Here is a 57,671-nt window from a genome sequence, read left to right as displayed (position 1 = left end):
GTGTAAACGCTTTTTTTCAATTAAGAATGTATCAAGAATCAAATTGGGCTTAACTACTATTCCTTGTACTTTAAAAGCGTGCTTTAAAAACCCCCAATCTAAACTCGCATTATGAAACACTAAAATAGCATCATCAAAATAAGTGCTAAGCTTGTTTAAGATAACTTGCAAGCTTTGCCCGTTCGCAATATCTTGCTGAGCAATACCGTGATAAACAGGACTTTGCGCTAACTGTTTCACATCTTTATTAATATAATGAGCCGCCTGACTCAATTTAATACACTGGCGCTCAATCAACACCCAAGCAATTGAAACAATTTCATGCTGCTTGGCATCAAGCCCTGTGAGCTCTAAATCAATAACAATATAACGCTGGGCAACAGCACTTTTAGCCAACTGTTTTTTTCTTGATAAATACTGACTCAACCAACGCTTAACCACGTTGCCACCTCAACCCTTTAGTCATTACAAACTGCCTCGAGCAAATTTAAATGCCGCAGCCTGTTGTGATTGCTTTATCAAGTAGAATGCTTCTTTGAGTTGATGACGCTCCAGCGAGTTTAGTTTATCTGGATTAATACAATTACTCGGTAGCCCCTCTTCATTAATTTGCGTTCGTAAGCGTAATTGAGTTAAAAACCGCCAACAATCTTTTAAATTATAAACATCCTGATTATTTAACAGCGGATATTTTAATAGTGCATCGAGACGCTCTTGGGTATTTGCTCGTCGTACTCCAGCCTTTAACGCGTATAAGCGTACTATATCGTTAATAATCACCACACCTCGTTTTTTTAAATCAATGTACTTATGCTGTGTTGCATTTTTTTCTAGCTTAAATTGATTAAACAAGCCGATAGGCACTGAATTACTTTTTATATCAGTGGCCATGGCGGCATAAAATAATTCATTACGCGAAATGCGTGTCAGCTGTTCACAAAAACTGGTGTAAAGAGAGTTGGAGCCTTCAATAAAGCGTAAATCAAAGAATATTTTACAATTAAGCATGGCCTCAGGCGTGGGACTTTTTATCCACTTAAAGAAACGTTCACACCAATCAGAAATGCTCATTCGACACAACTCACTGCTGGCCATAATATTCCCAGAACAGCGCCTAATACCACATTCTACTAGTTGCTCACAGACAAACACCCCCATGCGACGAAAGTAATCTTGCTGCTGCTCGCTTAAGTCATCCGGTAATAGCAAGCCGTTATCCTGATCTGAGTGTAGAGTTTGCTCTTCTCGTGCTTGAGAGCCAAAACAAATAAAACTAAAACTAGTGGGGGCTGCACCATTATCCTCTTGGAATAAATGAATGAGCCGGGAAGTTAGCGCATCAGTTAAGCCACTTAGCAGCTTTCCAATCAATGAAATATCATCGATATTATGAGAAAAGCCACGGAGCAATTCAGGTATTTCACTCGCGTAGCGTTTTAAATCACTAATACTATGGGCTTTATAAATACGGCCAATAAGTTGTACGGGGTCACTTTTTTGCTGTCGTAATAAGTCTGTACTAGTGATCATCCCCAGCGCTTTATGATGCTCATCAAGCACTGGTAAGTGGTGAATATTATGTTTAAGCATTAAATGCAGTGCCGAAAAAACCCGATTATTCTCAAATATATACTTAGGTTTTTTACTCATGATTATGCTTACAGCCTCTTTTGGCTCAACCTCATCTGCCAACACTCTGTTACGTAAATCGCGGTCAGTTACAACCCCAACCAGTTGTTCAAATTCGGTGATCATAATGGATGATACACCGTGTTTTTTCATTTTTTTTGCAGTTTGCCGAATACTGGCATCGGGAGGAAGAGTGACCGCCTTACGTGACATCAACTCAGAAATTTTTCGCTCTGACCAGCTTTCATTTTGGTTCTTATAATGTGATGAAAGTAACCTGTTAGCATGGGCACGAACAAAATATTGCTCAAACGATTTATATTCACGGCGCAAAAAATCAAAGCTTTGTTGATTGAGCATATAGACTATGCCCTCTTTTTGCGTCTCTAAACGGTTTTGTATTGCCTCACCTGTTAACAATGACGGAAAGCCAAAGTAATCGCCTTGCGCTAAACGGGTGATCACATCCCCTTTAGCATCGACGAGATCATACAGACCTGAACGAATGAGAAATAATTTAGGCGAGTCAGATTGCAACCACTGCGACTGATTTTCGCGGGTTAAATAAATACTATCTACATGACTTACAAAGTAATCAGTTGCACTACTATCAATTTGGCTAAACGGCGTTTGCATACTCACAAACTGGGCAACTTCCTGCTGCTCGTTATTCATAATTGTTCTCGCAAATAATCAGGCCTGAACATCTACATTACGCATATTTAGAAAAAATAAAAAGCCCGACAAAAGTCGGGCTTTGGCTGCAATAACAATCAAGTCATTATTAGTGAGCGTGCGCTTCACCAGAGCCTTTAGGATTACGAATACCTTCAACCATTTGCTGAATTTCAACAGGCGTCTCAGCAGTGAGTTTGAGGACAACTGCAGCTACTGCAAAGTTAATCACCATACCCACTAAACCAATACCTTCTGGTGAAATACCCAAGAACCAGTGTTCAGGGCTGTTAAGCTCAGGGCTGACAAATTTAAAGAAGATAATATACGCCGCAGTAAAGGTAATACCTGTCACCATACCTGCAATCGCCCCTTCTTTATTCATCTTCTTAGAGAAAATACCCATAATGATCGCCGGGAAGAAACTTGCTGCCGCTAAGCCAAATGCAAATGCCACCACCGACGCCACAAATCCAGGCGGGTTAATACCAAAGTAAGCAGAAATAACAATGGCAATCATAGCCGCTAACCTCGCTGCGAGTAGCTCTTGCTTATCGCTAATATCTGGCTTGAGGGTTCGCTTAAGTAAATCATGGGAGACCGATGTTGAAATAACCAATAATAAACCGGCCGTTGTTGAAAGCGCAGCAGCAATACCACCGGCTGCAACTAACGCAACAACCCATGCTGGTAAATTAGCAATTTCGGGGTTTGCCAATACCATGATATCGCGGTCTACGTTAACTTCATTTGCACTATTTGGATCATCAATCTTACCGGCAGTATAGAACATTTTGCCATCACCATTTTTATCATTAAAGGTGATAAGGCCTGTTCTTTCCCAGTTTTTAACCCAAGCTGGTGCTTGTGCGTATTCAGTACCACTGCCATCTTTACCATTAATTGTGTCAATCATATTAACCCGTGCAAACGATGCAACCGCAGGTGCTGTAGTATAAACAATCGCGATGAATACTAACGTCCATGCCGCAGAAATACGGGTATCTTTAACACGTGGTACCGTGAAGAAACGTACAATTACATGTGGTAAACCGGCAGTACCTACCATCAGTGCACCTGTAATTGCAAATACATCAATCATGCTCTTAGAGCCTTCGGTGTATTGCGCAAAACCTAATTCAGCGCTTAAGCCATCCAACTTATCAAGAACATACATACCCGAGCCATCACTGAGCGTGGCACCAAAGCCGGTTTGTGGGAAGAAATGACCTGTCATCATCATTGAGATAAAAATCGCCGGTACTAAATAAGCAAATACTAATACACAATATTGCGCTACTTGGGTGTAAGTAATGCCTTTCATACCACCAAGCACAGCGTAGAAGAATACGATAACCATACCAATATAAACACCGGTTTCGATTTCGACCTCTAAGAAGCGTGAGAAAACCACACCAACACCACGCATTTGCCCTGCGATATAGGTAAAGCAGATAAAGATAGCACACAAGATGGCCACAACACGGGCTGTTTGTGAGTAATAACGATCACCGATAAAGTCAGGTACTGTAAACTTGCCAAATTTACGTAAGTAAGGCGCTAAACACATGGCTAAAAGTACATAACCACCTGTCCACCCCATTAAGTAAACACCGCCATCATAACCTGCAAAAGAGATGATACCCGCCATTGAGATAAATGACGCAGCACTCATCCAATCAGCGGCCGTTGCCATACCATTAGCTAAAGGCGGAACCCCACCACCAGCCACATAAAATTCATTTGTTGACCCTGCGCGGGCCCATATTGCAATGCCGATATACAGCGCGAAGCTTAAACCAACAATTAAAAACGTGAGTGTTTGAACATCCATTACTTAAGCTCCTATTCGTCTACGCCGTATTTTTTATCTAACGTATTCATTTTGAAAACGTAAACAAAAATCAAAGCCACAAAGGTGTAAATCGCGCCTTGCTGGGAGAACCAGAAGCCAAGTTTAAACCCAAAGAAACGTACTTCATTGAGTACATCTACCAGTAAAATGCCAAAACCAAATGACACGACAAACCAAACTGCTAATAGTTTAAACAGCAGTGAAATGTTTTCCGCCCAATAAGCTTTTGCTTGTTCTTCATCTTTAAAAGCCATTTTTATTCCTCTTTAACACCGTAAAAAGTGATGTGTGTGTTTTATGTCCGTATATAAAATTAGCAATGCCTGAGCTAGATTGAATTGAGACCATAGTCGTAACACCAGATTAACGTTTACGTAAACTGCAGATTAAAACTTGTTAACCAGTAGTAATAAACGTTAAATATCATGCATTTAAATATTTCCACCAAGTGATTCGTAGTATTCATCTAAGCTATATTACTGATCTGCGACATTAGTCGAATACGTTCATAAAAAATAAAATTACAATTAAATATCAACAAGTTAAATAAAAACACGAAATTAGCTTAATAATTGACAGCTCAAATTATTTTTCAATTTCTGGTATGGTGTTAGCCATCATAATAAAAACTGAATGACGACATGACTGCTGCTTTAATCTTTGTTGCTTTAGCCTACATAGGTGTTTTATTCTGGCTTGCAAACTGGGGGGATAAAACCACTCCACTAGCCAAACGAATAAGCCACCACCCATTCGTTTATTCATTCTCTTTAGGGATTTATTGCACGTCGTGGACGTACTATGGTTCAGTGGGGACGGCTGCCACCAGCAGTTGGAGCTATTTACCCATTTTACTTGGCCCTGCACTGTTATTTTTTTTCGGCCAAGGCTTTTTACGTAAGCTCGTACTGGTAAGTAAAAAACAAAATATCACCACCATTGCTGATTTCATTTCTGCTCGGTATGGCAAGCGACAAACAACCGCCATTATGGTTACAGTAATCGCATTGCTTGCGACAATTCCGTACATCGCACTGCAATTGAAAGCCCTTAGCAGCAGCTTTTTACTGTTACAAAGCGACAATAAAATATCTGGCTCAATGGTTGCTCTTTCCGCCACATTGATCATGACCATGTTTGCTATTTTCTTTGGTACACGTAAAGTCGATGTGACTGAATACCGCTCAGGTTTAATGCTGGCGGTGGCATTTGAGTCTTTAATAAAATTACTCGCGCTAGTTGCCGTTGCAGGACTTGCTGTCTACACCCTACTAAACTTACCACCCGAACGGGAACTATTAACCACTGATTCGTTATGGCAACACTGGAGCAGTTTTAACTTTTTTAGTTTTAATTTTATTGGTCAGTCTTTAATGGCGGCGGCAGCCATTATTTGTTTGCCACGACAGTTTCATGTCACCGTGGTTGATAACCAAGACAAACGCCATTTATTTACTGCCCGTTGGGCCTTCCCACTGTACTTATTACTCACAGCAGCAATGATTTTACCCATAGCGACAGCCGCTATTCACCCGAATATTGGCAGTGGTTTTTCACCTGACAGCTTTGTACTCGCCCTGCCATTAATGCACGACAATGTACTACTCACTACCTTTGTCTTTATTGGTGGTATTTCAGCCGCAACCGCAATGATAGTAGTTGCAACACTCACACTCAGTACCATGATATCTAACGACGTTGTATTACCTTTAATGTTGCGTCGTAAATTTAAGCGTAACCTGATCACGACCAGCTATCGCTCACGTATTTTATTAGTAAGACGCTTTACCATCGCTGGAATATTAATTTTGTCGTATTTTTATCAGCAATGGTTTGGTCACGGTAAAGCCTTAGCGAGCATGGGCTTAGTGGCATTTTCACTGGTCACCCAATTATTACCAGCCATTATTGGCGGGCTATACTGGCGAAAAGGCCATGCTTATGGGGTTTACGCAGGCCTTTTAGCGGGCTTTATTTGCTGGGTTTTATTTTTAATGTTGCCGATTTTAGATGCCGGAAATACCCTTGATACCGAGTTACAGCAAACCTTAATAACCCGAGGCACCCTCATTGCCTTATTTGCCAATATAGGCTGTTATATCAGCTTCTCATTAGGTGCTGATGAACGGCTAATTGATAAAATTCAAGCTGCTGCATTTGTTAACCCTAAAGAGCAAGCGGTATTGGCAAGGCGTTTAAATAAAAATGTAAAAGCCACTGTGTATGACTTTAAAATACTGCTGCAAACCTTTTTAGGCGTACAACGCAGCCAGCAGGTGTTAGCACAATTCTCTCTCACTCATCAATTGGGTGACAATAACAATCATCCCGATCCAGAGTTTATTGCCTATTGCGAACGCGCTTTAACGGGGGTGTTAGGCGCATCATCTGCGCAAGCTCTTATTCATACAGTGGCTTCAGGTAAGCGCATGGCCTTTGAAGAAGTGGTTAACTTTTTTGATGAAACCACTCAAGCGCTGCAATTTAACCAAAATTTACTGTTCACTTCACTTGAGAACTTAAGCCACGGTATTTCGGTAGTCGATAAAGACCTCAAACTAGTTGCATGGAATAAGCGCTACGCAGAAATGTTTAACTACCCGGCAGACTTTCTAGAGGTAGGCCAACCGATTGAAGACATTATAAGATACAACGCAGAGCGTGGTGAGTGCGGCCCAGGTGAAATAGAGCGCCAAGTTGAAAAACGTGTGCAGCATTTAAAAAATGGTACTTCACATCACTTTATTCGTCACCGCCGAAATGGCCAAGTATATGAGATGACGGGTAACCCACTGCCTGATGGCGGCTTTGTTACCAGCTTTTCAGACATCACCACGCATATTGCCACGCAAAATGCGCTGGAAGAAGTTAATATGGATCTCGAAAACCGTATTGAAGCAAGAACTCAAGAAATACGGACAATTAATAAAGATCTTGAAGCACAAATAGAAAGCCGCGTACAAACTGAGCAAGCACTCACTTTGGCCAAGCGCGAAGCAGAGCAAGCTAATGACAGTAAAACACGGTTTTTAGCGCTTGCCAGTCACGATATTTTACAACCGCTAAATGCGGCCCGCTTATACTTAGCTGCCATTGATGAAAAATCATTAGCTGATAATAATATCAATAACTTTGAAAAGCTCGGCGCAAGTCTTGATTCAACCGTACACCTAATGTCTGCATTACTTGAAATCGCTAAGCTTGAACAAGGTGCTATGACCCCGACGCCGCGCCACTTCAGTATCGACGATATTTTAGCGCCACTGCGTAACGAATATGCCATTTTATCGAGCGAAAAAGGCTTACAATTACATGTACGTTCAGGGCAACAAATTGTCCATAGTGATATCACTTACTTACGCAGGATTATTCAAAACCTAGTCTCTAACGCCGTTAAATACACTGAAAAAGGCCGCGTTTTAGTCGCATGCCGTAAACGTAAACACCACCTTCGCATCGAAGTCTGGGACACAGGGCCTGGTATTAGCGAAGTGGAACAAGCAAAAATATTCAATGATTTTTACCGCATAGAAGCCGGTGACAACAAAGGTGTTGGATTAGGTTTAGGGGTAGTAAAGCGCATGGTTGATTTACTCAGTTTACGCCTAGAGGTGCATTCAACCGTCAATAAAGGCAGCCGTTTTAGTATCGAGGTGCCCTACGGTGATAGCCAATTTGTGCAACAAAAAAATGCTACAAACAGCCTATTTGAAAACCGCGCAGCAATGAATGTAATTGCCGTTGATGATGACCCTGAAAACTTAAATGCAATGGCAAGTTTATTACAGAAATGGCAAGCTGATTATCAACTATTTGACCAAGTTGAAACTGTGATGGAGTATGCCAAACAGCACAAAGCTCCTGATGTTATTTTAATGGACTACCAACTCGGCCATGACTGCGACGGTATTACGCTTATCAAAACGCTCCGTGAAATTTGGCAAAGTCCCGTACCTGCTATTTTAATTACCGCTGTGCGCGATAATGAATTAAAGCAAGCGACTAAAGCCGATAATATTCATTACTTATCCAAACCAATAAAGCCCGGTAAGTTAAAAGCACTGCTTAATCACAGTACGTGAGGTGCTAGGTGCTTATATGGACTCCCTAATTAAATCAACAAAGAACTGTCATTAAAAACAAGTATAGATGCGTGCTTATATACGGGCTTTATTGAGGAGCTACCTCGCCCTAAAATGTACTCGCACCAATAGGCAAACTCTAGGAAGCGGCATCTAATGTGCCTTAGAACCTAACTTGCTTCTATTGGTCGGTCTTACCTGTTTTACATCGCTCTTCGCCGATTTAACATGGAATATCAAGCCAATGAGATTGGCTGATATTCCGTGTCATTCTTTAATATCGCATAAGCGGTTCTCACCGTTTTGTTTGCTAAAGCAACCGCTGCGATTTTTTTACCTCTTCTCTCAACTAAGGCTTGTAGCCAACGCTCTTTGCTTGTTCTGGCTGGACGTTTACTCACTTGCGTAATAACAGAAAGCGCTCCTTGGAAAAGAGTGGAACGAAGTCGCTTATCTGCATGACGCTTTGAAATATGCCCAATACGCTCTTTACCACCTGAACTATGTTGCTTTGGCGTTAACCCTATATTTGCTGATGCTTCACGACCGTTGGTAAAATTCTCACCCTGACCTAAACGCACCGCTAGCCCTAAAGCACCGATGGGGCCGACGCCCTCTAACTTCATCAACTTTTGGCAGGTCGTATCATATTTTACCGCGCCTTCGAGCTGCCGTTCCAAAATGGCAACATGTTCAATTTGCTCTAGTAAGTGCTGCCATAAATAATTCAGTGTTTCACGAAAAGGCTGAGGCAAGCTATTTTCAGCGTCTTCCAGAATAAAAGGAATGTGCTTACGAAGCTGGGATAAGCTTGGTGGCACAATAATACCAAACTCTCCAAGTAAGCCCCTGATTTGATTACTCTGTGCTATTTGATGTGTCTTTGCTAAATGACGAGCTCGCTCCAATGATTGCAAAGCCTGCTCTTCGGCAGATTGCACACGAGCACCATGGATATGCTCTTGAGAAGCGGCGATTGCGATAGCTAAAGCATCATTACGATCCGTTTTTTGCTTAGTTTGGAAAGGCTTAACTGTTCTTGCTGAAATGACTTTGACTTCGTGACCAAGAGCACGTGCTAGCCTAGCCCAATATTGCGCACTACCACACGCTTCCATCGCCACCAATGAGCGTGGCTCCTTAGTAAGCAGCTCTTTTAGCTTTGCTCGGCTAAGCTCTCGGTTGAAGAGTACTTTACCTTTTGGATCTCGCTTGCAGACCTGAAAAACATTTTTTGCTAAATCAATAGCCAATATATTAGTATCTTTCATGTATGGACTCCTTTGGTTAATCTTTTGTCGGATTAAGACCGTAACTCCTCAGGGAGAGGGAGTCCATACATCTAGGTGCTAGGTGCTAGGTGCTAGGTGCTAGGTGCTAGGTGCTAGGTGCTAGGTGCTAGGCAAAAAATAAAACAGATCCGTGCTAAACAACATAGCTAAATACACCTAGCAATTTTACTAGGTGTACGGCTTTAGTTTAATCACCCCGGTTGTGCTTTACTTCTTAGCTTTTGAAACAACCAACTCAGGCCAACTAATGACAGTCCTAAGCCAATAAATGATATGGCTTTGAGTAAACCAGTGAGGCTTGCCATATCAATTAAAAACACTTTTACTATTACTGCACTAAGAATACCTAGCCCAACTTTTTGTAACAGCAGTTGTTGCTTTAAATGCCCAGAAATGACCACAAATGCGCCGAGCAATAACCAAATAATCGAATAACTATAAAGCTCTGCATCACTGGTAGTTTTAGCTAAATAAATATACGCCCCTTGCCAATACTGGCGTATAAGTGCAGTGACAGCTAATGCTGCTAAAACGCCCGCGATTGCCAATATTATTTTACTAAGTTGAATATTTACAGGTTTTACTAATGTGGCTAACCACAATGCTAAAGCACTTGGCACCAGCCACATCAGCAGCACCCAGTTAAACATTGGAGTTTCACCAACATACAATGAGGTGAATAATGGGTTTTCATTGAGTGCTGTGCTTACTAACAACAGCCCAGCTAAAGCCGATAATATTAAGCCCGCTATTGTGTATAACTTAGCCATCTGTCTTGCACTTTGAGCACGATATAAATAAACACAACCTAATGCGAACCAATTACAGCTGAGCATTACTTGCTCATAAAAACTTAAAGAAGTGAGCTGTGGATAATGCCCAACTAACTGATAGCTGGTTTCAGTGGTAATAAATAATGCTAAACAATGCAGTGCAGCCCCTTCGAGCCAAATTTTCATATCGGTTTTATGCCATTGTTTTGCGGCAAACCAAAATAGCCCAACAGCAATGGGGTAAACCACTATGCTCCAATGCATTGAAATAAGTGTTAGATCTGCATAACTCTCCATCCATGGCGCAAAGGTTAGTCTTGCAAGTACAACGGCCACGAGCGCTTTAATAGGCCAATGCGGCATAGGCACTTTATGGCGTTTAACCAGAAAACTAATAACCAACACTTGAATAGCCAGCGCAAGCGTTAGGCCGCTATCAGCAAGTAACATAGTTAAGCAAAGTGTAATATTGGCATTAGCACCAATCCAATAACTAAACTGCTGCCATTGCGTGTAAGCAACTTGAGCACGTTTGATAAGTGCAGCGCTGCCTAGTAGTAATAATACGGTCCATAATGAATACGCAACGGCTAAGTCTTGCTCTGGGGTTAAGGTGTAAAGCGTAGCAACTAAAGTAAACATACTAAATGCGGCAACTAAGTGGAAACTTAAACGTTGGTAATAACGTGCGCCAAAATACAACCCGTATACACAAAAACCTAGGCCAAGTAATAAGCCTAGCCCATACATGCGTTTAAATATAAATAAGTGGTTATGACTATCAATAGCAAAATTGTGCTGACTCACAACAAGAATCACAGCTATAAGTAACGCTAAGCCTTGCCATAGATCCCAACGGCTATTTTGTAGCACTAAAAATAGTAGTAAAACAATCAAACACCCCATCATAATTTGCCATTGAACGCTGGCTATAGAAAAGCTCATTGTGATCAATAGCGGCACTATAATAGCCAACAATAACAGGTGATCTGGCTGTAATTTTAATAAGCGTTTTAAACTGTGTGGGCGGTATTCTAATAGGCGTAAGGTAATACCCAAGCGCATTATCGCGATTAAGCCAATAATAGAGAGCAGCGCAAAGCTTCCCACTAACCAATACTCGGTTGATTTTACAACACTCAGAGCCAGCCAATACCAACCTATGTGGCCTGCCCAAAGTAAATACCAAAGCCAGTTACGTTTTACTTTTTGTGCTACAAGTACTGCAGAGAAAGTTACAAAACCAATATATGTCAGCAGTGCTGCTAAATTGCCACTTCCGGTATTAACCCATATTGGCACACTATACGCACCAACAATGCCTAATACTGCCAATAAAGGCCCTAAGCGCAGTGCCATTGAGCTTGCTGCTAATGCAATAATCGCTAACATTATAAAAGCAACGGTTGAACTTAACATGGCATAACTTGAATACGCGAGCAACGTTAAAGCAAAGCAACTAATAAACCCACCACCAGCCAAAGCCGCCGGCACATAATTATTAAAACCTTCAAAGATAATGCCCTTGCGATGCAAAAACTCAGCTGCGGCAATTAACGCTAAACCAAACGCTCCACCTAAGATGAGACGCAAACTCGGTGATAACAAACCTGCATCTAGGCTGTATTTTGCTAAAAATATACCGCCAAAAGCTAATGCTACGCCGCCAATCCAAGTCATCCAGTTTTGTTGGAATTGATTTTTTAATTGAGCAAAAAATGTATTGAATGCAGAGTGAGAATTCGTATTAGTTTCAGAGGGGCTATTAACTGTATCCGTAGATGTCGTTTGATTTAATATAGCTGATTGCTGATTAGTGACAGAAGGCTTCAGTTCAGCTGCAATTGAGTGCGTATTTGATTGCTCAGATGTAAACTTTGCCACCGTATTCACTGGCTGATTCGAGGTTTTAGAAATTACTGAGTGCAGTTGTTTTTTTAAAAGCGCAACCTCCTGCTGTAGCGTACTTACCTTAGTTAAAGCAACTAAACCAGCAATAGATCCGATTACAACCACTAACGATAAAATAACAATTAAAGCGAGCGCATCATCCATTTTTTCAATCCCTGACTACTTTGTTACTCCGTTATAACGTAAATTGTAGTGAAAATATAGCCAAAAATCTCAGCTTCAAACAACGAAGCTGAGATTTATTAGGTTTATTACTCTAATGAGATTATTCTACAGAATCAGTTACCGTGCGCTCCAGTGTCATTTTAAAACCAGTGCTACTCGTTTCATCATGTTCTAGGATTAAGATGTAGTTACCCTCTTGAGTAAAATCCATATCGCCCTGTTGCATTAATACAATTTGTTGCCCATTATCTTCATACAATACGTAGGTGGTATAAACTTCGTTATCAACAACCTCATCTTCTTGGCCATACTGATCAAGGCTATCAATATAATTGCTGGCATCATCAACTGTTTCACCATCTAGGGTGAAAGCGATATCAACATCGGTAATATCTTGCCCTGCATAGGTATCAAGTAAGTTAACTACCGTCACATTATGGGTATAGCTGCTTGGCGTAAGTGATTCTACAACCGTAAGCATACGTGGGCCGTAGTCTTTATCATTGTAAAAAATCCCTACATTACTTTGCTCTCGCTCTAGCGTCAGTAAATAGTTATCTACAATCGACGTGCCTGCTTCATCCATCATCGCAATGCTAAAGCTATTTGGATTAAGCTCTATATAATCAGAGAATGTATCATTTTCAGTTAGCTCAGTAACATGGTTTTCATCACCACGAGTCGCTGTAAAACTTACTTGTGAATAATCATCTATGGTATTGATAAAGCGTACCTGCCCTTGTGCTGATTGATGCTTAAGGGAAGTAACAGAGTTGCTTGAAGTAACAACATCTAACGTAATACCATCATCTTCTGTGGCATAACTTGGGCGGATCATCGCTACATAGCTTGATTCATCATTAAAATACACAGTGGCTGATTCAAAAATAACATCTGTGCTGCCACTTTGGGTAATATAAATAGTGTAATAACCTTCTTCAAAGGTTTGTAAAGAGAGCTCATTTAGATAAGTGGGCGACGCTATCAATTCTGCCGTGTCGAATAAACCATCTTCGGTGGCGATATAAACATCATAATTAATACCTTCACCAGAAATATTAAACCAACCTAAGTTAAACTCATCTTCATCACTACTTGTTGGCACATCCAATTCAGTAAAAGTTGGCTCAGAAAAGTCACCGCTCATTACCCATAGCTGAGTTTGATCATCTTTGATAGAAACTGACTCTTCGCGAATAGTAATATAGCTATCATTAGCATCTACATATTCAAAAGTGACATCATAACTTGTAGAGCTATAATTATGACGCGTTGTTACATCACCAAAGTACGTTCCTGAGCGCTCAGTCTCATCAACAAATAAACGCGTATACGCACTATTGTAAGAGCCATTATAAAGCTGAATATAACCACTACTGCTACTTGATGAGTCATCCCCAGAACAAGCAGCTAATGTCGCTACTAATGTTGTAATTAAAACGGTTTTAAATAAAGGGCGGTGCATGGAATCATTCCTCATTGTTAATTGTGCTAATGAGACCATAAAAACGCTTATAAATTTCAAATTTTACAAAGCATTACCCACACTTACAGTTCCTTACGTATTTGTAAAAAACTGTACAAATGTGCAAATAAATTGCACATAATCTTACATTTTATCCATCAAGCAGACTCAACCAATAAAAACCAATACAATAAAAAGAAAACTAAATTTCAAAGCCGTATTTTAATAATACGATTTACGTAATAATGATGACTAAAGCCCTATAGTTGAGTAAAAATACAGAAATAAAGTACAATACGACTATTAAAGGCTTGAGTTACTTATAACTCGAGTCTGTTTATTTTAGTTGAGAACAAAACCATGGCGCAAACTCGCGGAAACTTATTTATTTTATCGGCCCCTTCAGGTGCGGGTAAGTCAAGCTTAATCAATGCATTGTTAGCTAAGCATAGCGATATGAAAGTATCTGTATCCCACACAACACGCTCGCCACGCCCTGGTGAAGAAAACGGGGTGCATTATCACTTTGTCACTGTTGAAGAGTTTAAAAACTTGATTGATAAAAATGACTTCTTCGAGTGGGCACAAGTATTTGATAACTACTACGGCACTTCAAAACAGGCGATTGAGCAGCAACTTGCTGCTGGCATTGATGTATTTTTAGATATTGATTGGCAGGGCGCGCAACAAATGCGAAAGCTGGTTGATGATGTTGAAACTATTTTTATTCTACCACCTTCAAAACAAGAGTTAGAGTCACGTTTAAATAATCGAGGCCAAGATTCAGCAGAAGTTATCGCTGGTCGTATGGCGCAAGCGCAATCCGAAAGCTCTCATTATAATGAATATGATTACTTGGTTGTTAACGATGATTTTAATACTGCATTAATGCAAATAGAGACCATTGTTTTAGCCAAACGTTTATCATTAAAATGTCAATCAATTCGTAACCAAGCCTTGATTGCAGAATTACTTAAGTAGCGGTTTTACTATTTATAGATAAAAATTAACCACTAGCTATTGGCGAATCTTGCTGGGTGCAGTAAACTACGCCTTTGCTTTTAAATTATTTTGGAGTGCTGAGATGGCTCGCGTAACAGTTGAAGATGCAGTAGATGCAGTTGGTAATCGTTTTGACTTAATTTTAGTTGCGGCTCGTCGTGCCCGCCAAATCGCAGTGGGTGGTAAAACCCCATTAGTTGACACAGAAAACGATAAGCCAACCGTTGTTGCTTTACGTGAAATTGAACTTGGTTTAGTTGACAGTTCATCAATGGATGTTATTGATCGCGAAGAACAACAACACCAAGAAGCAGCTGAGATGGCTGCCGTGGCTGCTATTGTAGGTGGCAACCAATAATCTGACTTCCCGGTCTGATTTCGCCAGCGGCGTAGTATTTCTACTCTAGCCGTTGGCAATCCCTTCTTTTCATCGTATATTCTTAACATACCGTTACCTATTTGCTTCACGAGAACATTGGAGTGTAAATGTATCTTTTTGAAGGTTTAAAAAAGAAAATATCAGAATATTTGCCACCGGCAGATGTTGAACTGGTGCAAAAAGCCTATGTCGTTGCACGCGAAGCGCACGAAGGTCAAACTCGCTCGAGTGGCGAACCCTATATTACTCACCCTGTAGAGGTGAGCCAAATTCTTGCGGGTATGCATTTAGATCATGAAACGCTCATGGCTGCATTGATGCACGATGTAATCGAAGATACTGATTTTAGCCAACAGGATTTAGCCGAAATATTTGGCGATACGGTTGCTGAACTCGTTGAAGGCGTGAGCAAGCTCGATAAACTCAGCTTTAAAGATAAAAAAGAATTCCAAGCTGAAAACTATCGTAAAATGATTATGGCAATGACGCAGGATATCCGCGTTATTTTAATCAAACTTGCCGACCGTACCCATAACATGCGTACTTTAGGTGCTCTTCGACCTGATAAACGTCGTCGTATTGCTCGTGAAACCTTAGAGATCTATGCGCCAATAGCAAACCGCTTGGGTATTCATGATATCAAAAATGAATTAGAGGATTTGGGTTTTCAAGCCCTTTATCCTATGCGTCACCGAGCTTTAAAATCAGAAGTCGCAAAAGCCCGTGGTAACCGTAAAGAGGTTATTTCAAATATTCAAACGGAAATCGCTGCTCGCCTTGAAGAGGCAGGCATAAAAGCGACTGTTTCAGGCCGTGAAAAACACCTATACAGTATTTATAAAAAAATGCTGAATAAGGAGTTGTTGTTTAACGAAGTAATGGATATTTATGCCTTCAGAATTGCCGTCGACTCTATGGATACCTGTTACCGAGTTCTGGGGGTTGCCCACAATTTATATAAGCCCATAGAAACCCGTTTTAAAGATTATATTGCCGTACCAAAAACCAATGGATACCAATCATTACATACTTCGTTAGTTGGCCCGCATGGCATTCCTGTTGAGATACAAATACGTACTCATGATATGGACCATATGGCAGATAAAGGTGTAGCTGCACATTGGATGTATAAAAAAGCGGGCGATAGTGCCGGCCATACGGCACAACAGCGTGCACGCCAATGGATGCAAAGCTTACTTGAGTTGCAACAAAGTGCCGGTTCATCATTTGAATTTGTTGAGAACGTTAAAACAGAGCTCTTCCCTGAAGAAATTTATGTGTTTACTCCCGATGGCCGAATTGTCGAGTTACCAATGGGAGCCACCGCGGTGGATTTCGCTTACGCAGTACATACTGATGTAGGTAACACTTGTGTTGGCGCACGGGTTAACCGTAAACCTCATCCATTAAGTAAAGCACTTGATACCGGCCAAACCGTCGAGATCATAACCAGCTCTGGAGCTCACCCAAATGCAACCTGGCTTAATTTTATTGTTACGGGTAAAGCACGCTTAGGTATCCGGAACTACCTTAAAAATCAACATCACGAAGAAGCATTACAACTGGGCCGACGCTTACTTGACTCTGCTTTAGGCGAAGCTAAGCTAGATGATCTACCAGATGAAAATATTACCCGTGTGCTCGAAGAGCACCAATTAAACACTGTATTAGAGTTATTAGTTGAGATTGGTTCAGGTAATTTAATGAGCATGTTGATCGCGCGTAGATTATTACAAAACGACGATGAAGACTTAAGTGATATTGCTAAGAATGCCAAAGCCACAATTATCGGCACCGAAGGCATGCTGGTTAACTACTCAAAATGTTGCCGCCCTGTACCTGGGGACGCGATAACCGCACATATAAGCCAAGGCAAAGGAGTTACAGTTCACCGCCAAGAATGTAAAAACATTCGAGGATGGGAATCTGAGCGCTCTAAATACTTAGTCGTGAAGTGGGATGACAACCCAGAGAAAGAATATATTGCGGCTTTACGTGTTGAAATTATCAACCACCAGGGTGCACTAGCAAAATTAACTAATGTTGTGGCAACAACACAAGCAAACATTGTTGAAATAGCCACTGACGAAAAAGAAAGTAATCTCTATGTAATAGACCTTGGGATCACGGTTAAAAACCGCGTTCACGTAGCTAACATCATGCGTCGCATTCGCGTTATGCCTGATGTGCAAAAAGTCTATCGTAAAAAATAATAGGACAATCATGAACAAAGCATTTATTTCTACTGAACAAGCCCCTGCAGCAATTGGCACTTACAGCCAAGCTGTTAAAGTAGGCACTGCTGTTTATCTTTCAGGGCAAATCCCGCTAGTACCCGCGACTATGGAAGTAATATCAGAAGACTTTGCACAGCAGACTCATCAAGTTTTTAAAAATATCAGTGCAGTGTGTGCTGAAGCTGGCGGCACTATACAAGACCTAGTTAAAGTTAATATCTATCTAACTGACTTATCTAACTTTGCGACAGTCAATGAAGTAATGAGTCAGTACTTCAAAGCCCCTTACCCTGCCCGTGCAGCTATAGGTGTTCGCGCCTTGCCTAAAAACGTACAAGTTGAAATTGATGGCATTATGGAACTACCTTCAACGAACTAAATCTACTTCATGCCCAAACCGAAATTTGGGCATATTCTCCCCACCCATAACCTTCCTAATTTCTTGACAGTTGTCAAATTCTCTAGCACTCTATAACGATAAAAATAAAAAACCTTTAACTTTAGCAGTACAAAAGGACAATGTGTGTTTAAGCTAGCCCATAATGGAAACGTATTACTGGATGTAAAAGAACATTCACCTCCTAGCGCGGCCTTTGTAATTGAAGCCCTTGAGCGATCTAAGTTTTGTGAATGTCGTATTGATCAGGAGTCTATTAAAGCCTACTTCGATGCGCCGAATAATGAGCGTACCATTGTCGTTGCCAGTAAACACGATGCCACGTTGAGCGTCACTATAAGTGATGACAAAATGCTTGCTACTGGAGAACTCACTTTAGCCCAAGGTGGCAAAGTTCTTGACCTTGATTCAGCCAAACAACAACTTATTAAAGCGGGAGTAGCAAGGGGGTATAAGCAAGCCTTTTTAGAAAAGTTATTACAACAACAATTTGAGTTACCCGCGGGACATAAAGCCAAAGGAATACTTGCTAAAGGACGTCTACCTGTAGATGGCTTATCCTCACAATTAATTGCACAAGTGCAAACCTTAAAAGAACGGCTCAAATCCCCTAAACTACGTGAAGATGGCACAGTAGATATGCGTGATTTTGGCAAGCTCGCAAGTGTTAAACCTGGCACCCTACTGATAAAACAACACCCTGCAACCCCCGGAAAAGAAGGCTTCACTGTAACGGGTGATGTACTCCCTGCCAAACCAGGAGAAAGCTTTCCACTCGTTGCTGGTGAGGGCAGTGAAATATCAAAAAGTAACCCTCTTGAGTTAGTGTCAACGATTTCGGGCGTTCCTGTTGAAATTACAAACGGTATGCGTGTTGATGATATTTACACAATTAAAGATGTAAATGTTAAAAGCGGCCACGTTAACTTTGATGGCAGTGTTATCGTCACCCAAAATATTGAACCGGGCATGAAAGTCACGGCAAAGGGTGATATTACGGTCATGGGAACCGTTGAATCTGGTGAACTCACCGCTCAAGGTAATATTACTATCAAGCAAGGTGTGATCGGCCACCAGCTAGACGATAAATCCCTATCGTGCAAAATTACCAGTGCTGGGGATATCCATCTTTCCCATGCGCAATACAGCCACCTTAACGGCAACAATATTTTTATCGACCGTCAAGCAAGTCACTGTTTAATGAAGGCGACACGCCTATTGCAGGTGGGCCAAGAAGGCAATCCTCAAGGTAAGGTATTTGGTGGCGAAATACTTGATGCGGGCATGATTATCGCAGGTGAAATAGGCAATGAGTCTGGTGCTAAAATGTCAATTAACATGGCAGCTTCAGGAAAAGAAATAACTGAAGAAACAGATAATTGTATTAAAGATTTAGCAAAAACAGATGAACAACTCGATACCTTACAAGCTGCTTTAGAAAAAGCGGACTTAGTTAAAGATGCTGACAAGAAAAAACAGCTTATTACTAAGATAGGCGCTACTCAACAACATTATTGCCAGCAAGCAGGGCAACTTGAACAACGCCTATCAAAATTAGACCATCATTTGCATGACTTACTTAATGATGCCAATTTGGCTGTAACTAAAGTACTTCACTCAGGGGTTGAAATACATATTTTTGATAAAGTTTTGAAGACCAACCGTAGTTACCCTCCTTGTAACGTAAAATTACAAGAGGGTAAAATTGAAATCGAATTTAAAACCAGTTAACTTCAAAATTAAACATTCAGAGGCCTCTGATGCCTCTGAACCCAAATGTATTTTAGAGTATCCCCGCAACTTCTTGTTTTAGTTTTTCGCTCCAAACACCGACTTGCACTTGGCCTATATGCTGTTTTTGTAACAACAACATCGCTAATCGAGATTGGCCAATTCCACCACCAATTGTTTGTGGAAACTCATCGGCTAACAACTGTTTATGCCAATCAAATTCTAGTCTAGCTTGGTCTGCGGTAATTTCTAATTGCTTAATAAGTGCTTCTGGGCTTACTCGAATACCCATAGATGAAATCTCAAAAGCGTCTTCTAATACCGGGTTCCACACTAAAATATCGCCGTTTAAACCACTATATTGCTCACAGGTTTGAGTCGACCAATCGTCATAGTCAGGCGCGCGTACATCATGTATTTTACCATCACCTAGCTGACCACCTATACCGATTAAAAATACCGCCCCATACTCTTGGGCAATCGCTTTTTCGCGCTGCTTTGCAGTAAAATCTGGGTACATTTGACGAAGTTGCTCAGAGTGTACAAAAGTAATCTCTTGCGGTAAAAAGGCTGTGATACCAAACTCGTGTGAAACAAACTGCTCCGTTGCTTTTAAACCTTTATACAATGCTTTAACTGTCTCTTTTAACTTTTCAATTGAACGATCAGAGGTCGCACAAATGACCTTTTCCCAATCCCATTGATCAACATACACAGAATGTATAGGACTAAGCGACTCTTCATCAGGGCGCAATGCTTTCATATTTGTATATAAACCTTCACCTACGGCAAAGCCATGCTGAGCTAAGGTTTTACGTTTCCACTTAGCCAGCGAGTGTACAACTTCAAATTGACTACCCGGCAACGTTTTTACTGATACGCTTACCGCATTTTCACTGCCACTTAAGTTATCTTGAATGCCATCACCTACTCTAGCCAAAATAGGGGCTTGTACTTCAACTAAACCTAATTGCTGCTCAAGCTGTTGTGAAAAAAATTGTTTAACCTTGCTTATTTGCTGCTGTTGCTGCACATAGTGTGAACTCATAATAATTGGCCTCATTCCCAGTTATTGTTACTTGCTTATTTTGCCGCTGCGGCAAACTTCAATAAAGCAATCCTCAACTATTTAGCCATTAAATTCAATAAGCCACAATAAAAACAGCCTAAAAATGTATTTTTGATTAATTTAATGCTATAAAAAATAACGATCACATAATTATAGAGTGTTTTTTTAATGGAAAATTATCAAATCGATAATCTTGATAAACAGATCCTTCACGCTTTGATGGATAATGCCCGCACAGCCTACGCCGAATTAGCAAAACGATTTGACGTCAGTGCAGGAACAATTCATGTTCGAGTAGAAAAAATGAAGCAAGCAGGTATCATCACCGGAACTGAAGTTAAAATTGATGCGAAGCAACTTGGCTATGATGTTTGCTGCTTTATAGGTATAAACTTAAATAACGCTCGAGATTATCCACAAACTCTCTTGCTGTTAAAAGAGCTTGAAGAAGTTGTTGAAGCATATTACACCACAGGCAACTATAGTATATTTATAAAAGTCATGACTCGCTCAATCGACCACTTGCAAGATGTATTAATTAATAAAATACAAGCCATCGAAGCAATACAATCAACTGAAACGTTAATATCTCTACAAAACCCAATTAGCCGCAGTGTAATGCCTTGAGGTATAATCATTCCAATTACTAAGCCAAAGAGAAAAATAAAGAATGGAAAACACACGCTTTCACCGCGTTAAAAGTGTATTGGATCGCCGCCAAACAGATTTAACAGTGTGTTTAGAAGATGTGCATAAGCACCATAACTTATCAGCCATTGTCCGAAGTGCAGATGCTGTCGGCTGTCACCACGTTCATGCCGTATGGCCAGAGAACCAAAAATGGCTTACTAACAATACCTCAGGAGGTAGCAAAAACTGGATTGATACTCATCTTCATAAAAATATAGATGATGCAGTCAGTACAATGCGTAACCACAACCCAGACGTACAAATACTCGCAACACACTTGAGCCCAGATGCAATAGATTATCGGGATATTGACTACACAAAACCCACCGCAATCATTGTAGGCCAAGAAAAAACCGGGATTTCACCAACCGCTCTCGCTCATGCTGATAAAAATATCATTATTCCAATGCAAGGAATGGCACAATCATTAAATGTCTCAGTCGCTGCTGCTCTGATTTTATTTGAAGCACAACACCAGCGTTTAAGGGCGGCCTTATACAATCGTAATATGTTGCCAGACAACATCAAGCATACAATGCTATTTGAAGGCTGCCATCCTATTATTGCGCAAAAATGCAAAGAAAAATCTTTACCTTACCCTGCACTTGATGACAATGGCGAAATCATCGCTGATGAAGCTTTTTGGCATACACTAAAACATGCTTGATGCCTTGCTTGTTCGCACGTAAACTCAAAAACATCTAAAAATGAAAGTGTTGAGCCTATTTTGTCAAAGCCTGATTTAAGTCGTTACCCAATTACAGATCTCAAAGGTGTTGGGCCAAAAATGGCTGAGCGCCTGAAAAAGTTAGGTATTGCGACAGTACAAGATATGCTCTTTCATTTACCTCTGCGCTATGAAGATCGTACCCGTATTTATGCAATTAATGAGTTACAACCTCATAGTCATGTCAGTATCGAAGCCAGCATAGAGACCAGCCAAATTACCTTTGGTAAGCGCCGCATGCTAGTTTGCCAAGTTAACGATGGTACAGGACGGCTAACATTACGGTTTTTCAACTTCAGCGCCGCACAAAAAAATACAATGAGTGCCGGTAAGGTTATTCGCTGCTTTGGTGAAATTCGCCGTGGCCGCGTAGGCTTTGAGATGACGCACCCTGAATACAGTATAAGCGATACCCCTTCAGAGCAACCTACAGCCACCACGCTAACACCAGTTTATTCTACAACTGAGGGGTTAAAACAGCTATCAATACGCGCTTTGAGCGATCAAGCTATTGCGCTACTAGATAAATATCAGCTTGAAGAGTTATTACCTGTACAGTTTCAACATGGGGGAATGGGGCTAACGCAAGCCATACATTTACTTCACCGTCCTAGTAGTGATATCGATGTTTCAGCACTAGAGTTTGGCACTCATCCAGCACAACAAAGACTGGTATTTGAAGAGTTACTCGCACAAAACTTAAGCTTACTAAAATTACGCCAACAGGGTCAGCAAGCTAAAGCCATCGCACTGACTTCTAACCCGGAACTTGAAAATAACTTTTTAGCTCAACTACCTTTTGCCCCAACTAACGCACAAAGCCGTGTAGTAAACGAAATTAAAGCTGATTTACAACACCCTTACCCTATGATGCGCCTAGTCCAAGGTGATGTCGGCTCAGGGAAAACCTTAGTAGCAGCATTAAGTGCACTCACCGCAATCGCACAAGGTTATCAGGTTGCCTTAATGGCCCCTACAGAAATACTCTCGGAGCAACACGGTATCACCTTCGCGCAATGGTTTAATGACCTAGGTATAACCACAGCTTGGTTAGGAGGAAAAACCACGGGCAAAGAACGAGATACCACACTCGAAAAAATCGCTTCAGGCGAAGCGCAAATGATTGTGGGTACCCATGCATTATTTCAAGAGCAAGTTACGTTTAATAACCTGGTTCTGATTATCATTGATGAACAACACCGATTTGGAGTTCATCAACGCTTATCGCTGCGTGAAAAAGGCCGATTTGGAGATTGCTACCCACACCAATTAGTAATGACTGCAACGCCTATCCCACGTACCTTAGCAATGACCGCTTACGCAGATTTAGAAACCTCAGTTATTGATGAGCTACCTCCAGGGCGCACCCCAATAACCACAGTTGCAATACCCGACACCCGCAGAGAGGAAATCATCAACCGAGTAAGAACGGCATGTAGTGATCAGGGTAGGCAAGTATATTGGGTTTGCACCTTAATTGATGAATCTGAAGTACTGCAATGCCAAGCCGCGGAAGACTCTGCATTACAATTAACCCAAGCACTTCCAGAGTTAACAGTGGGCCTTGTTCATGGCCGAATGAAGCCCGCGGAAAAACAAGCCATTATGAATGATTTCAAAACCGGTAATATTCATGTTTTAGTGGCCACAACCGTAATTGAGGTGGGTGTAGATGTGCCAAACGCCAGTTTAATTATTATCGAAAACCCTGAAAGATTGGGTCTTGCTCAATTACACCAATTGCGCGGCCGCGTTGGTCGTGGGTCTATTGCTTCACATTGTGTATTGCTTTATCACGCACCACTGTCAGTAACAGCGCAAAAACGTTTAGGCGTATTAAGGGAAAGTAATGATGGCTTTGTAATTGCTGAACGTGATTTAGAAATACGCGGACCAGGAGAAGTGCTCGGTACCAAACAAACAGGGCTGGCAGAGTTTAAAATTGCTGATTTAAATCGTGATAAACAAACCCTCAACCAAGTAAGACCGATTGCACTACAAATGCTCACTCACCATCCCGAACAAGTTGAAAAACTCATTCAGCGTTGGCTGGCTGGTAAATCTCTTTACGCGCAGGCGTAGAAAGGTTCTAGCTGAGAGGTGAAATATCTAAGTTGCCACTTTCATCTTTCAAATAACAAAAAGCCCCGCAATCATGCAGGGCTTTTCAAAAAACTGATGTCACAAGGTGCTTAGAATTTGTATTCCATACCAAACGCTAAGTAATTATGATCGCCAGATAATTTGTAATCATAATCGGTGTAAAACACTAACAGCCGTGTTGCTTTATTTAAGTGATAATCAGCACCAATACTGTAGCCTGTTTTATCAAAGCCATCATCACTGTCGAGAGTTTGATACTGAGCTTTTAAGGTAATTTTATTGATGTCATAAGCGGCTGAAACTAAAAAGCCATCAGCCTCGTTGTCATCAGCCATACGCTCTTGAGATTGATACATTGCGCCAAGTTTCACGCCAGCTAGCTTAGTTGCAAAGGTGGCACGCCAGATATCATAACCTTCCATTTCATAGTCAACACCAACCCCAGCATAGTACTTGCTTTCTTTTAAGCTTCTATCACCATAGGTTACAGCTGCCGAGTAAGAATTATCACCCGCGACATTATCTTCAACAACATAGGTTGCAAATGCTTTAAAGCCATTAATTGAGTTTGACGTGTAATGTAGTGCATTACCTGTTCTAACCTCGCCTTTAAAGACATTCTTTAAGTCACCTTCAAGGTCATTAAACTGATCAATCTTACCTTGTGATTTACGTAGGGCTGAGTAATCACGACCTGCAGTTAGCATACCGTAACTTCCCTTAAGACCTACAAACTGGTTTCGTGCAGTAATATTGTCATCATCGCCTTTTGAGTCCGCATCTGACACATCAACCTTAAATTCAAATTGATAGACAGCTTCCAGTCCGTCATTGATTTTTTCACCGCCTTTAATACCAAAACGTGATTCATTACTTTTTAGCTCAGTAAATGAACCTTCACCTTCATCAGAAGATTGAACGGTAACATTGGCTTTGCCGTAAACATGGACATCCGCAAATGCCGAAAAAGATAAACCACTAACAACTGCTAGTAAAAGGCTAGACTTGGTAAATTTCATATTAATAAACCCTAATAAACGCAACAACGAAGCTTTCAAACAGCTGCAGTTTGCCCAACTTAGATTACAGCAATATTACAACGGAAATATTTCTGTCTTATTTTTATAATAAAAAACACTAAAAACTGAAATCAAACGGACATGCAAATGTAATATTTCCACTGTAGTCTATCGACTTATATGTGGAGCTAGATCAACCAATAAGCTAACAAGCTTTTCAAGCAACTGTTTTTGCTCATTATCTTTATGATAAGCAATAAAAATATCACGTGATGTATGTTCAACATCCGGTACTTCGAACAGTTCACCTTGCTCGATGTGATTTTTTACTAATACTTCAGGTATAAACGCACTTCCGCCACATTGCAAAATTAAATCTAAAGCAATTCGACCTGTACTGGTTCTAAAGTAAGGAGGTGTTCGCCCAGTAAACTGGCGTGCATGCCAAAGCGAAAACGAAGTCCCCCAGTCAACATACACATACTGATTATCAAAAAAGTTTTCATTTGCCGCCACTTCGTACGCACTTACCGGAATGATTGGTAACTCACAAATGCGCTCAACCACCAGCTCATCTACTTTTGGTGGATCAAATAAAATAGCTAAGTCAAGAGTTCGCTCTAATAACAAGCGGGTGCTTTCTTGTTGTGCTTTAACTTCAGCAACCAAAGACACCCCAGGCATAGCAGATACAATATTCGTAATACCAAACTGCAAAAATGCATCCCATATATTTGGGGTTCCCGCTAAACTAACTTGTTTATGCATGTTATCTGCAAGTGCCACGTCAACCTTCGCGCGTTGCATTCCCGTAATGATCATTTGCGCATGGGGTAATAAGCGTTCACCTGGGGCAGTTAATTGAATATTGTTGCGCTGGCGAATAAACAGATTAACCCCAAGCCCCTGCTCCAACTGGCGTATTCTAAAGCTGACTGCTGACTGTGTGATATACAAGTTTTCAGCCGCTTTGCCAAAATGACGAGTACGCACAACCTCAACAAAGGTTTTTAATAAATCTATATCCAATTATTCATCCTCACGATAAAAATTTTTTGTTTAATAAATCGCGCAACCTGATCCATACTCCAGCTAGAAAATAGGGCATGAGGAAACAGCCATGAGCAATGATATTTCACAACTTCGCCAAGCGTTTGTAAGCCAACGTCAGTTCTATGATGACCAAAACTTTCCACGAGGCTTTAGCCGTAGCGGCAACTTTACTTTACTTGAAGCCAGTATTCTTGAGCAACACGGTGTTGTTCTCAAAGGGTTATACAATAAAACCTTAGAACCTCAAAACGAAATGCAAAAACAATTTTTAGCTGTTGTTAGCGCAAGTGCAGAGCCGAGCAACCCAATAGAAAGAGCATGGCTAAAGTATTTAAAATTAACAACCTGTAAAACCAAGTTTCATACTTTATTTGGCCGTTCAAAAATTTCGACGCCATTACCACAAAGCCAAGAATATTATACAGAGTCTGATGGGGTATAACCAAAGTAAGTAATTTATACATAATGTAATTTGCTTTTTTGTGTATTACCAGTTACAACTTGTATAAGATGTTTTACTTAGATTAAGTTGTAAACAAGGTGTTGTGTGACACGAAAAATACTCATTATTGAAGATACGCCAACCATCGCTCGTGTCCAACAACACATTGCAATGAAGGTTGGCTATGACGCCGATGTAGCAAGCTCGCTGGCACAAGCAAAAGAGTTGATCAGTAACAACAGCTACTTTTGCGCAGTGGTGGATTTTATTTTACCTGACGCCCCTAACGGTGAAGCTGTCCCTTGTACAATTGAGGCAGATATACCCACGATTGTTATGACTGGTAATATTGACTCGACCACTCGTGAAACGGTTGAAAAATTTCCTATTATTGATTATATCACTAAAGAAAATAAACAAGCCTATCATTACCTAGAGAAACAATTACAGCGCCTACCCCGTAATGAAAATGTAAAGGTGCTTGTTGTTGATGACTCTCCCTCTACACGTCGGCATATATGTAATTTATTGAAACGACATAAATACCAAGTGTTACAAGCCAATAATGGTATTGAAGCACTCGCTATGCTAGAAGAGGTGCCTGATATCGCCGTTATCATTACTGACAATGAAATGCCTAAAATGAATGGCGATGAGTTATGCAGTAAAATCCGCAGCCTTTATAATAATGATGAAAAAGCAGTGATCGGCATTTCCAGCTCCGATGCACCACATTTGTCAGCTCGATTTTTGAAAAGTGGTGCGAATGACTATCTACGTAAGCCATTTAATAATGAAGAGTTTTATTGTCGTTTAAGCCAAAACGTTGACATGCTTGAACAAATAAACATCATCCGATTACAAGCAAACACTGACTATTTAACGAAATTGCCAAACCGACGTTACTTTTTTGAAGAAGCAACTAAATCTCTCAAGTGTTTAAAAAAACAAAAAACACCATCATCTTTAGCCATGATTGACATTGATCACTTCAAAGCTATTAATGATACCTACGGCCATGATGCCGGTGATGAGGTGCTCAAAGGATTATCTATCTGCTTTGCTAAGCACTTTGAACAACACTTAGTCGCGCGTTTAGGCGGTGAAGAATTTGCAATTTACTTTGCCGATACAAGTAAAGATAAAGCATTGAAGCAGCTAAATACCTTCCGTAGCTTTATTGAATTACACAGCCCCGAGTTTAGCAAAGAAAAAATCAAATTCACCATCTCTGTAGGTTTTGCTCAAGGGCCTGTGTATCAAATTGACGAGTTACTAAAACAAGCTGATTTAAAGCTATATGAAGCGAAAGAAACGGGCCGTAACAAAGTTGTTTCTTAAACTGGCTTTGTTGCCGTAGGCATATTTGCCAGTTTACGCTTTTGTGATTGTCGATAAGAATCCCAGCTAAAAATAGCCAATGCACTCCAAATGCATGCAAATGTAACGACCCTTTCACTACTAAACACTTCACCATAAAACATAACGGCTAAAATAAACATTAAACTTGGCCCAATATATTGGAAAAAGCCCAACGTTGTGTACTGTAAACGCTTAGCGGCCCCAGTAAAACACAATAATGGTAAAGTCGTTATCACACCGGCACTGATCAATAATAAGTTTGTATGCCACTCATTCAATGTTAAATTCGAACTTGTTGTTGGGGCCATGAACCACCAATAAATAAGTGCAACAGGTAATAGAATTACCGCTTCAAGTAATAAACCAGGTAAAGACTCTATTGGTAACTTTTTACGCAATAACCCGTAAATAGCAAACGAGCCAGCCAACGAAAATGCAACAACAGGGAAAGAACCAAAACTTACCAACTGAATTGCAACGCCACTTAATGCTAACGCAACAGCAACACCTTGCCACTTACGTAGCTTTTCGCCTAAAAACAGCATACCCAGTAACACATTTAACAACGGGTTGATGTAATAACCTAAACTTGCATCAAGCATGTGATCATTATTCACAGCCCAAATAAATAAGCCCCAATTAAAACCTAATAATCCTGCTGTTAATGTCAGCATGAGCAATAGCTTTGGCTGTTTTATTACCTGCTTTATCTTTTGCCACTGCCTCATTACAGACACAATCACCACAATAAATAAAACTGACCACACAACACGATGCATAAGTATTTCGAATGCCGATATATGCTGTAAAAGTTTAAAGTAGATAGGCGCAAGGCCCCACATAAAAAAGGCCAAACAGGCTAATATAACGCCTTTACGTTGTTCAGGATTAGTTGGCATAAATAGTTTCTAAACATGGAAAAGGCGGCTAGTTTACTCTGCGAGTAGGGTTTTATCCAACTAAATAAGTCCCTGTCCCAAACGCTATCTGCACGCCTTGTTCATTGTGAAGTTCCATTCTACAAACACACACTTTATTTCCTGAGCGAATAAGCTTGGCGCTGGCTGTAAACTCAGCTCCTTTACCTGGGCGTAAATAGTCGGTACGTAAATCAATGGTGCCCAAGGTAGCCAACTTCTTTTGAATACTTAACACATCAATTTCTTCTAGTTTGTCAATAATAGAGGCAGCAGCAAGCATACCGCCGACATTATCAAGCACCGCAGAGATCACACCGCCATGCAATATTTTTTGACTTGGGTTGCCAATAAATACATCCTGCCATGGAAAGGTAATATGTGCTTGTTCAGGATCAAGCGATTTAACACTGATTTGCAAAAATTGATTAAACGGCATTTTCTCAACAAAAATGTTGGCGACTTGGTTAATTAGCATTGTTTTATTCATTATTATTATCCATCACTTATAACTGGTAAGATGAGTAAAGCACAAGTAAAAAGAAAGTGCGATAAAAAGCACCTATGCAAGGTCGTCGAAAAGCTCTAAAATAGCCGCGATGAATACACAATCCCCAACTCCAAGCAGCCTAGTGCGCAGCCCTGCGGCCATACTCAAACAAGTATTTGGTTACAGTGAATTTCGTGATGGTCAAGAAGCGGTCATTAATGCCGCTCTTAACGGCCAAGACTCTCTTGTATTGCTGCCTACTGGCGGTGGAAAATCAGTGTGTTATCAAGTCCCTGCATTAGCACTCGACGGGCTAACAGTGGTTATTTCGCCATTAATATCCTTGATGCAAGATCAAGTTGCGCAATTACAAGCCCTCGGAGTGAAAGCAGCTTACATTAACAACAGCCTTAATCGAGACGAACAACAACAAATTTACCAGCAATTGCACACTGGTTTGATTAAACTTTTATATGTTGCCCCTGAAAAAGTACTACAAAGAGACTTTTTAGAACGACTCAGTCATTTAAAAATAAGCTTATTTGCTATCGACGAAGCGCATTGCGTGTCGCATTGGGGACATGACTTTCGCCCTCATTACTGTCGCTTAAGTGAGCTTAAACAGCACTTTCCTGTTGTGCCTATGATGGCACTCACCGCTACCGCAGATAAAGCAACTCGGTTTGATATCGTCCAGCAATTAGGCCTTCAAGCCCCCTACATTCATACTGGCAGTTTTGACAGACCAAATATTCGTTACACCATTGAAGAAAAATTCAAACCGTTAGCACAGCTACTTCGCTACTTAAAAGAACAACAAAATCAAAGCGGCATTATTTATTGCACTAGCCGAAAACGGGTTGATGACATTGCCGAAAAGCTGGCTGATGCAGGCCTAAATGCCGCAGCTTACCATGCCGGCATGAGCAATGAGCAACGTCAATTTGTGCAAACAGGCTTCGCTCGTGATGACATTCAAATTGTAGTGGCAACGGTTGCATTTGGTATGGGTATCAACAAACCCAACGTGCGTTTTGTATTGCATTACGACATTCCAAAAAGTATCGAAGCTTACTATCAAGAAACTGGCCGAGCCGGTCGTGACGGTCTTGCTGCAGAAGCTATTATGTATTTTGATCCTGCTGATATCGGCCGAGTTAGACGTTTTTTTGAAGACATTGAAGATGAGCAACGCCGCCGAGTTGAAGAGCAACGCTTCAATGCCATGGCAAGTTTTGCCGAAGCCCCCACCTGCCGCCGACAAATTTTATTAAACTATTTTAGTGAATATCAGCGCGAGCAATGTGGTAACTGTGATATTTGCTTAAACCCGCCAAAAACATTTGATGGCACCCTGGTAGCTCAACAAGCTCTTTCCTGCGTTTACCGTGCTGAGCAACGCTTTGGTTTAGGTTATATCGTCGAATTACTGCGCGGAGCTAACACCAGCCGAATTCGTGATAACAATCACCACAAGCTAACTACTTACGGCATCGGTAAAGACCGCAGTAGTGAATTTTGGCTTAGTATTTTACGCCAATTGATACACCAAGGTTTATTAAGCCAAGATATTACCCAAGGCTCATCGCTACGTTTAACTGAAGGTGCCCGCGCAGTGTTAAAAGGTGAGTACGCTCTGCAAATGGCTGAGCCGCGCCTACAGGCCAAGCATGTTTATCAAGACAAACTTGCGCAGTTTAATTACGATAAAAAGCTTTTTGCTAAACTGCGAGCACTACGCAAACAACTTGCTGATGAAGATGATGTACCGCCTTATGTGGTGTTTAACGATAAAACACTGGCAGAAATGGCGCAATTAATGCCGACCAACGACAGCGAGTTCTTAAAAGTATCGGGTGTTGGTTTTACCAAGCTAAATAAATACGGTAGTCCATTTTTAACCGCTATTCGCAACTATCTCGCACAGCCATAATTTACGAGTACCTCAATGACCGACTTTCAACTGGATAATCAGCATAACGCAATTATTGTCACCCCGACCCAAATGCCAAACGACGATGACTTTGAATTGTGGGCCCATTTATTGTTGCATATGCCAGCTATCAAAATAGCAGAATTTGAAGCCGGTGCAGATCGCCATCAATTACGTTTTAACTATGAACAACAAAACTTTAATTTGAATTTTGAACATTATAGTAATAGTGTTTGGATCAATGGTGAAGGCGCTGAAGCTGAGCATTTACTTGCTGCACTAACCCACTATTTAATAACGCAACTGCAATAATCAGCTAGACATTAACGACCACATGGTGTTTAGTAGGTAATACTAAATAAGGGGATTGAATGGTCGTAAATAGTTATCGCAAAACATTACTGCTTAGTTGCTGTAGCATTATCTTATTGAGCCCAACGATTAAGGCTAAAACTATAGATAATAGCAGTTGTAGTAATCAACGAACTATTTCACCGTCTGAACAAAACCTACGCCGCCAACTCGAAGGTGATGAGCGGCTCCCTAAGAAAACAGCTAATGCAAAAATAGCAAACATCAGTCTAGAACAACTCAATGTATTCAATACCCAATTAGAAGCAGAAAACAACGCACTATTTAGGTTCGCTAACCGTGTCCACATGACCACCGAACCCGATGTCATTAAGAATATCTTACTGTTTCAACCGGGTGACGAATTCCAGCCAAAAAAGCTATCTGAGTCAGAGCGATTATTACGCAAGCAAAATTACTTATATGATGCAGATATCAGCGCCGAGCTTGACTGTGATGGCAACGTAGACGTAAAAGTTACAACCCGTGACTTATGGACGTTACTGCCTGAAATAAGCTTCAGCCGCAGTGGCGGTGAAAACAAATCTAGCATTGGTTTTCGTGAATCTAACTTATTTGGCTGGGGTAAGCGGCTATCTATTTCTCGTACCAGTGATGCTGATCGCGATGGTTATTTGTTTGTGTATGACGACCCTAATATTCTCTCTAGCCGCTACCGTGGTCGTGTAGAGTATTCAGATAACGACGATGGAAAACGCCACTTATTAGAATTGACCTACCCATTTTATTCAATCGATACTCCTTATAGCTATGGCTTAATTAGTTTTTCAGACCAACGCATTGAATCTCTCTACAAGCGAGGTGAAGTATTTAGTGAGTTTGAACAAAAAACCGATTACAACCAATTGCATTTTGGCCACTCAAAACAATTAGGCCACAGCTGGACACAACGTCTAAGTGTGGGTTATATCTTTGAAGAACATTCTTTTGCCGCAACCCCCGCTACCCATACACCACTGGCCGAAAGCCGAGACTTGAGTTATCCCTATGTCAGCGGTCATTGGTTTGAAGATCATTATGTAAAAGTGCGCAATTTTGACAGCATATACCGCACCGAAGATTTAAATCTAGGTTGGAATGTTAAAGGTTTACTAGGTTACTCTAGCGAAGAAATAAGTGATGATGATAGTCGTGCTATTTATTCATTTAACGCAAAAAAGGCCCACTTTAGTGGCGACAACACCCTCTGGCGCTTTTACGCTAGCCTAGATGGCCACTGGAATGAACAACAAAGCAAAGTCGAAAATTTATTTGCCACCAGCCAAGTACAATACTATTTAAATACCAGCTTACAGCAATCTTGGTATGCCAAAATCCGTGTTGATTATGCGAAAAACCTCACTCCCGATAAACAGCTAAATTTAGGTGGCGACAACGGCCTACGTGGCTACCCGCTAAACTACCAGCAAGGTGATCGTAGCTTTCTGATCAACCTTGAAAAACGTTACTACTGGGAATACGACTTACTACAACTTTTTAAAGTGGGTGGCGCAGCTTTTTTCGATATAGGCCGTGCTTGGTTTGACGACAAACATAATGGTAACAACGGCCAAGTTTTAAAAAATGCAGGCATTGGTCTTAGACTTGCACCAAGCCGTGCCAACGCGGGCACTGTGATCCACATCGATATAGCAGCCCCGCTGGATAAAAGTGATGATGTTGACTCAGTACAATGGCTCGTCACTGTTAAAAACTCCTTTTAAACAGCGCCAAACGCGCTAAAATAACCAAGCCCTACAATCAACATGGATAAGCTGTGGAATTACTTGATATTCTTAGTATGCAATATAAATGGGTGGTAACCCTCGTTGCCCTATTAGCCTTTCCGTTGCTATTAAAGTTCACCAAAAAGCTACTCGAAAAAACCATAAAAGGTAAAATCGATATTCATCGTAAATACCGTGCAGAGCTACTGCTAAAAATTATCCTCGCCATCGTGATGATATGCTTAGTGTTAGTATTTTGGGGCATTGAACTGCGCGGCCTACTGGTTCTAGGTTCATCATTGTTTGCCATGCTTGGCGTCGCTTTATTTGCCGCATGGTCACTGCTAAGTAACCTCACCTCTTTTTTATTAATGTTTATACAAAACGACTGCCGTGTTGGCTACTGGGTGCGAATCATTGATGGAGCTAATTTTGTTGAAGGCCGTATTGTTGAAATGGGATTAATGAATGTCGTATTAGAGCATATTGATGGTCACCGAGTCATTTACCCAAACAACCTGTTCGTTACACGCCCTGTGATGGTTTTAAATAAAGAACCAAAACCAACTAAGGTGGCCGCAAACAAGCGAATTCTTGGTCCTAAAAAACCCTAAATTAAAAAAGGCGCTTGTAAGTTTCCATACAAACGCCTTGATATAGTAAATGACGAATTAACTAATTATTTAAATCAGCTGTTTTTAACTCGTCATCCAAATCATTAATGCCATCAATAAAGGTTTCTAACTGTTGCTCTACTAAGCTATTAGCATGTGCAAAATAGGCAATATGAAACACAGCGTCACCCTCATTGACTAACGGCATGGTCTGTTGACCAATAACGATACCACTTCTTGGTGCCAATAGTTCAAGTTCAGCATCACCTAGCGGGCTACTTATATAGGCCAAAATCTGCCCTTTAGTCACTCTTTCCCCTAGCGATACTTGCGCACGAACAATACCATCAACCTCTGCGCGCACCCAACTGGTTGAGCTTGCGATTATAGGATCAGGCAACTTTTTCGCACGTTTACCTCGAATCATTTTTAAATGACGCATCACATAGTCTACGCCCTGCATCCCAGCAGCAATGGCTATAGGGTCAAACCTAAGCGCCTCACCTGCTTCATAAGTAATAACGGGAATACCTAAATTAGCAGCTTCACTTCGCAATGAACCATTACGCAACGAGGCATCAATGACCGCAGGTGTACCAAAGGCTTTAGCCATTTCAGCTGTGGCTTCGTCACTTAAATTAGCTCTTATTTGCGGCAAATTAGTTCGGTGTATGGCACCAGTATGCAAATCAATAATGTGGGTACAATGTACGGCCACTTGCGAAAAAAACATATGCGCCATACGACCCGCTAATGAGCCGCGGATAGACCCCGGAAAACTACGGTTCATATCACGGCGGTCAGGTAAATAACGCGACTTATGAATAAAGCCAAACACGTTAACAATAGGCACCGCAATCAAGGTGCCACGTAACTGGCTAGCATCAATTTTAGCCAGTAGCTGGCGCACGACTTCAACACCGTTGAGTTCATCACCATGAATGGCGGCGCATACCATGAGTACAGGCCCTTCTTGCACCCCATTAACCACTTCAATTGGAATGTTTAACGGCGAGTGGGTATAAAGCTTTGCCGCTTCAAGTGCCAGCGTTTTACGCTCTCCCACCCCCACGGTTTCGCCTAATAAAGAAAACGCGCTATTGATATTAACCTTTGCCACGAGTTGCCGTTCCTTTAGTTGCCGCCGCTTTTTCTATAAAGTCGATAACCATGCCTGCAATATCTTTTCCGGTTGCCACTTCAATTCCCTCAAGACCAGGAGATGAGTTTACTTCCATCACTAATGGACCTCGCGATGAACGCAGTAGATCAACCCCTGCAACATTCAGCCCCATCGCCTTAGCCGCCGCAACCGCGGTTTTACGCTCTTCAGGTGAAATGCGAACCAAGGTCGCACTACCACCACGATGTAAGTTTGAACGAAATTCACCTTCTTGTGCTTGGCGTTTCATAGCCGCGATCACTTTATCGCCCAATACAAAGCAACGAATATCCGCGCCACCGGCTTCTTTAATGTATTCTTGCACCATGATATTCGCTTTTAAACCCATAAATGCTTCAATTACACTTTCGGCTGCTTTACGCGTTTCAGCCAGTACAACACCAATACCTTGTGTGCCTTCTAATAACTTAATTACAACCGGCGCACCGCCGACCATTTCTAATAAATCTTTTACGTCATCAGGCTTACTAGCAAAGCCAGTTACCGGCATACCAACACCTTTGCGTGACAATAATTGTAATGAACGTAACTTGTCACGAGAACGTGAAATCGCAACCGATTCATTCACAGGAAATACATTCATCATTTCAAACTGACGTAAAACAGCACAACCATAAAATGTAACCGATGCGCCAATACGCGGAACAATCGCATCGAAATCTTTTAAATTTTCGCCACGATAATGGATCTCAGGTTGCTCAGAGTTAATATTCATATAGCAACGCAGTGCATCAATCACTTTTACTTCGTGACCTCGCTGCTCAGCCGCTTCGATAAGACGACGTGTTGAATACAAATTTCTGTTACGAGATAAAATACCAATTTTCATAGTTAAAACCTTAACTACCTAATAAATGAGATAAAGCCGGATCAACGACTATGCGATTTTCCATTGCTGTACGCCCTAGCAACATTCTAAACTTCATACTTGAGCGACGAGTAAGCGTCACTTCAATAGGCCAACTGTTGTTACCAGCATGGAGCATGGTTTCAATAAAGTAACGTAACTGGCGCTCTCCACTGGAGCTGGTAACGTACTTTCTTTTTTTTACTTTTGCTTCACACACAACTTCTGTGTGCTCATCATCTTGTAATGGTTGTGCTGTAAAACGAACCCACTGCTCACCATCACGACTAAATTCTTCTATATTAATGGCATGTATGCATGACGTCCGAGCTCCGGTATCAACCTTCGCCTTGATCTTACTTATGCCAAGCTCAGGTAAACTTAACCACTCACGCCAACCAACTGTAATTTTTGCCGTCATAAATGCGCCCTGTAATAAAAAAATGACTTATACGCGATTGCCAAATAAACACCAACGAAATAAATTACTCCTATCGATAAAAAACTTTAATTGACCTAGGTTAAAGTTTAGACAACCATAGCGACCTTATTAAAAGTAGAGATAAACTTATGTTCAATGGCTTACTTCACGCGGTACTACTCGATGGCAAAGGCGGTGCACGCACACTAGACACTAGTAGCCCTGTTGAGAATTGGCAACCTGAACAAGGAAAACTTTGGCTGCATTTAGATTACTCTCAAGATCAAGCTGTTAACTGGCTAAAGAACAGCGAGCTTTTGACTGATTATGAATTAGAATCATTGATAGCCGATGAAACCCGGCCACGCCTGAGTAAAGCAGCCAAGGGCTCGATGCTATTTTTGCGCGGCGTAAACCTCAACCCGGCACAAAGCCCTGAAGATATGGTGTCACTGCGTCTATTTATTAATGACGATATTGTGATCACAGCTCGTAGGCGCCGCTTGTTATCAGTACAAGATGTACTGGAATCACTGATGCAAAACGATGGTCCATGCAATATTTCTGAATTAGTCTGTCATTTAACACAAAATTTAACGTCTCGAATGCAAACTGTGATTGACGAACTCGACGATACTTTAGATATTTTTGAAGGTGAAATTGACGAGCCGACAAAACGCTTTGATAACCAAGGCTTATCACAGTTACGCAGACAAACCATCGCTTTAAAACGGTATTTACGACCACAAAAGGAAGCATTAAGCTCGCTTGCAAGCAACCGTTTTACGTGGCTAGAAGAAACCGATAAAGCCAAACTAAATGAAACTACTAACTTATTGGTAAGATACCTTGAGGAATTAGACAGTGCGATTGAGCGCGCGCAAATTATTCAGCAAACAATCACCAACCAAGTGTCTGAGCAGCTTAATCAGCGTATGTATGTAATGTCTGTTGTTGCCGCTTTATTCTTACCGCTAGGCTTTTTAACAGGCCTGCTCGGCGTTAACGTAGGAGGGATACCGGGCACTGATAGCCCGTACGCGTTTAGCGCATTTGTGATCTTTTTAATCGTATTAACTGGCGGTATTGGCATTTATTTTAAAAATAAGAAATGGCTTTGATTTTATCAAGGCGGACTTTGTGTTCGCCTTGTTCTTCACAACTAATCAGCAAAAACTCACCCTGCTCTTTATGATTTTCAAGATTAATTGCTTTACCAATTAGGACTTCATCGTGAGTTGTTGTAATTGTGACTTTAGCTTGCTGTATGCAAAAAAGCTCAAGCTGATCGTAATCATCACACTTAATAGGCCGATAATGCATAACTGATCTCAAGAGGGTAAAAATTGAAGTGTAACAAAGAAAGTGGGATTTGATATATAAGAAAAGCAAATGGCGCTCTCGGCAGGAATCGAACCTGCAACTTAGCTTCCGGAGAGCCACGTGATATCCATTTCACCACGAGAGCACATTTGTTGCCGCCACACCGACTCGCGATATCGATGCTTTAGCACGGGCAATAATAAAGACATCTTCACCTAAATGCTAGCATCTGTTGCTTATATGCTCATTTATTACACTAAAAATAATAATTTACTTCACAACTGGGCAAAAAACAGCTATTAAATAATACTGAACAAAAATTAATAACCATTTTGCAACATATCGCAGGTACTAACGCCTTTCTTTTTCATAATGGTTAAACACGGGGAAGTAGATTTATGAGTTTGATGTCAACCGAGCAAGTGGCAGAATTTTTAGGGGTAAAAGTGGAGCGAGTTAAACGCCTAGCAAGAGAAAGTTTACTCATTGCTAAAGGTGAAGATGCCAATGGCGAGCCTCAATTTGATGCAGAAGAAGTGGCTAAGTACAAAGAGCTGGCAGCACGATTTGGTGGCCTCTAACTAAACTTAGGTTACTCTTTAAGCTGGGCTATTTGATTAGATAATCCAGCTGCTTGCATAACATTACTACCTTATCAGTAATCCCACGCTCGTGGTACCAGCATACACAAAGCACTAAAAACACCACTTGATAATGCTCAAGCTTCTCAAGCGAAGGATTAAATAAATGTACCTTGGGTAAACAATTTTGATAAGTGCGAAGTAGTTGCTTTTTTTGCTCAGTAGTTAATACAAAACTGACGGCCAATGCCGCTAAGTCAAAGTATATATCGTTGCTTTTCGCGTATTCAAAATCAATTAAATACATGCCCGTTGAGTTAGCAATAATATTCTCTTTCACTAAGTCGTTATGACAAAAACCAGGATCCCTTGGTTGATTGGAAATATAGCATAGTGATGATGCTACAGCCTGCTTATAAGTTTGGTAAAGCGCTGTTTCACGGTAATAATCTAGCTCGTATTTAATATCCATTGGCGGTGTTGTTACAGCATGTTGATGTAACTTAACCAACTTACTGATGAGTTCTGAGCAGTAATGTCCTTGCGCAATATCACCATCAATATAATTAAAAATAGCGCGCTGATTATTTTTATCGAGCCAAATTGGTGTTGGGCATATTTGTTGAGCAGCTAGCTGAGTTTGCGCGGCTAGCCCAACTGACGGCCAATGATCTCGGTAGCATTTTAATAAATAAGCGTGTTGCTCAGTATGCACTAAAAAGTTGTCATTACTTAAGCCGCTGTACAAACGTTCGCTACTAAGAATTTCAAGCTGAGGATTAAAAGCGCTAAAAATAGCGCTTATTTTATCAAAGGTCATGCTGGGCTTATAACTGTGCTAACGGCTTAGCTTGGTCTTGCTCGTACTCTTCGTACCAGGTTTTAAAGCCCCACGCTGCCATAATAGTGTAAAACACAAATAGGGCGAGTGTTGGGTAATAGCCCTTTTCGTAATATAAATACATAGATGCAGCATCAATGACTATCCAATATAACCAATTCTCCAGCACTTTTTTTGCGACTAAATAGGTTGTCACCACGGCAAAACAGGTCGTAAAACTATCTAAATAAGCAAAGTCTGCGTGTGTGTAATTCGTCATAATGTAACCGAGTATCACAGCAACAACTGAAGTCGCCCCAATAATGGCTAAGTGTTGATTAAAACGCCATGAGGTAATTGCCAACTCATGTTTATTCGTGCCGCCTTTACGCCATACTAGCCAGCCATAAACAGCCATATACATATAATAAAAGTGCAGTAATGACTCCATTAATAAGGCGCCATTCCAATACATAATGGTATAAATTAACGTACTAAAAAACGCCGCAGGCCAACACCATAGGTTTTCTTTGATGGCTAATAATAGGTAAGCCATCGACAACGCCACCGCGATATATTCCCAGTGTGACATGGCAGTAAAGCCTGCAAGAGTTTGATTTATAAAATCCATTATTGGCTCGCTAAGAGATTAAACATTATTCAGGAGAAAGATCGCCTGATAGAAATTTACACACAAAAATCGCTTTACCAAACTCTTCATACGAGCGCTTTATTTCAGTGTTCAGCACCGACATAACTAAATCGTAATCGCCAAATATCTGAGTTGATAAGGTATTAGTGATCACTTTTAAGTCATCATAGCTATTTAAACGGTCAATAAACCCTTTTATAAACGGAATATAATCTTGGTGCAGTGGGTATTTACTGATCTCTACAGATAATTTCATTATTTATTGTTCCCATCACTGAAAATAGTTCTGTTATTGTAACTCGGCGCTGCTCACAAGTCATTCAAAGGTAGAGAGGATGACAAAGAAGGTGTAAAATCAGGGTAATTTAGTTTTCCTTTTGAGCATCCCATGGCACGACGCATTACCTACACCTATAAAAATCAACCTCGTGAAATTAACTTTGCTAAAGATAAATACCCTGATATGTATCAAGCAATCGCCGCGGCTGAAGGCATAGATTTAACCAGTTACTTAAACATGGTGAAACAAATCGAAATGACCTCAAAAGGCTCTGCGGCAGTTCGTAACTTTCGCGATCAAGAGTTTGCGCGAATGGGCTTTGCAGATGTGTACTTTATTAAAGAGTGAGCTTAATCGAGGTACTCGTAGCTCACTCGTGGGGTAATATTGCAAAGTAATTCATAAGGGATAGTCGTTGCACATTGTGCTATCTCTTCAACAGGTAATTCTGGTCCCCACATTACAACCTCGTCACCCACTTTGATATTATCGCTGTTATTACCTATGTCTACGCTAATCATATCCATAGATACATTCCCGGCAATGCCATAGCGTTTATCGCCAATTACCACTGGAGTACCATGTTTTGCATGGCGTGGGTAACCATCACCATAACCCATTGCAACCACTGCAAGCTTAGTTGGTTTTTCACTTTGCCAACGCCCGCCATAGCCTACACATTGCTGCGCACCTACATCACGAATTGCTATAACTCGAGTAGTTAAGCGCATCACCGGTTTTAAGCCGTGATCCTCACCTATTGCCCCTAACATCGGTGATACACCATACATCATCAAGCCTGGGCGCACCCAATCGCCATGCCCATCAGGCCAAGCAATGATACCCGCAGAATTTGCTAAACAATGAGCTTGTTGTTTACCTGCAACTAAGGTGTCAAATAAGGCAATTTGTTTAGTCGTTTTGCTATCATTAATATCATCAGCACATGAAAAATGAGTCATTAAGTTAATGGTATTTTTGGCGTTGGCGGTGGTACTCAAACGCTGATAAAAATCATCTAACTGCTCTGGTGCAATTCCCAGCCTATGCATGCCAGTATTTATTTTTAACCAGCAACTAATTGGCGCATCAAGCTGAGCATGTTCAAGTGCTACAAGCTGGTTTTCATCATGAATAATCGTTTGAAAATTATTAGCTAATAAAATAGGTAAATCATCTGGATGAAACACCCCTTCTAACAAAACAATGGGCTTTGTAAGGCCACCAGCGCGTAGTGCTAATGCTTCATCAATTCTTGCCACTGCAAAGGCATCTGCATTATTTAAATGCTGTGCGATTTTCACTAAGCCATGGCCATAGGCGTTGGCTTTTAAAACCGCCATTACTTTGCTGTTAGGCGCAAAACGCTTCACTTGCGCAAGGTTATGCGCAAGGTTAGTTAAGTTAATTTGAGCGACAGCTAAACGCATTAGTACTCATCATCAACTGCGGGGCCCGCATAGTTATCAAAACGCGAAAATTGCCCTTGGAAGGTTAAGCGTACTTTACCGATCGGGCCGTTACGTTGTTTACCGATAATAATTTCAGCGATGCCTTTTTCTGTGCTGTCTTCGTTGTACACTTCGTCACGATATATAAACATGATCAAATCGGCATCCTGCTCGATTGAGCCTGATTCACGTAAGTCAGAGTTAATTGGGCGTTTATCAGCACGTTGCTCTAGAGTACGGTTAAGCTGCGATAACGCGATTACAGGGCATTGTAGCTCTTTAGCAAGGGCTTTTAGTGAGCGAGAAATTTCAGCAATCTCTAAAGTACGGTTATCCGATAAGCTAGGTACTCGCATCAACTGCAAGTAATCGACCATGATCATACTAATACCACCGTGATCACGGGCAATACGACGCGCTCTGGAGCGAACATCGGTTGGCGTTAGGCCTGATGCATCATCAACATACATTTTGCCTTTTTCCATTAATAAACCCATGGTTGACGATAGCCGAGCCCAATCTTCATCATCAAGTTGGCCTGTACGTACTTTGGTTTGATTAATACGCCCAAGGGATGCCAACATCCTCATCATAATTTGTTCTGAGGGCATCTCTAATGAGTAAATAAGCACCGGCTTATCTTGTGTCATCGCAGCGTGTTCGGCTAAGTTCATCGCAAACGTTGTTTTACCCATCGATGGACGTGCTGCCACGATAATCAAATCAGATGGCTGCATACCGGCGGTCATCTTATCTAGATCGGCATACCCGGTACTCACGCCTGTTACACCATCTTGTGGTGATTGATAAAGCTCTTCGATTTTATCAACGGTTTTTTCAAGTATGTTATGAATGCTTTGCGGACCTTCGGTACTTTTAGTACGTTGCTCGGCAATTTTAAAGACTTTGCTTTCAGCAAAATCGAGCAAGTCATGGCTTGTTCGCCCTTCCGGGTTAAATCCCGCTTCGGCAATTTCGTTGGCAACGCCAATCATTTCACGAACAACAGCACGTTCGCGCACGATATTGGCATAGGCATCAATATTTGCGGCACTTGGTGTATTTTTAGCAATTTCGGCTAGATAAGCAAAACCACCAATATTACTCAGTGCATTCTTTTTTTCTAAGCTTTCAGAAATCGTGATCAAATCGATAGGATCGCCTATTTCTGCCAGCTCAACCATGGCTTCAAAAATAAGCTTATGAGTTCGCGTATAAAAGTCTTGCGAAACGACTAATTCGGCAACACGGTCAAATGCTTGATTATCAAGCATTAAGCCACCTAAAACAGATTGTTCTGCTTCAATGGAATGGGGAGGAACTTTAAGGGTGTCGACTTGTTTATCTGGTTTAGCCATAACTTCGCAATACTAACAGTGAATAGACCTATTCTATCGACTTGCTGAGGTTGTGAAAATAGCTAAGCAAGATTTCTTTTCTTGCTTAGCATCGTTTCAAGTTGATAACCTAGATTATGAGGTTAACAACAGCTACTTTTGCTTTTTCAGTTCTATGCGCCCACTTATGGTATCCATTTCTATATCTGCATTGCCACCATTTATACTGAATTCAAGCTCGCTGGCTGGGCCATACTTTGCTTTATTCACTTTATCTGCACTTAATTGATTAATAATTTTGCCATTGGCGTGTGCTTCTATTTCAAACTCTGCTGATACATCCGCAGGAAAATAAAACTCAGCATCACCACTGACTGACTCAAAGCGCACATCAGCATTATCAAGTAAACGATTTATATGTACCTCAGCTTCACCATTTACTGTATTGATACGTAAGCGTTTAATGGCATCAAAAGCAAAGTCGATATCGCCATTTACATTCTCTAAGCGCACATCTTGCGCCTGTGTTTTCGATTTTATATCGCCATTGACCGCGGTAAATCTAAGCGTACCTTTGGAATCTTTGTCGTTAATTTCCCCATTGACCGTTTCATAGCGAATATCCCCACTTAAACCAACCGCATCCACATCACCATTCACGGTTTCTACACTAATATCCCCACTAATGGCCGATAGCGTGATATCACCATTAACAACATCAATATCGCTTCCCATGCTTAAATTACTGGCAATAACATTCACGTTCACGCCTGACAACTCAAGCTCACTGGTTTTAGGCATAAAAATGGTTAAGTTTGAGCCGTCATTTCGACTCCAACCTGACGATGTTGTTCGTGGCATTTTTACAATAAACTCAATACGGTCACCTTCTATTTCAAGACGATAGCCTTGTGCTTTATCATCAAGCTCACCACTAATTTTAAGCTCAGCTTTATCCCAACCTTCAACACGCACATCACCGCGTTGATTATCAATAAAAATACGCTTATTAACTGGAACATTAATCGTCTCATCTATTTTTTCACCTGCAACTGCCATCAGTGGCAATAAACCTAATGCAATAACGAATGCCTTCATACTTGTAACTCCTAAATTGATTGCCACTTAGGTGCGTGCACCTTATTAATTAAATCTAATTGCTGTTGATAAACTTGCGCTAACATACTTAATAGTGCTGAATTATTTGGCTCATTCTCAAGCGCCTGCTTTATAGCACTCTCGGCCTGTTCCAACTCACGAAGTTGTTGTTGCCAGTTATCAGTAACCGCCGGACTATCTTGGTATTGCACTAATAAGCTTTGTTTTTGTTTAGTAAAAAAGTCACTCATCGCAACGACACTATTGTTTTGCGGTGTTTTTACCAAGAGCTGTACAGTTAAAAGCGCTGCAACTGTACAGGCAGCAATAGCGGCTAACTTGTTCCAACCACTATTTTTAGCTTTTATCTCATTCTTTGGTTTAGCAATTGCTCTTTCAATGCCCGGCCACAAGTCTTTTTCTGGCGTAAGTTCAGACTCTGTTTCGTTTAATGACAGGGTTAGAAACTGCTCAAAATTTTGTTTACTCATTTTCGTACCACTCTTTTAATAACTGCCTTGCACGGTGATATTGCGACTTACTGGATCCCACAGCCATATCTAACATGGATGCAATTTCTTCATGGCGGTAACCCTCGATAGCATGAAGTACAAACACCATTCTAGCGCGTTCAGGTAAGCGCAAAACCAGCTTGTCTAAGCCGTTTAAACCTTGGCAATCTGCCGCACTTTGTTCATCCATGCCACTTTGTTCAAAGCTCACGACTTTTTGCAGCCAGTTTTTATGCTTACGTAAATAACTTATGGCTATATTACTGGTTACGCTATGCAACCAAGTTGAAAACTGTGACTGCCCTTCAAAGCTGGCAATCTTATGCCATAACTGCACAAACACTTCTTGTGTCGCATCTTCAGCATGCTCTTTATCAGCGAGCAATCGTAAACACAAGGCATACACCCGTTTTACATGTAAGCTATATAGCTGAGCATACGCCTGCTGATCACCACTTTTTACTTGTGTAATAAGCGCATCTTCGCAGTTTGACGTAAAAGCCTCTTTTGCATCTATCAACATCGCTGATGTTGTCCCTTTATCGTTGTTATTCTTAATTTAGTGTATATCTAAGCAATTAAAAAATACGTTTTTTCTGTATTTTCCGTTTCTTGAATAGTTAGACGTGTGTAAGTGCTAAAAAGGTTTAAATGGAATGAAATTATTTTGAATAGCGGCGCACTGAGAAGCTAGCCGCTATTTAAGGAAGGTTAAATTACGGGTTCAGCTGGCTCTGCTGTCGATTTTTCTGGGGCTTTATAAGCCCAGCCAAGGAAAACCAATTTAGCCGATGCGGCACCACTGCCACCATTACTAACATTTGATAAATTTAAATCATGGTGAATACCACCTCGCCCAGAGGCTGTCACTGTTTTACCTCTAATAGAACCACTAAAATCACCATTAGCAACAACACTCACGTCAGTTTTAGGTGCATAGATGGCAGCATATAAATCAGAGTCTGCACTTATATCTACACCATCAGCCCCAACAAAGCCTGAGTAAATACTGAAAACAGGCTTACCAGTCTCAGTTAGGCCATGCTTCATGCTTATCGCTCCCTCAGCTGCATTCATAATTACTTTCCCTGCAATATAAAGAGTGAGACTGCTGCCTACAGCTATATCAATAAATGAATCACCAGTCATGGTAAAGTCACCATTAACAATTAAAGTAACATCACCACCCGTCACCTTTAAGATGCCATTATTTAGAGTAAAACTACCCGACTTTAAGACTTTTTGGTTACTTTGTTCGTTAATTGTGGCTATTTGATAGTTTAATGTTGCAGGCGGCTCACCCAACCAGCTTTCCCAAACGTAGGTACCTGGGTTCTCTATTTTAGATTGAGCTATTTCAGGTGTTAGCTCGTAAATGACTCGAGTATCAGGCTGGCCAACGACTAAGGTAGTCGTACTATGCTTAACGACAATATCTTCGGCCGTTGAATCGATTAAATCGTTTACCACATTTTCAATGTCAATAGAGTCACATTGTACTTTACTCGCTTCAAAGTTATCAGGATCTTGAAATGGGACTAACTCAACATTAGGCGATTCGTTAAATTTTTCATCAGAATATGGAATACCATCCTGCTCTAAATGTGTAGCTAACCCAGCAGGCGCTTTTAATGTGTTGCCGTACATAACATCTAATCCATCATTATTTTTATTAACGAGGACTGTACTTGCACTATTATTTGGAAAAACTAAATCGTTATTGGCACGAACAACACCGAGTATTTTCCCTTGCTTCCATATTACATCCCCCCCCGATAAAACGTCGCCGCCGACAGCTGTATCTAAAGGAAAGCCTTCGGGTAAAAGTGGATCTGTTGATACCGTAAAATTAGAGTCAATTTCAATACTATTGTTTGCTTTTAAACTACCAACAATCGGAGATGAGCCTGAAAAGATAATGCTACCAGTAGCATGGACACTCCCCCAAATTGTTGAAGCTCCAGATAATGTTACATCTCTATCTTTATAGACAGTGCCAATCACTGCCGCAGCCTCTGCCTTATCGGGATCATAATCACCCAAACTAGAGTCATAGCTATCGATACGACCGCTAGCGCTCAGTGACACGCCTTCACAACCGACGATTGCATTGCTAAACAACTCACTCCCTTTACCTGGTTTAAATCCAAACCGCGCAACTAAATTACTTTTTGCATCGCCACTATAACGCTCACCAAGACTGGCAATTTCAAGCTCTCCTGCAGCATTTTTAGTTATGCTGGCATTATAGGTGGCATCATCTCCAATTAAGCCGGCACCAGTAGCAGTGCCTGTAGCAGCAATTAAGCCATCAACATCTAAGCTAGAATCTGCATTTAAGGCTTGCTGCAATAATTTAGCTTCTGCAAATACGCCTTTTTCAGCAAGCAAACGGCTATTTATTTTTTTTTGAAAATTACCGGTTAGTCGCTCTTGTACTAGGTTATCGCGCAATGAGTTAAGCACAACGACACTCGCCATGCTGGTTAAAATCAAAACTGTTATGAGTGTAAAACCTTGCTGTTTATTATCCATTAAACACCACTATATGACTTTTCAAGAATGACATTGGATGCTGCAATATCAATACGGATAGCATTACCAAATTGATTGGGTAGTTGCTCTGGTTTCACGTTAATTGTGACAACCTCGTTATTAATACTAAAACTTAACGACTCTACGCCTGTCAGTAAGCGTTCTGCAGCTAACGCTCCTTGTGTACAGGTTAAGTTATTACTATCTAAACTGTAGACTTCATTTACATCAACGGCAGTAACTGTGCCGTTACATGTAATAACTCCCGCAGGCTGACTAATGGTAATCGTTAAGCCATCCGCACTCACAATTGGACTTGTAGGCGTTTGCTTTATACTTCGGGTAAAAACTTTACTGGTATAGCGGATAACTTCTTGCGCTCTTTCGAGCTCTTTCCCCACTAAAATAGTCCCTTTAATCGCTGAGTAAGCCAGGCTTACGCCCCCGAGTAAAAAAGCGCCCGCCGCCAACGCAACCATCAGCTCAACTAAGGTGTAGCCTTGCACGTGCAAAAAGCGTGACTGCATCAGCTACATCCTGCTGATAAATCAGGGTAACTAGCATTGAGAGTTATTTGATTTTCTAATGCTTGTGGATCTGTTTGTTTAATTCTCTCATCATGCCAGCTAACAGTGACTGCCATTTCAGTACTAAACTCTGTGGGTAACGTTAGCGAATAATCCACAGTTTGAGGCCCCAAACTTGATCTAAAGTTTACATCTTTAAATAAATCAGGGTTTGTCGTTTGCAGTTCACAAACGTGAGGCCAAATACGCTCTATGGTATTTTGCGCTTGCACTAAAGAGATGGTGTAATTAAAACTGTTGGTCGCATATTGCAACGACTTTAATTGCGCTGTAGCAAGGCCCAGTAGCGCAATTCCAGCAATGACTACAGACAACATCACTTCTAATAGTGAAAAACCATCTTGTTGCTTCATTATGCACAACCTACTGCTTTTTCGGCCAACCAGTTTTGACCACTTTTTAAAATACATAAGTAATAATCCGTGGTGTCATGATTATCATCTTTGATTAAAATAGTGCTTGCTGCTGATATCTCACCTGTTGACATAATAACGCGGTCAACTAAGGCTACACTGATACCTTGATGCTGAATTATAAACTCCCTTAACACAGTTTCTTGGCCATCAACCGGCGCTTTTACTTGCCAGTTGCTGGTGCTCACCTCAAGCTTCACATCAATGTCACGCTTTACAGCTTCACTACGAGCAAACCTATACACGCTATTGAGTTGATTTGCGGTAGTTACAACTCGGTCTTGCATTATTTGCTGACTAAACGAGGGAAAAGCTAACACCGCCATGATTGCAACAATACCCACCACAATCATTAACTCAACTAATGTAAACCCCTTTGCTCCTACCATTATCATTCCCAGCAATTAGCAGCGTCAGCTGATTGACTACCATTGTGCGTGATCACTAAACTGCCGCAGCGATCTCCCGCTTGCGCAGAGCCTTTCTTAGGAGTGGCTGTTAACGTGTATTGGCGACTACGAAAATCAGCAGCTGGAGCTGAGCCAGGAATACGATCTGAAGGTGCATAGGTAAACTTGTAAAACTCGGTGTCTTGCGCAGTACTAAAAGTATTAGGGTAGCCACCATTACGAGTATAAATACGCTCAAGTGTTGCACCATATTGCAGCATCTCTTGCTGTACATCAGCTCTTCTACTTCGCTCCATATGCTCGATATAAGATGGCAATGCAACGGTGTATAAAATACCTATTATAGCAATAACAATAAGTAGTTCTGTTAGGGTAAAACCAAATTGTTTTGTGTTTGTATTAATTATTTTTTTCACTACTTACTTCCTTTACACCATGCCCAGTGCACAAACAATATACAGTGACAACGCTGTCATTGTCAATTAAATGTAAATTTTCGACAACCCTATTTAGTATCTAACTATAAATCATTAAGTTATAATATTAATTCGGCATGGATTATACCTATAAAGGGAACTTCAGTCTACTACTTAAGATGGGGATTCAGAATTGATTTTAGATACAAAAAAGCCGCGCTAAAGAGCACGGCTTTTTGGGCTTAATTAAAAATTAAGCTTCAGCGATTACGATTACTTTAATAGTAGCCGTTACGTCTGAGTGTACTGCGATTGCTACGTCAAATTCGCCAGTCTCACGGATAGTACCTAGAGGTAAACGAACTTCTGATTTAGCAACTTCAACACCAACAGCTGAGATAGCGTCAGCGATGTCACGAGTACCGATTGAACCGAATAATTTGCCTTCGTCACCAGCTTTAGAAACTAGTGTAACTTCTGCTAATGCTTCAAGTTTATCAGCGCGTGCTTGTGCAGCAACAAGCTGTTCAGCGATTTTCGCTTCAAGCTCTGCACGACGTGCGTCAAAAGTTTCAATGTTAGCTTTAGTTGCAGGAACTGCCTTACCTTGCGGGAAAAGGAAGTTACGTGCGAAGCCAGATTTAACAACAACCTGGTCACCTAGGCCACCTAGGTTAGCGATCTTATCTAGTAGAATAACTTGCATGTTTCTACACCTTTTAAAAACTGTTAATCCGCTGCTTACTTATGTAAGTCAGTGTATGGAAGAAGGGCTAAGTAGCGAGCACGCTTGATAGCAGTTGCTAGCTGGCGCTGGTATTTAGCGCTTGTACCTGTGATACGGCTAGGTACGATTTTGCCACTTTCTGTAACATAGTTTCTAAGAGTAGCTAGATCTTTATAATCGATTTGTTGTACGCCTTCCGCTTTAAAGCGGCAGAACTTACGACGTCTGAAATAACGTGCCATGAGATAAATTCCTCAATTAATTCTTTCTATATGCTGAGCATGCAAAACCAATTGGCTAAGGCCGTTACGACCTTCGTGGCGATTTAAAAAACCACTCACTTGCAATGCCTGCCCAACGTGCAAATGTTGAGTCTGTTGTTGCATTTGCTTACCACTAGCAACCACTTGAAGCCTGACATAACTATTACGGTTAAGGTCTGCTTCAACTTGCATTGATTTATGTTCTACAACAAAAATACAATGCGGGATGCCTGCAGGGCTTTGGCTATATTTGGGCGTTTTACAAACGACTCCAGATAATGTTAGTTGATTCATATAAGGGTTAAGCTTTTGGCTCATCTTAATAACTCAACTGAACAAGCGCCATGCTTGGACTCAAAACAATTAAGCAGCTGGTGCTTCTTTCTTCTCTTCTCTTACAAGAGGAGACGCTTCAGTTACAGCGTTTTTAGTACGCATAACTAAGTTACGAAGCACTGCATCGTTGTAGCGGAAAGTAGTTTCTAGCTCGCTGATTACTTCAGTTGGTGCTTCAACGTTCATAAGAACATAATGAGCTTTATGAAGCTTGTTGATTGGGTAAGCCAGTTGACGACGGCCCCAGTCTTCAAGACGGTGGATAGTACCACCTGCTTCAGTGATAGAACCAGTATAACGTTCGATCATACCAGCAACTTGCTCACTCTGATCAGGGTGAACCATGAATACGATTTCGTAATGACGCATGGATATTCCTTACGGTTAATAGAGCCTTCTACCGTTTCAGCCAGTCGGTTTAAGGCAAGGAATTAATATTAAATAGGCCGAAATGAGCGCGCATTTTACGCTTAGTTGGATAATTAAGCAATAAATATTTTAAAGAGGGTCAGCTATCAGCTAGAAATTTTGCTCATATTAACTGACGTGTCAAGACGAGCTTGCCTTAAACTGACGGCTACAAGCTTACAGCTTTTTAGGCTTGCGTTGCGTTTCTCTGGCGCAGTACTTCAAACAAACAGATACCAGTTGCAACAGATACATTAAGGCTTGATACACTGCCAGCCATAGGGATTTTAACCAATACATCACAATGTTCGCGGGTTAAACGACGCATGCCTTCACCCTCAGCTCCCATTACAATGGCCATAGGCCCCGTTAAGTTTGCATCAAAAACATGGGTGTCTGTTTCACCAGCAGTACCCACGACCCACACACCTGCATCTTTGATTTCACGTAAAGTACGTGCAAGGTTAGTCACTTGAATAAGCGGGACAGTTTCGGCTGCGCCACACGCCACTTTTCGTGCTGTGCCGTTAAGCTTTGCTGATTTATCTTTTGGTACAATAATCGCGTGAACACCCGCGGCATCAGCGCTACGCAAGCAAGCACCTAAGTTATGCGGATCGGTAATACCGTCAAGCACCAATAAAAACGGGGTGTCTTCACGAGCTATGATCACATCAAGATCTTTCTCATTGTATGTCGGGGCCGCTTTTACATTGGCGATAATACCTTGATGCTGCTCATCTTTGGCTTTGTTATCAAGCGCTTTACGCTGCATAAACTGAACTGAAATACCAAATTTACGTGCTTCATTAATAATCGGGGTTAAGCGCTTATCATCACGTCCTTTGAGGGCGTATATTTCTAAAAAACGCTCAGGCTCTTTTGCTAAAATTGCTTCAACAGAGTGAAAGCCAAAAATTAATTCATTACTCACGTATTATTTACTCCTGAGCTGGTACGTTTACGGGCATTTTTGCCGGGTCTTTTTGGCTTTTTAACAGCCTTTTTCTTTGCTTTCTTTTTGGTTACGCCATCGGTTGTCGCTTTAGCTTTGCTGCTTGCAGGTTTCTTCTTACCTTTATTAGGGGTTTGTGAATCTGCTTTACTCTTAGTACGGGTTGATGACTTACCTTTACGCGGCTCTTTTTCATCGCTTTTTTTACCAGGAATTTTACCTGCTTTTAATTGCGAGCGAACGCTTGCCGGTGCATGACCCCCTTTTGCTGAACCACGACGGCGTGAATAACGGTCTTGTGCCACATCACCACTTAACGTTAAATTGATACGGCGCTCATCTAAGCTAACTGACGCCACCTGAACAGTCACTTTATCGCCTAAACGATAGACCTTGTGGGTTTGCTCACCAATCAAACAATGCTTAGCAGCATCATGTTGGAAATATTCACTGCCTAAATTGGTAACATGAATTAAACCATCAATTTGTAAATCATCTAAACGAATAAACAAACCAAAGTTGGTTACCGATGAAATAACGCCTTCAAACTCATCACCCACATGATCTTGCATGTATTCGCATTTAAGCCAATCAGCAACTTCACGAGTGGCATCATCTGCACGGCGCTCAGTAGTCGAACATTGCTCGCCTAGCTGATCAACTTCGTCATCGCTATATACATAATCACCGGAAGTGTGCATGCCCTGCGCTTTTAAAATACCTTTAATTGCACGGTGCACCACTAAATCAGGATAACGACGAATTGGCGAAGTAAAGTGAGCATATTCACCCAGCGCTAAACCAAAGTGACCGATGTTATCAGCTTGATACACAGCCTGCTTCATCGAGCGTAGTAACATGGTTTGAATAAGCTCAGCTTCTGGACGATCCCCTAGTTTAGCAAGTACATGGGTAATTTCTTTTGGCGTTGGTTCGTCACTAAGCGTTGACTCAATGCCAAGCTCAGACAAGAATTGCCTAAAGTTACCAAGCTTTTCGCCATCTGGTTCGTCATGCACACGATAAAGCGCACTGGCCTCGTGTTTTTCAAGCATTTTAGCCGCAGATACATTGGCTAAAATCATACATTCTTCGATCAGTTTATGCGCATCGTTACGTACCACGGGTACGATTGATTCAATTTTACGCTGGGCATTAAATACAAAGCGAGTTTCTAATGTTTCAAACTCAATCGCACCACGCTGTTGGCGCGCTGATTTAAGTGCCATGTACATTTGCTGTAAATCAGTTAAATGCGGAACCACGGCGGCATATTCTTCACGTAGCTTTTCATCACCTTGCAAAATGGCATTGGTTTTGGTGTAAGTTAAACGCGCATGCGAATTCATAACGGCTTCATAAAAACGATAGCCAGATAGCTTACCCGCTTCTGATACCATCATTTCAGCAACCATGCATAAGCGGTCTACTTTAGGGTTTAGCGAGCATAAACCGTTCGAAAGTACTTTAGGCAGCATCGGAATAACTTGCTCAGGAAAATACACTGAGTTACCGCGTTCAATCGCTTCTTTATTAAGTGGTGTGTTCATACCTACATAATGAGAGACATCCGCAATTGCGACCCATAAGCGCCAGCCACCCGACTTTTTACGCTCGCAATATACTGCGTCATCGAAATCACGGGCATCTTCACCATCAATTGTCACTAATGGTAAATCACGTAAATCTACGCGGTTTTGTTTATCCGCTTCGTCAACAAACTCACCTAAATGAGCCACTTGTTTTTCAACAGCTTCAGGCCATACGTGAGGAATATCGTGATTACGCAGAGCAACTTCAATTTCCATACCCGGCGCTAAATGCTCACCGAGTACATCAATAACTTTACCTACCGCATTCATATTGCGGCTTGGATTTTGAGTGATTTGTACTTGCACCATTTGATTATGGCGAGCACCTTTTTCTGTACCAGGTAAAATAATAATGTCTTGGGTGATACGTGGGTCTTCGGCCACCACAACCGCAATACCATGCTCAACAAAATAGCGGCCAACAATCGGTGCACGTTCATTGGTCAGCACTTTAATAATACGTGCATCACATTTACCGCCAGAGCCACGCTTAGTACCTTTCGCCAGTACAATGTCACCGTGCAGCACCATATTCATTTGATGCTTGGCAATAAACCAGTCTTTACTTTCGCCTTCAACTTCTAAAAAGCCAAACCCATCTCGGTGACCAATAACTTTACCTTTAGTCAGCCCTGCTTCGTCAATTAAGGCATAACATTTAAACTTATTAAAATATAATTGGCCATCGCGCTCCATAGCACGTAAACGGCGCTTGAAGGCAATTTGACGCTCGTCATCATTCACCGCCATTTCTTCACATAACTGCTGGAAATTAGCTGGTTTTGCACGGTCTTTTATATGAGTAAGTATAAACTCACGGCTTGGGACGGGGTTTTCGTACTTTTCTTGTTCTCGACTGAGATTAGGATCTTGGTTTGACATTCACTATCTTGTTAATTGGTTATGTTGTTATTTTAACCCATAACCGCACAATGAGACAGGCAAAAGCTATGAAACTTTTAAGAAAGCCAATTTAGTTACATTAAAGTAGCTAAAAAAGGCTACAACCAGCCTTTTTGCTTGGCTATTCGTGCCATATCGACTCGGTTACTGGCATCTAATTTGGCAATGGCTGCTGATAAATAATTACGCACAGTCCCTCACTTAAGAATAACCTTGTGGCAACTTCAACTGTTTTCAACCCCTCACTAGTTAGCCTCTGATCATCTCGTGTATTAACTAGCTCTTTTAAAGCAGGCTTAATGTAGTGTAAATTGTCGTTATCAACATACAAAAAGCTACAAAACTACATCTCCAACTTTAACGTAAAGTGCTAATCTTAATAATTAAAAAGGGATCAAATGCAGCCACAACAACAAAGCCTAATTTATTTACATACAGCTGTGCTGCTGTTTGGTGGCACTGCACTTTTTGCTAAGTTAATTAATCTTAATGCTTTAGATATTACCGTATACAGAGCTGCAATCGCGGCCATTGCTATTTTGATACTGTTATTGGCACAAAAAAAAGCGTTAAAACTAAACTCCGCTAAAGATTATGCTATTGCTGTTTTTTTAGGAATTACCGTAGGCATACACTGGGTTACCTATTTCGCAGGCATGCAAATGGCGGGAATTGCCGTGGGTATGATTGCATTTTTTACTTACCCTGTAATCACTGTATTTATAGAACCTTTTTTTCATGGCAATAAACCGAAACTAAAAGATTTATTAAGCGCTGCGGTCGTTATGCTAGGGATATATTTACTGATTCCTGCTGCAGATTTTGGCAACGATATCACCTTAGGCGTATTAACCGGCATTGTATCGGCGTTATTTTTCGCTTTTCGAAATATCATTCATAAGCGTTATTTTAGTCAATACGGCGGACCACAAACCATGTTTTATCAAACGGTAGTGGCAAGCTTATTGTTATGTGCTTTTATTGAAGTACCCGTGATGCAAGTATCGCATTATGATTTAGGACTATTAGTAGTGGCAGGTGTTATTTTTACAGCGACACCACATTCACTTTTTGCTGCGAGTTTACAGTATTTATCTGCCTCGACTGCGGGGCTAATATCCTGTTTACAACCACTGTATGGTACGTTTTTAGCTTTTATATTGTTACATGAACAACCTTCATTACTGACTTTAGTCGGTGGAACTTTAGTGATCAGTGCAGCGTTTTACGAAACCTGGTCAGTTACCCGGAAACACAGATGATGAAAATTTTTGCTCACCGCGGCGCAAGCGGTACTTACCCTGAAAATACACAAAGCGCAATCAAGGCCGCTGTTGAGATAGATGTAGACGGCATTGAAGTTGATGTACAAAGTTGCGTTGATGATTATATGATCATCCACGATACTTGGCTTGATCGCACTACCAACGGTCGTGGTAAAGTAAATAAATTAAACTGTGAACAAATTCAGCAGTTTGATGCAGGCAATGGAGAATTTGTCCCCACCCTAGCTCAACTTATCGATTGGGTAGACAATAAAACACTGATTAATTTAGAGCTCAAACATACTTTTTCTCTAGATAAGTTTGTTGCACACATTGAAGCAAGTGTTGCGGCCAATAAACTCTCCCGAGATAACCTTTTAGTGTCTTCCTTTGATCACCATCAACTCATGTGGCTTAAACAACAGTTACCATGGGTAAAAATAGGTGCGTTAACGGCTTCTATCCCTATTAATTACGCGGAATTTGCGCAACGACTACATGCATTTAGCATTCATATTGATAAAAACTTTATTAATCATGAGTTTGTCGCCGATGCTAAACAACGTGGTTTAGAGGTGTATGCGTACACGGTTGATAAGCAAGAGGATATAGAGCTCATGCTAGAGTACGGTGTAGATGGCATTTTTACCAACTACCCATGTAATACAAAAATGCTCTTAAGTTCACTCTAACGACTGCGTTACTCACCCTATATTCTTGAATTTAAATAAACTTGAACAATACTGAGTAAAGCACAATGCAACAGCCTAGCGGAATTTTAATGGGTGGGTATATGCGGATATATAATTTGATTGAACAGAGCCTATTTTTTACTTTAACCCGTAAAATTATTGGCAACCTTAGTTTTGTTTTTGCTTTTCAAGCAATTACTTTAATTTGGCTATATCAGAGCTTAACTGCACAAAATGCAGGTACTGGGGTATTTTGGTTTTTAGCCGCAATAATTATTATTGGCTTTATATTCACCCTTTTTTATATGCGCTTTTTAATCGTACGCCCCGTTCAAGCCATGCGCGATACGCTGACACAAATCAACCAACAAGATGCCAATTTAGTCGCCAAACTACCACAGTTTACGTTTGATGAATTTCGTGAAGTCAGTGAGCAATATAATCAGTTTACTGCGCATTTAAGCGAACTACTTGCAACCACTTATCAAAGTGCTCAAGCCAGCGCTAAAAGTAATAACGCCGTCACCCAGTCAATGCAACAAACAGCCGTGTTAAGCGAACAGCAAATAAATTACAGCCAAACAATCACCTCTGCCAGTAATCAAATAACCACCAGTTTACAAGGGATCGTGAGCAATACCGATAGTGTCCATGACGTCAATTCAGAACACTTGAATTTCGTTACTCATTCGGCAACTGAACTTACTGAACTGGTGGCACAAGTAAAATCGATTGGTCAGGTGCAGAGTAAATTTTCACACACTATCACTGGATTAAAACAAAATAGTGATAACATCCGCAGCATTTTAAAAATGGTTGAGGAGTTTTCAGATCAAACAAACTTATTAGCATTAAATGCAGCAATTGAAGCAGCTCGAGCTGGTGAGGCAGGCCGAGGTTTTGCCGTTGTTGCAGATGAAGTAAGAACCTTATCTGTAAAAGTAAGCGATGCTACGCGTCAAATCAGTGATTTTATAAATCAAATGGACACGCTTGTTAGCCAAACTAATAAAGAGTCAGAGCAGTTAATGAGTTATTCTAATCATGCTGAAGAGACGATAAGTAAAACCTCTGATGGCTTTACTCAGCGACTTATTGAGTTTGAACAAAACCAACAACAGCTACAGCAAATAGTCAGTGCCGTTCACCTACTAGAACAAACTCAAAATCAAACACATCAAACTGTTGAGCAAATCGTTGAACTCGGCTCACAAGCAAAATCACAAATCGATAATGCAGTGACAGACTGCCAACAGTCACAGCAATTAAGTGAACAAACTCAACAGCAGTTAAAGCGTTTTGTAAACTAACGTGATTTTAAACGACTGATATGATAAATTGCGCCGCTATTTTCGACATTAATGTACTGCTGTGACTAGCTCAACTCCTAACTACAAACAATTAGCTCTGGATATAAAAAAGTGGGGCCTCGAGCTAGGCTTTAGTGAAGTTGGTATCACGGATATCGACCTAACAAAACACGAAGCCCAACTTCAGCGCTGGCTTGATTTGGGCTACCACGGCGATATGGAGTATATGGCTGCACACGGCATGAAACGTGCGCGACCAGCAGA

At 41.1% G+C, this 57,671-nt stretch carries 57 protein-coding genes, 1 tRNA gene and 1 pseudogene (2 of these 59 cut by a window edge); 22 read left to right on the top strand and 37 right to left on the bottom strand.

From position 1 onward, the window contains the following. From NQT69_RS13305 to NQT69_RS13290, 4 genes are all read right to left on the bottom strand, one after another. Nucleotides 1–441, bottom strand: partial view of a 3'-5' exonuclease gene (locus tag NQT69_RS13305; protein ID WP_256828165.1) — the 5' portion only. 183 nt of this gene lie to the left of the window's left edge; only the first 441 of its 624 coding nucleotides appear in the window; its start codon is at nucleotides 439–441; its stop codon lies off the left edge, out of view. 24 nt (nucleotides 442–465) lie between these two features. Beyond that, nucleotides 466–2,304, bottom strand: a complete 1,839-nt coding sequence (locus NQT69_RS13300; RefSeq protein WP_256828164.1) for a DUF294 nucleotidyltransferase-like domain-containing protein — start codon at nucleotides 2,302–2,304, stop codon at nucleotides 466–468. Nucleotides 2,305–2,413: 109 nt separating this feature from the next. Beyond that, nucleotides 2,414–4,138: a sodium:solute symporter family protein gene (locus tag NQT69_RS13295; protein WP_256828163.1), complete on the bottom strand. Its 1,725-nt coding sequence runs from the start codon at nucleotides 4,136–4,138 to the stop codon at nucleotides 2,414–2,416. Between the two features lie 11 nt (nucleotides 4,139–4,149). Beyond that, nucleotides 4,150–4,413 (bottom strand): DUF4212 domain-containing protein, encoded by a 264-nt coding sequence (locus NQT69_RS13290; protein WP_004586074.1) that lies wholly within the window; start codon nucleotides 4,411–4,413, stop codon nucleotides 4,150–4,152. A gap of 387 nt (nucleotides 4,414–4,800) precedes the next feature. Here NQT69_RS13290 and NQT69_RS13285 point away from each other — a divergent pair, with 387 nt between their 5' ends. Further along, nucleotides 4,801–8,241, top strand: coding sequence for a PAS domain-containing hybrid sensor histidine kinase/response regulator (locus NQT69_RS13285; protein ID WP_256828162.1), 3,441 nt, complete (start codon nucleotides 4,801–4,803; stop codon nucleotides 8,239–8,241). 236 nt (nucleotides 8,242–8,477) lie between these two features. On the opposite strand, the gene NQT69_RS13280 is transcribed toward NQT69_RS13285, so the two are convergent. The 3 genes from NQT69_RS13280 to NQT69_RS13270 form a co-directional block, all read right to left on the bottom strand. Continuing rightward, a complete protein-coding gene (locus NQT69_RS13280; protein WP_256828161.1) occupies nucleotides 8,478–9,512 on the bottom strand; it encodes an IS110 family transposase in 1,035 nt (344 codons plus the stop codon). 212 nt (nucleotides 9,513–9,724) lie between these two features. Then, a complete protein-coding gene (locus NQT69_RS13275; RefSeq protein WP_256828160.1) occupies nucleotides 9,725–12,361 on the bottom strand; it encodes a DUF2339 domain-containing protein in 2,637 nt (878 codons plus the stop codon). A 121-nt stretch (nucleotides 12,362–12,482) separates the two neighbouring features. Beyond that, entirely contained in the window at nucleotides 12,483–13,847 is a 1,365-nt protein-coding gene (locus NQT69_RS13270; protein WP_256828159.1) for a hypothetical protein, read from the bottom strand. Nucleotides 13,848–14,207: 360 nt separating this feature from the next. On the opposite strand from NQT69_RS13270, the gene gmk reads away from it, so the two are divergent. The 5 genes from gmk (at nucleotide 14,208) to NQT69_RS13245 (ending at nucleotide 19,593) form a co-directional block, all read left to right on the top strand. Continuing rightward, nucleotides 14,208–14,828, top strand: a complete 621-nt coding sequence (gene gmk, locus NQT69_RS13265; protein WP_256828158.1) for a guanylate kinase — start codon at nucleotides 14,208–14,210, stop codon at nucleotides 14,826–14,828. 103 nt (nucleotides 14,829–14,931) lie between these two features. Beyond that, nucleotides 14,932–15,207 (top strand): DNA-directed RNA polymerase subunit omega, encoded by a 276-nt coding sequence (rpoZ, locus tag NQT69_RS13260; protein WP_256828157.1) that lies wholly within the window; start codon nucleotides 14,932–14,934, stop codon nucleotides 15,205–15,207. 128 nt (nucleotides 15,208–15,335) lie between these two features. Continuing rightward, on the top strand, nucleotides 15,336–17,441 hold the full coding sequence (gene spoT, locus NQT69_RS13255) for a bifunctional GTP diphosphokinase/guanosine-3',5'-bis pyrophosphate 3'-pyrophosphohydrolase (RefSeq protein ID WP_256828156.1): 2,106 nt from the start codon (nucleotides 15,336–15,338) through the stop codon (nucleotides 17,439–17,441). A gap of 10 nt (nucleotides 17,442–17,451) precedes the next feature. Continuing rightward, nucleotides 17,452–17,844: a RidA family protein gene (locus NQT69_RS13250; RefSeq protein ID WP_256828155.1), complete on the top strand. Its 393-nt coding sequence runs from the start codon at nucleotides 17,452–17,454 to the stop codon at nucleotides 17,842–17,844. A 144-nt stretch (nucleotides 17,845–17,988) separates the two neighbouring features. Continuing rightward, nucleotides 17,989–19,593, top strand: coding sequence for a DUF342 domain-containing protein (locus tag NQT69_RS13245; RefSeq protein ID WP_256828154.1), 1,605 nt, complete (start codon nucleotides 17,989–17,991; stop codon nucleotides 19,591–19,593). 52 nt (nucleotides 19,594–19,645) lie between these two features. Here the strand turns inward: NQT69_RS13245 and asnA are convergent, their stop codons facing one another. Then, on the bottom strand, nucleotides 19,646–20,641 hold the full coding sequence (gene asnA / locus NQT69_RS13240; RefSeq protein ID WP_256828153.1) for an aspartate--ammonia ligase: 996 nt from the start codon (nucleotides 20,639–20,641) through the stop codon (nucleotides 19,646–19,648). A gap of 189 nt (nucleotides 20,642–20,830) precedes the next feature. Here asnA and asnC point away from each other — a divergent pair, with 189 nt between their 5' ends. The 3 genes from asnC to recG are packed head-to-tail and all read left to right on the top strand — an operon-like array spanning nucleotide 20,831 to nucleotide 24,161. Beyond that, a complete protein-coding gene (asnC, locus tag NQT69_RS13235; protein ID WP_256828152.1) occupies nucleotides 20,831–21,289 on the top strand; it encodes a transcriptional regulator AsnC in 459 nt (152 codons plus the stop codon). Nucleotides 21,290–21,332: 43 nt separating this feature from the next. Continuing rightward, entirely contained in the window at nucleotides 21,333–22,019 is a 687-nt protein-coding gene (trmH, locus tag NQT69_RS13230; RefSeq protein ID WP_256828151.1) for a tRNA (guanosine(18)-2'-O)-methyltransferase TrmH, read from the top strand. A gap of 60 nt (nucleotides 22,020–22,079) precedes the next feature. Continuing rightward, nucleotides 22,080–24,161 (top strand): ATP-dependent DNA helicase RecG, encoded by a 2,082-nt coding sequence (recG, locus tag NQT69_RS13225; RefSeq protein ID WP_256828150.1) that lies wholly within the window; start codon nucleotides 22,080–22,082, stop codon nucleotides 24,159–24,161. A 110-nt stretch (nucleotides 24,162–24,271) separates the two neighbouring features. On the opposite strand, the gene NQT69_RS13220 is transcribed toward recG, so the two are convergent. Together NQT69_RS13220 and NQT69_RS13215 are read right to left on the bottom strand one after the other, a co-directional pair. Continuing rightward, complete coding sequence (locus tag NQT69_RS13220) at nucleotides 24,272–25,201, bottom strand: porin (protein ID WP_256828149.1); 930 nt, start codon at nucleotides 25,199–25,201, stop codon at nucleotides 24,272–24,274. 168 nt (nucleotides 25,202–25,369) lie between these two features. Beyond that, the gene (locus NQT69_RS13215; RefSeq protein ID WP_256828148.1) at nucleotides 25,370–26,230 is read right to left on the bottom strand and encodes a LysR family transcriptional regulator; all 861 of its coding nucleotides are present in this window, start codon (nucleotides 26,228–26,230) and stop codon (nucleotides 25,370–25,372) included. Nucleotides 26,231–26,321: 91 nt separating this feature from the next. Between NQT69_RS13215 and NQT69_RS13210 the strand changes: the two genes are divergently transcribed. Both NQT69_RS13210 and NQT69_RS13205 read left to right on the top strand, forming a co-directional pair. Continuing rightward, nucleotides 26,322–26,696 carry a DUF413 domain-containing protein gene (locus tag NQT69_RS13210; protein WP_256828147.1) on the top strand — a complete coding sequence of 125 codons (375 nt, stop codon included), beginning with the start codon at nucleotides 26,322–26,324 and terminating at the stop codon, nucleotides 26,694–26,696. A 105-nt stretch (nucleotides 26,697–26,801) separates the two neighbouring features. Then, complete coding sequence (locus tag NQT69_RS13205; protein WP_256828146.1) at nucleotides 26,802–28,037, top strand: diguanylate cyclase; 1,236 nt, start codon at nucleotides 26,802–26,804, stop codon at nucleotides 28,035–28,037. Here the strand turns inward: NQT69_RS13205 and rarD are convergent. Beyond that, complete coding sequence (rarD, locus tag NQT69_RS13200) at nucleotides 28,034–28,957, bottom strand: EamA family transporter RarD (RefSeq protein WP_256828145.1); 924 nt, start codon at nucleotides 28,955–28,957, stop codon at nucleotides 28,034–28,036. The two genes, NQT69_RS13205 and rarD, sit on opposite strands and share 4 nt — an antisense overlap. A 52-nt stretch (nucleotides 28,958–29,009) precedes the next feature. Continuing rightward, nucleotides 29,010–29,465: a thioesterase family protein gene (locus NQT69_RS13195; protein WP_256828144.1), complete on the bottom strand. Its 456-nt coding sequence runs from the start codon at nucleotides 29,463–29,465 to the stop codon at nucleotides 29,010–29,012. Nucleotides 29,466–29,574: 109 nt separating this feature from the next. Here NQT69_RS13195 and recQ point away from each other — a divergent pair, with 109 nt between their 5' ends. From recQ to NQT69_RS13175, 4 genes are all read left to right on the top strand, one after another. Then, complete coding sequence (recQ, locus tag NQT69_RS13190) at nucleotides 29,575–31,398, top strand: DNA helicase RecQ (RefSeq protein WP_256828143.1); 1,824 nt, start codon at nucleotides 29,575–29,577, stop codon at nucleotides 31,396–31,398. A 15-nt stretch (nucleotides 31,399–31,413) separates the two neighbouring features. Beyond that, nucleotides 31,414–31,710, top strand: a complete 297-nt coding sequence (locus tag NQT69_RS13185) for a DUF3630 family protein (RefSeq protein ID WP_256828142.1) — start codon at nucleotides 31,414–31,416, stop codon at nucleotides 31,708–31,710. Between the two features lie 59 nt (nucleotides 31,711–31,769). Beyond that, nucleotides 31,770–33,473 carry a BamA/TamA family outer membrane protein gene (locus NQT69_RS13180; protein WP_256828141.1) on the top strand — a complete coding sequence of 568 codons (1,704 nt, stop codon included), beginning with the start codon at nucleotides 31,770–31,772 and terminating at the stop codon, nucleotides 33,471–33,473. 77 nt (nucleotides 33,474–33,550) lie between these two features. Then, nucleotides 33,551–34,090 carry a mechanosensitive ion channel domain-containing protein gene (locus NQT69_RS13175; protein ID WP_306174060.1) on the top strand — a complete coding sequence of 180 codons (540 nt, stop codon included), beginning with the start codon at nucleotides 33,551–33,553 and terminating at the stop codon, nucleotides 34,088–34,090. Nucleotides 34,091–34,151: 61 nt separating this feature from the next. On the opposite strand, the gene NQT69_RS13170 is transcribed toward NQT69_RS13175, so the two are convergent. Genes NQT69_RS13170 through NQT69_RS13160 form a run of 3 tightly spaced genes read right to left on the bottom strand, consistent with a single transcriptional unit; the run spans nucleotide 34,152 to nucleotide 36,541 of the window. Continuing rightward, nucleotides 34,152–35,210: a succinylglutamate desuccinylase/aspartoacylase family protein gene (locus NQT69_RS13170; RefSeq protein WP_256828139.1), complete on the bottom strand. Its 1,059-nt coding sequence runs from the start codon at nucleotides 35,208–35,210 to the stop codon at nucleotides 34,152–34,154. Beyond that, nucleotides 35,197–36,102, bottom strand: a complete 906-nt coding sequence (gene rimK / locus NQT69_RS13165; protein WP_087531138.1) for a 30S ribosomal protein S6--L-glutamate ligase — start codon at nucleotides 36,100–36,102, stop codon at nucleotides 35,197–35,199. Before rimK ends, NQT69_RS13170 begins: the two co-directional genes overlap by 14 nt. Before the next feature lie 10 nt (nucleotides 36,103–36,112). Next, nucleotides 36,113–36,541 (bottom strand): ATP-dependent zinc protease family protein, encoded by a 429-nt coding sequence (locus tag NQT69_RS13160; RefSeq protein ID WP_256828138.1) that lies wholly within the window; start codon nucleotides 36,539–36,541, stop codon nucleotides 36,113–36,115. Between the two features lie 149 nt (nucleotides 36,542–36,690). Between NQT69_RS13160 and zntB the strand changes: the two genes are divergently transcribed. Next, the gene (gene zntB, locus NQT69_RS13155; protein ID WP_256828137.1) at nucleotides 36,691–37,662 is read left to right on the top strand and encodes a zinc transporter ZntB; all 972 of its coding nucleotides are present in this window, start codon (nucleotides 36,691–36,693) and stop codon (nucleotides 37,660–37,662) included. Here zntB and NQT69_RS13150 read toward each other — a convergent pair. Beyond that, nucleotides 37,640–37,864 carry a Rho-binding antiterminator gene (locus tag NQT69_RS13150; protein ID WP_256828136.1) on the bottom strand — a complete coding sequence of 75 codons (225 nt, stop codon included), beginning with the start codon at nucleotides 37,862–37,864 and terminating at the stop codon, nucleotides 37,640–37,642. The two genes, zntB and NQT69_RS13150, sit on opposite strands and share 23 nt — an antisense overlap. A 70-nt stretch (nucleotides 37,865–37,934) precedes the next feature. Continuing rightward, nucleotides 37,935–38,009, bottom strand: a tRNA-Arg gene (locus NQT69_RS13145). Between the two features lie 253 nt (nucleotides 38,010–38,262). Here NQT69_RS13145 and NQT69_RS13140 point away from each other — a divergent pair. Continuing rightward, nucleotides 38,263–38,445 carry a helix-turn-helix domain-containing protein gene (locus NQT69_RS13140; protein ID WP_256828135.1) on the top strand — a complete coding sequence of 61 codons (183 nt, stop codon included), beginning with the start codon at nucleotides 38,263–38,265 and terminating at the stop codon, nucleotides 38,443–38,445. Nucleotides 38,446–38,473: 28 nt separating this feature from the next. Here the strand turns inward: NQT69_RS13140 and NQT69_RS13135 are convergent, their stop codons facing one another. From NQT69_RS13135 to NQT69_RS13125, 3 genes are read right to left on the bottom strand one after another with little or no spacing between them, the layout of a single operon-like run. Continuing rightward, nucleotides 38,474–39,265 (bottom strand): phosphotransferase, encoded by a 792-nt coding sequence (locus NQT69_RS13135; protein WP_256828134.1) that lies wholly within the window; start codon nucleotides 39,263–39,265, stop codon nucleotides 38,474–38,476. Between the two features lie 7 nt (nucleotides 39,266–39,272). After that, a complete protein-coding gene (gene pnuC / locus NQT69_RS13130; protein ID WP_256828133.1) occupies nucleotides 39,273–39,896 on the bottom strand; it encodes a nicotinamide riboside transporter PnuC in 624 nt (207 codons plus the stop codon). Between the two features lie 25 nt (nucleotides 39,897–39,921). Next, nucleotides 39,922–40,173, bottom strand: a complete 252-nt coding sequence (locus tag NQT69_RS13125; RefSeq protein ID WP_256828132.1) for a hypothetical protein — start codon at nucleotides 40,171–40,173, stop codon at nucleotides 39,922–39,924. A gap of 132 nt (nucleotides 40,174–40,305) precedes the next feature. On the opposite strand from NQT69_RS13125, the gene NQT69_RS13120 reads away from it, so the two are divergent. Continuing rightward, on the top strand, nucleotides 40,306–40,545 hold the full coding sequence (locus tag NQT69_RS13120; protein WP_256828131.1) for a DUF2960 domain-containing protein: 240 nt from the start codon (nucleotides 40,306–40,308) through the stop codon (nucleotides 40,543–40,545). Nucleotides 40,546–40,547: 2 nt separating this feature from the next. On the opposite strand, the gene alr is transcribed toward NQT69_RS13120, so the two are convergent. The 17 genes and pseudogenes from alr to NQT69_RS13035 form a co-directional block, all read right to left on the bottom strand. Next, on the bottom strand, nucleotides 40,548–41,627 hold the full coding sequence (alr, locus tag NQT69_RS13115; RefSeq protein WP_256828130.1) for an alanine racemase: 1,080 nt from the start codon (nucleotides 41,625–41,627) through the stop codon (nucleotides 40,548–40,550). Further along, nucleotides 41,627–43,006, bottom strand: a complete 1,380-nt coding sequence (dnaB, locus tag NQT69_RS13110; protein ID WP_256828129.1) for a replicative DNA helicase — start codon at nucleotides 43,004–43,006, stop codon at nucleotides 41,627–41,629. The genes alr and dnaB overlap by 1 nt, the downstream gene beginning before the upstream one ends. A gap of 132 nt (nucleotides 43,007–43,138) precedes the next feature. After that, the gene (locus tag NQT69_RS13105) at nucleotides 43,139–44,083 is read right to left on the bottom strand and encodes a DUF4097 family beta strand repeat-containing protein (protein ID WP_256828128.1); all 945 of its coding nucleotides are present in this window, start codon (nucleotides 44,081–44,083) and stop codon (nucleotides 43,139–43,141) included. An 11-nt stretch (nucleotides 44,084–44,094) separates the two neighbouring features. Beyond that, the gene (locus tag NQT69_RS13100; RefSeq protein ID WP_256828127.1) at nucleotides 44,095–44,574 is read right to left on the bottom strand and encodes a hypothetical protein; all 480 of its coding nucleotides are present in this window, start codon (nucleotides 44,572–44,574) and stop codon (nucleotides 44,095–44,097) included. After that, nucleotides 44,567–45,118, bottom strand: a complete 552-nt coding sequence (locus tag NQT69_RS13095) for an RNA polymerase sigma factor (protein WP_256828126.1) — start codon at nucleotides 45,116–45,118, stop codon at nucleotides 44,567–44,569. Before NQT69_RS13095 ends, NQT69_RS13100 begins: the two co-directional genes overlap by 8 nt. A gap of 188 nt (nucleotides 45,119–45,306) precedes the next feature. Further along, nucleotides 45,307–47,130 carry a pilus assembly PilX family protein gene (locus tag NQT69_RS13090; RefSeq protein WP_256828125.1) on the bottom strand — a complete coding sequence of 608 codons (1,824 nt, stop codon included), beginning with the start codon at nucleotides 47,128–47,130 and terminating at the stop codon, nucleotides 45,307–45,309. Then, complete coding sequence (locus NQT69_RS13085; protein WP_256828124.1) at nucleotides 47,130–47,657, bottom strand: PilW family protein; 528 nt, start codon at nucleotides 47,655–47,657, stop codon at nucleotides 47,130–47,132. Before NQT69_RS13085 ends, NQT69_RS13090 begins: the two co-directional genes overlap by 1 nt. Continuing rightward, a complete protein-coding gene (locus NQT69_RS13080) occupies nucleotides 47,657–48,070 on the bottom strand; it encodes a type IV pilus modification PilV family protein (RefSeq protein WP_256828123.1) in 414 nt (137 codons plus the stop codon). Before NQT69_RS13080 ends, NQT69_RS13085 begins: the two co-directional genes overlap by 1 nt. Continuing rightward, on the bottom strand, nucleotides 48,070–48,519 hold the full coding sequence (locus NQT69_RS13075) for a GspH/FimT family pseudopilin (protein ID WP_256828122.1): 450 nt from the start codon (nucleotides 48,517–48,519) through the stop codon (nucleotides 48,070–48,072). The genes NQT69_RS13080 and NQT69_RS13075 overlap by 1 nt, the downstream gene beginning before the upstream one ends. Nucleotides 48,520–48,521: 2 nt before the next feature. Continuing rightward, nucleotides 48,522–48,956: a type IV pilin protein gene (locus NQT69_RS13070; protein ID WP_372823203.1), complete on the bottom strand. Its 435-nt coding sequence runs from the start codon at nucleotides 48,954–48,956 to the stop codon at nucleotides 48,522–48,524. A gap of 253 nt (nucleotides 48,957–49,209) precedes the next feature. Next, on the bottom strand, nucleotides 49,210–49,662 hold the full coding sequence (rplI, locus tag NQT69_RS13065; protein ID WP_087531154.1) for a 50S ribosomal protein L9: 453 nt from the start codon (nucleotides 49,660–49,662) through the stop codon (nucleotides 49,210–49,212). Between the two features lie 35 nt (nucleotides 49,663–49,697). Beyond that, nucleotides 49,698–49,925: a 30S ribosomal protein S18 gene (gene rpsR, locus NQT69_RS13060; protein ID WP_002962753.1), complete on the bottom strand. Its 228-nt coding sequence runs from the start codon at nucleotides 49,923–49,925 to the stop codon at nucleotides 49,698–49,700. Nucleotides 49,926–49,937: 12 nt separating this feature from the next. Then, nucleotides 49,938–50,240, bottom strand: a complete 303-nt coding sequence (gene priB / locus NQT69_RS13055; protein ID WP_256828314.1) for a primosomal replication protein N — start codon at nucleotides 50,238–50,240, stop codon at nucleotides 49,938–49,940. 69 nt (nucleotides 50,241–50,309) lie between these two features. Beyond that, nucleotides 50,310–50,651 (bottom strand): 30S ribosomal protein S6, encoded by a 342-nt coding sequence (gene rpsF, locus NQT69_RS13050; RefSeq protein ID WP_036980061.1) that lies wholly within the window; start codon nucleotides 50,649–50,651, stop codon nucleotides 50,310–50,312. 226 nt (nucleotides 50,652–50,877) lie between these two features. Then, nucleotides 50,878–51,624 carry a 23S rRNA (guanosine(2251)-2'-O)-methyltransferase RlmB gene (gene rlmB / locus NQT69_RS13045; RefSeq protein ID WP_087531074.1) on the bottom strand — a complete coding sequence of 249 codons (747 nt, stop codon included), beginning with the start codon at nucleotides 51,622–51,624 and terminating at the stop codon, nucleotides 50,878–50,880. Continuing rightward, nucleotides 51,621–54,119, bottom strand: a complete 2,499-nt coding sequence (rnr, locus tag NQT69_RS13040) for a ribonuclease R (protein WP_256828121.1) — start codon at nucleotides 54,117–54,119, stop codon at nucleotides 51,621–51,623. Before rnr ends, rlmB begins: the two co-directional genes overlap by 4 nt. Before the next feature lie 119 nt (nucleotides 54,120–54,238). After that, nucleotides 54,239–54,396 (bottom strand): annotated as a pseudogene (locus tag NQT69_RS13035) (response regulator transcription factor); the annotation flags it as partial. Nucleotides 54,397–54,538: 142 nt separating this feature from the next. On the opposite strand from NQT69_RS13035, the gene NQT69_RS13030 reads away from it, so the two are divergent. The 4 genes from NQT69_RS13030 to queG all read left to right on the top strand — a co-directional run. Then, nucleotides 54,539–55,402 carry a DMT family transporter gene (locus NQT69_RS13030; protein WP_256828120.1) on the top strand — a complete coding sequence of 288 codons (864 nt, stop codon included), beginning with the start codon at nucleotides 54,539–54,541 and terminating at the stop codon, nucleotides 55,400–55,402. Beyond that, nucleotides 55,402–56,097 (top strand): glycerophosphodiester phosphodiesterase, encoded by a 696-nt coding sequence (locus tag NQT69_RS13025; protein ID WP_256828313.1) that lies wholly within the window; start codon nucleotides 55,402–55,404, stop codon nucleotides 56,095–56,097. Before NQT69_RS13030 ends, NQT69_RS13025 begins: the two co-directional genes overlap by 1 nt. Before the next feature lie 89 nt (nucleotides 56,098–56,186). Next, the gene (locus tag NQT69_RS13020) at nucleotides 56,187–57,407 is read left to right on the top strand and encodes a methyl-accepting chemotaxis protein (RefSeq protein ID WP_256828312.1); all 1,221 of its coding nucleotides are present in this window, start codon (nucleotides 56,187–56,189) and stop codon (nucleotides 57,405–57,407) included. Between the two features lie 61 nt (nucleotides 57,408–57,468). After that, a protein-coding gene (gene queG, locus NQT69_RS13015) for a tRNA epoxyqueuosine(34) reductase QueG (protein WP_256828119.1) crosses the window boundary here: on the top strand, nucleotides 57,469–57,671 show its 5' portion. Its footprint extends 931 nt past the window's final position; only the first 203 of its 1,134 coding nucleotides appear in the window; it begins with the start codon at nucleotides 57,469–57,471; its stop codon lies off the right edge, out of view.

Source organism: Pseudoalteromonas shioyasakiensis, assembly GCF_024518675.1.
Classification (GTDB): Bacteria; Pseudomonadota; Gammaproteobacteria; order Enterobacterales; family Alteromonadaceae; genus Pseudoalteromonas; species Pseudoalteromonas shioyasakiensis_B.
This window is presented reverse-complemented; position numbering and strand designations above follow the sequence as displayed.

Coding starts and splice junctions, on each gene's coding strand:
- asnC (WP_256828152.1), top strand. CDS start 20,831: ATGGAAAATTATCAAATCGATAATCTTGATAAACAGATCCTTCACGCT.
- NQT69_RS13080 (WP_256828123.1), bottom strand. CDS start 48,070: ATGAAGCAACAAGATGGTTTTTCACTATTAGAAGTGATGTTGTCTGTA.
- NQT69_RS13280 (WP_256828161.1), bottom strand. CDS start 9,512: ATGAAAGATACTAATATATTGGCTATTGATTTAGCAAAAAATGTTTTT.
- NQT69_RS13175 (WP_306174060.1), top strand. CDS start 33,551: ATGCAATATAAATGGGTGGTAACCCTCGTTGCCCTATTAGCCTTTCCG.
- NQT69_RS13220 (WP_256828149.1), bottom strand. CDS start 25,201: ATGAAATTTACCAAGTCTAGCCTTTTACTAGCAGTTGTTAGTGGTTTA.
- NQT69_RS13270 (WP_256828159.1), bottom strand. CDS start 13,847: ATGCACCGCCCTTTATTTAAAACCGTTTTAATTACAACATTAGTAGCG.
- pnuC (WP_256828133.1), bottom strand. CDS start 39,896: ATGGATTTTATAAATCAAACTCTTGCAGGCTTTACTGCCATGTCACAC.
- rpsF (WP_036980061.1), bottom strand. CDS start 50,651: ATGCGTCATTACGAAATCGTATTCATGGTTCACCCTGATCAGAGTGAG.
- asnA (WP_256828153.1), bottom strand. CDS start 20,641: ATGAGTTCACACTATGTGCAGCAACAGCAGCAAATAAGCAAGGTTAAA.
- NQT69_RS13210 (WP_256828147.1), top strand. CDS start 26,322: ATGAGCAATGATATTTCACAACTTCGCCAAGCGTTTGTAAGCCAACGT.
- dnaB (WP_256828129.1), bottom strand. CDS start 43,006: ATGGCTAAACCAGATAAACAAGTCGACACCCTTAAAGTTCCTCCCCAT.
- NQT69_RS13180 (WP_256828141.1), top strand. CDS start 31,770: ATGGTCGTAAATAGTTATCGCAAAACATTACTGCTTAGTTGCTGTAGC.
- rnr (WP_256828121.1), bottom strand. CDS start 54,119: ATGTCAAACCAAGATCCTAATCTCAGTCGAGAACAAGAAAAGTACGAA.
- NQT69_RS13125 (WP_256828132.1), bottom strand. CDS start 40,173: ATGAAATTATCTGTAGAGATCAGTAAATACCCACTGCACCAAGATTAT.
- trmH (WP_256828151.1), top strand. CDS start 21,333: ATGGAAAACACACGCTTTCACCGCGTTAAAAGTGTATTGGATCGCCGC.
- NQT69_RS13300 (WP_256828164.1), bottom strand. CDS start 2,304: ATGAATAACGAGCAGCAGGAAGTTGCCCAGTTTGTGAGTATGCAAACG.
- rplI (WP_087531154.1), bottom strand. CDS start 49,662: ATGCAAGTTATTCTACTAGATAAGATCGCTAACCTAGGTGGCCTAGGT.
- spoT (WP_256828156.1), top strand. CDS start 15,336: ATGTATCTTTTTGAAGGTTTAAAAAAGAAAATATCAGAATATTTGCCA.
- NQT69_RS13135 (WP_256828134.1), bottom strand. CDS start 39,265: ATGACCTTTGATAAAATAAGCGCTATTTTTAGCGCTTTTAATCCTCAG.
- NQT69_RS13250 (WP_256828155.1), top strand. CDS start 17,452: ATGAACAAAGCATTTATTTCTACTGAACAAGCCCCTGCAGCAATTGGC.
- alr (WP_256828130.1), bottom strand. CDS start 41,627: ATGCGTTTAGCTGTCGCTCAAATTAACTTAACTAACCTTGCGCATAAC.
- NQT69_RS13160 (WP_256828138.1), bottom strand. CDS start 36,541: ATGACGGCAAAAATTACAGTTGGTTGGCGTGAGTGGTTAAGTTTACCT.
- NQT69_RS13195 (WP_256828144.1), bottom strand. CDS start 29,465: ATGAATAAAACAATGCTAATTAACCAAGTCGCCAACATTTTTGTTGAG.
- NQT69_RS13120 (WP_256828131.1), top strand. CDS start 40,306: ATGGCACGACGCATTACCTACACCTATAAAAATCAACCTCGTGAAATT.
- rarD (WP_256828145.1), bottom strand. CDS start 28,957: ATGCCAACTAATCCTGAACAACGTAAAGGCGTTATATTAGCCTGTTTG.
- NQT69_RS13185 (WP_256828142.1), top strand. CDS start 31,414: ATGACCGACTTTCAACTGGATAATCAGCATAACGCAATTATTGTCACC.
- NQT69_RS13100 (WP_256828127.1), bottom strand. CDS start 44,574: ATGAGTAAACAAAATTTTGAGCAGTTTCTAACCCTGTCATTAAACGAA.
- recQ (WP_256828143.1), top strand. CDS start 29,575: ATGAATACACAATCCCCAACTCCAAGCAGCCTAGTGCGCAGCCCTGCG.
- zntB (WP_256828137.1), top strand. CDS start 36,691: ATGTTCAATGGCTTACTTCACGCGGTACTACTCGATGGCAAAGGCGGT.
- NQT69_RS13140 (WP_256828135.1), top strand. CDS start 38,263: ATGAGTTTGATGTCAACCGAGCAAGTGGCAGAATTTTTAGGGGTAAAA.
- rpsR (WP_002962753.1), bottom strand. CDS start 49,925: ATGGCACGTTATTTCAGACGTCGTAAGTTCTGCCGCTTTAAAGCGGAA.
- NQT69_RS13285 (WP_256828162.1), top strand. CDS start 4,801: ATGACTGCTGCTTTAATCTTTGTTGCTTTAGCCTACATAGGTGTTTTA.
- NQT69_RS13275 (WP_256828160.1), bottom strand. CDS start 12,361: ATGGATGATGCGCTCGCTTTAATTGTTATTTTATCGTTAGTGGTTGTA.
- NQT69_RS13290 (WP_004586074.1), bottom strand. CDS start 4,413: ATGGCTTTTAAAGATGAAGAACAAGCAAAAGCTTATTGGGCGGAAAAC.
- NQT69_RS13295 (WP_256828163.1), bottom strand. CDS start 4,138: ATGGATGTTCAAACACTCACGTTTTTAATTGTTGGTTTAAGCTTCGCG.
- NQT69_RS13075 (WP_256828122.1), bottom strand. CDS start 48,519: ATGGTAGGAGCAAAGGGGTTTACATTAGTTGAGTTAATGATTGTGGTG.
- NQT69_RS13095 (WP_256828126.1), bottom strand. CDS start 45,118: ATGTTGATAGATGCAAAAGAGGCTTTTACGTCAAACTGCGAAGATGCG.
- NQT69_RS13085 (WP_256828124.1), bottom strand. CDS start 47,657: ATGCAGTCACGCTTTTTGCACGTGCAAGGCTACACCTTAGTTGAGCTG.
- NQT69_RS13020 (WP_256828312.1), top strand. CDS start 56,187: ATGGGTGGGTATATGCGGATATATAATTTGATTGAACAGAGCCTATTT.
- NQT69_RS13025 (WP_256828313.1), top strand. CDS start 55,402: ATGAAAATTTTTGCTCACCGCGGCGCAAGCGGTACTTACCCTGAAAAT.
- rpoZ (WP_256828157.1), top strand. CDS start 14,932: ATGGCTCGCGTAACAGTTGAAGATGCAGTAGATGCAGTTGGTAATCGT.
- NQT69_RS13030 (WP_256828120.1), top strand. CDS start 54,539: ATGCAGCCACAACAACAAAGCCTAATTTATTTACATACAGCTGTGCTG.
- NQT69_RS13090 (WP_256828125.1), bottom strand. CDS start 47,130: ATGGATAATAAACAGCAAGGTTTTACACTCATAACAGTTTTGATTTTA.
- NQT69_RS13150 (WP_256828136.1), bottom strand. CDS start 37,864: ATGCATTATCGGCCTATTAAGTGTGATGATTACGATCAGCTTGAGCTT.
- NQT69_RS13105 (WP_256828128.1), bottom strand. CDS start 44,083: ATGAAGGCATTCGTTATTGCATTAGGTTTATTGCCACTGATGGCAGTT.
- gmk (WP_256828158.1), top strand. CDS start 14,208: ATGGCGCAAACTCGCGGAAACTTATTTATTTTATCGGCCCCTTCAGGT.
- priB (WP_256828314.1), bottom strand. CDS start 50,240: ATGAATCAACTAACATTATCTGGAGTCGTTTGTAAAACGCCCAAATAT.
- rimK (WP_087531138.1), bottom strand. CDS start 36,102: ATGAAAATTGGTATTTTATCTCGTAACAGAAATTTGTATTCAACACGT.